Below are 57,671 nucleotides of genomic sequence, written 5' to 3'. Positions count from 1 at the left end.
GAAGCGCTACTGAACGAACTGATGCTGGAGCAAGGTTGATGTCGACAAAGGATCGTATTGCCTTCGTCGATCAGGAACTGGCGACATTCAAGGACAGTTTGAAACGTTATCGGGAGCAAACCCAAGCCTGGTATGCACAACGCGCCGACGATTTCAGCCGACTCAACGATCTGCCTTCCTTCATAGGAATGGAGCGAGTCATCAAAGCAGGTGACACCCAAAAATCAGTGAGCATAACTGACGGCGATTTTCTCTCGAGTGTGACTCGATGTCCGCTAGAAGGGCCGTTGCTGATCGAGAGCAAATTCGAGTCGGTCTATGACATCCCGATCGGCGATATCGAAGTCGAAATCGTAGACGTTGAGAGTGGTGAGATCAGCACTGTCAAACTGGATGCCCAGGGAAAGGCCCGTTGGACGGCCGGTGTTGCGGGCAAGTATTACCAGATTCGTGTGCACAGCGAGGTGACACCGGCTCAGATCGACGAGCTATTCGGCACCTATGCCGGGCTGACAAGCGAGCTGGAACAATTCCTGCGCAATCAGTGGGACGGCCCGGCGGGTTACAGGCAGCAATGGTCGAGCCTTTCCCTTTCGGGCACTGCCCTGGCGATCGGTACCGGCATTCTTGAAGGTGGCTGGGAAGCCATCAAAGGTGTGTGGGACGGCATCAGCCTGGTACTCGACATTCTGAAAGACCCGGGAAAATTCAGCGAACAATTGGGTGAAGACACTGATCGACTCATCGACGTGGCCAGGCAAACGCCCAACGTCATGAAGAAGGCCATGCTGCTGGCCAGTGACGAGGCGGCGCTCTTTTTGATGATGCGTTGTGCATTGATCTGGCTGGCGAGCTTACCCCCGATGCAGATGGCCGGTGACACCGCGAAGATGACCACGGCCGCAGTCATGGGGATCGCGATTGATATCGTGATTGCGATCGTCCTGACGGTTGTCGCAGAAGGTACCGGGGTCATCTATCTCGCGGCACGGTTGAAAAAGTACGGCGAAATCATCCTCAAGGCCGTGATTGGCTTTGTGGAGTCTGTGTTCGCCATCATTAATGGCTTCATGGCATATGTTGCCAAATATATCCCCGTAGCGGTGCGTGGAACGGCAACGCCTATGAAAAGGGGTGAGGTCGAGTTACGTATCGACGGCCAGAGGAATGCCAGGCTGGTCAACGGCAAGACTGGCGATGACGCTTCACGGCAAGCGACGACACCCACCGGCAAGAGCACGGAACCCGCGGCCCGTACTTGCACCGACAAATGCCCGGTCTCGATGGTAACCGGCGAAGAGTTGTTGACGCTGAACGACGGCCAACTTGATGGCCTGCTGCCCTTTGAGTGGACCCGTTTGTACAGGACCAGCGCGGCAGAAATCGACTGTGGCCTGGGTTTCGGCTGGAGCCATGCGCTGGGCCATCGGCTCGAAATCAATGGCAATGAAGTCATCTGGACCGATCATGAAAATCGCTCGACGCCCTTTCCGCTTCCCAGCCAGCAACGCCCGGCAATCACTAACAGCCTCTCGCGGGCGGTCATTTACCTGGGTGACGACCCCAGCGAGTTGATTGTGGCTCAGGCGGGTGAGCGTCCATCCTTCTATCACTTTCGTTTCAACAACGAATTCGCAACGTTAATTGCCGTCAGCGACCACTACGGTAATCGGTTGCACATCACCCGCGACATCCTCGGGCAGATCAAGCGCTTGGACAACGGCGCGGGGCGTGCCCTGCTTTTGCGCTACCACGGCAAACACATTATCGGTGTCGACTACCAACAGTTTCGGCCGGCGGACACGTTGGAACAGGCCTGGAGCACCGTCCAGACACTGGTTACGTACGGCTATGACGACCAGCATCGTCTGGTTGAAGCTAAAAATGCCGCTGGGGAAACCGAACATTATCGCTACAACGAGCAGCACGTCATCGTTGAGCGACAGCTAGCCGGTGGCGCCAGTTTTTTCTGGGAATGGGAGAACGAAGGCAAACTGGCGCGCTGCATTCATCACTGGGCCAGTTTCTCGCAAATGCAAGCCCGTTACGCCTGGGACGACAAGGGCAGCGTCACTGTAATCAATGCTGACGGTAGCGAGGAGGTCTACACCCACGACGACAAAGCACGGCTGGTCAGCAAGACCGATCCGGACGGTGCGAAACATCGCAAGGCCTATAACGAAAAAGGCCAGTTGATCGCGGAAAAAGACCCGCTGGGCGCCGTGACCCAATACCGCTACGACGAAGATGGCTTGCTGATAGCCGTGATCCCGCCGGAAGAAGAAGCGACGACTTATGAGCACATCAACGGGTTCGTGAGCGATGTCCATCGCGGCAAAGCCAGTTGGAAATACCGCCGGAATCGACAAGGCGATATCACCCGGCAGATCGATCCCGATGGAAACATCACCTATTACCACTACAGCGATCAAGGTCGTCTGACGCGGATCACCCATCCCGACGGAAGTTTTCATTTGTTGGGCTGGAATCGCCTGGGCCAGTTGCTGGAAGAATGCCTGCCTGATGGTAGCCGTCTTCAATATACCTACGACGTGCTCGGCCGGCAGATCAGCCGCAAAGACGAAACCGGCGCCATCACCCAATATCAATGGGACGCCGTGGGTCGGTTGCTCCAGCTCACCTTGCCAACCGGCGCGACCCGCGCATGGAGCTACAACGCCTACGGCAAGGTCACGGCCGAGCGGGACGAACTGGGGCGTATAACCCGTTATGAATACGCCAACGGTTTGCACCTGGTCAGTCGACGGCTAAATCCCGATGGCAGCCAGTTGCGCTACCGCTACGACAACTCAAGCCTGCTGCTCACCCAGATAGAAAACGAACGCGGCGAGCACTACCACCTCGACTACTACTCGAACGGCCTCATCCGCGAGGAAGTCGGCTTCGACGGCCAGCGTACCGGTTATGCCTACGATCTCAACGGACACTTGCTGGAAAAAACCGAATTTGGCGACGATGGCAGCCAGCGGATCACCGCCTACCAACGCGACACCACCGGCCGTTTGCTACGTAAAACCCTGCCGGACGGCGAAACGGTTGATTACCGCTACGACGCCCTAGGGCGCCTGGTCAGCGTCGACGACGGTCATTGGCCGCTGGCCTACGAATACGATCACCAGGACCGCCTCGTCACTGAACACCAGGGCTGGGGCACCCTGCGCTATGAATACGACGCTGTCGGCCAGTTGAAGCACTGTCACCTTCCCGACCGCAGTACCCTCGACTATCACCACGCTGCGGGCGGTGCGCTGTTAGCCATCGACCTCAACGGCACCCGCCTGACAGAGCATAGGTTCAGTGGTGGGCGCGAACGGCAACGCCGGCAAGGCCGACTTCTCAGCGACTACGAGTACGACGAACAGGGCCGCCTCAAGGCCCAGACGGTGTGGCAGAACCAACAGCAACAACTGCTCTGGCGCGATTATGCCTACAGCGCCAACGGCAACCTGGAAACCCTTTCCGATAACCGAAACCGACGCCATTACCAGTACGACCCGCTGGATCGTCTGGTTCGCATCGACTTTTCCCACAGCGAGCCACCGGAACACTTCTGTCACGACCCGGCCGGCAACCTGATGATGCAGGACCGCCCCGGCCCGACCACCCTCAAGGGCAATCGCCTGCTGATGGAAGGTGATCGTCACTACGACCACGACGCCTTCGGCAACCTGATCCGCGAACGCCGCGTCACCGGGCAAAAACTCGTCAGCGAATACCGCTATGACTGCCAGCACCGCCTGATCGGCATCACCACGCCGGACGGACGCGAAGCGTCCTACCGCTACGACGCTTTTGGCCGCCGTATCAGCAAGACCGTGGACGGCCAAACCACTGAATTTATCTGGCAAGGCGATCGGGTCGTTGCCGAAAGCGGCGGCCAGCACTACCGCAGCTACCTCTACGAACCCGGCACCTTTCGCCCGCTCGCCATGCTCGACGGCGAAGGCCCGCTCAAGGCAGCGCCGTTCTACTACCACCTCGACCACCTCGGCACCCCGCAGGAACTGACCAGTTATAGCGGCAAAGTGGTCTGGTCCGCTCGCTACAACGGCTACGGTAAACTCACCGGGCTTGAGCACGGCGGCGGCGAGCAACTGGAACAACCGCTACGTTTCCAGGGGCAATACCATGACTTGGAAAGCGGCCTGCATTACAACCGCCATCGCTACTACAATCCAGAGACGGGTCGCTATCTGACACCGGATCCGATCAAGCTGGCGGGTGGGTTGAATGCCTACCAGTATGTGCCCAACCCTACGGGGTGGGTGGATCCGTTGGGGTTGAATGCTCGCTGTCCAGGGAGCAAAAATAAACCAGCTGAAGGCGAACAAAAAAGCGAGCCTCCACTACCCGAACTGTCTCGCCACGGCGCATTTAGGCAAGCAAAATTAGACGCTGGCGTACCAAAAACCCAGCAACCAGACCTTATTTATGACGCCACCACTGGAAAAACACATCAGTATAGCTATGCAAGAATGACGGATAAATCCGGCGAGAGCGTTTTAACCAGCGAAGGAAAACCAATCTTGGCTCGAGAATATCAATTTACACGCCCCGACGGTTCTAAAGTCATAGTCCAAGACCACTCTGCCGGACATCAATATAAACAGCCGGGAAACAGAGGCGACCAGAAAGCTCATTTTAATTTGCGTCCTATCGAAAACAAAAGAACAGGAAAAATTAACAACGCAAATGATCACTACTACTTCAAGGATTGAAAATGAATTTTTGGAACGACTTAGAAGGCAGCACGTTTTTCAATAAAATTTTTTCTTCTCCCGTACCCATTGGGACAATCGAACTGTTTTCGTTAGCCATAGACAACGACACGTCTACAATCGTATTTGAATTCGACATTGAGGAATACCCCGATGCGCCTCCACATAAATGGAAACAATCGGGCTTCAATACTTGCCGAATTGGACTGAACTGCAGCGCCCCCACAAACTTAACAATTACAAACATACCAACAAAAAACAAACTAGCCCTTCGAATATCTCAACAACAAAATACATTTACAGTTCACGCCTCAAACGATACATCGCTCATAAAGTTCGAGACCAAACACCTATTACTATGCGGCCCTTCAGCCTATCAAAACATAGCAGAGCAAATTTAGTATATTAACGACACCCCAAAAACACCCCATAAAAAAATGGGATACAAACGGCTCATCACGACGAGTTATTTGGAGAACGAAGTTAATATCGCAATCAAAAAAAACAACAACCCTAACAACCCCCAGTCCGAAGACCGGGGGCATTTATCAAGCGCTAGTTATTCCATCCACCCTCAAAAAACGTTAATCGGATAATCCACAAACACCCGCAGCTCATTGCCGCTGACGTTGTACTCGCTGGACTTCTGCGACACCCGCAACACGGAACTGCGCAACCTGACGCTCAAGTCCTTGGCCGGGCCGCTCTGGACCACGTACTTGAACTGGTTGAAGATCTCGCGCTCGGTGCCGCCTTCGCTGGTGGAGGTGGTGATGTTATCGCCACGCACATAAGCGACGTTATAGCTCAGGCCCGGTACGCCGAAGGTGGTGAAGTCCAGGCCATAGCCCAACTGCCAGCTGCGTTCGTCTTCAGCGTTGAAGTCGGACCAGTAGGAGTTGGCCAGGTAGATCGTGTTGCCGCCATCACCCACCCGATTCTGCCCGCGCTGATAGCCGCCATAGGCATAACCCAGGTTGCTGTCGCCGGTGCTGCGCTGGTGGGCGAGCGTGAAGCTGTGCGGGCCCGTGGCGAAGGTGGCTGCCAGGCTCCAGATTTTGTTGTCGTCGCCCGTGACGTTGTTTTCACGCACATAGCTGTTGTCCAACTTGGTGCGATAACCGTTGAAATCCAGGGTCAGGGACTGATCCTTGGCCAGCGGGAACACATAGTTGGCGTTCACGTATTGCTTCTTCAATACATCCTCGACATCCGAGGCGTAGAGCGAAGCCTTGAACTGCTCGGTGAACTGATAGCTGCCGCCCAAGACGTTGATCGACTTCAGGCCACCGCTGTCGCGGCCTTCGGCGCTCTTGCGCGATTCGGCGGTGAAACGGCCGGCATTGAGTTCCAGGCCCTTGATCTCCTTGGAGGTGATCAGCGTGCCGGTGTAGCTTTCCGGCAGCAGGCGCGAGTTGTCATAGCTGAGCACCGGCAAGGCCGGCATCTGGTCGCCGTAGGCCAGCACGGTGTTGGAGACGCGGAACTTGACCGCTGCCCCGAACTTGGACAGGTCATCGGCTGCGTTGCCGCTGTCGCCTTGCTTGAAGAAGTCGATGCCGCCCGCACCGCTGCGGCCTTTACCGCCGTCCAGTCGCAGCGCGTACAGGCCGAACGCATCCACACCTACACCCACGGTGCCCTGGGTGAAACCAGACGAAAAGGTAGCGATGGCCGCTTGGCCCCATTCGGCCTTGTCTTCGTTGCCATCTTTGTAGTCGCGGTTGATATAAGCGTTGCGCAACAGCACTTTCAAGCTGCTGTCTTCAACGAACCCCTTGGACTGCGCCTGGTCATTGGCCATGGCGTGTGTCGTGCTCAATATCCCCAGTGCGATCAAACTAATGCGCTTGTTCAACATGTTTATTTTCCTTGTACGGGTTGATACGCACTGCGGCGGGCAACCGAAATGGCGCTTTTCGCGCTCTTTTTTCGGACTCTTGCTCCTGAAAATAATGAAAAGGCCCGCCCACGAGTGATCGTGTCGGGCCTTTTTATTATTTAAGAGTCATGGCTGTTAGCCACAGGCGTAGGACGAATCCTAGTCGCGCCCTCAACAGTGTGTCAATTTCGTGAATCGTCTGTAATTAGGCGAAAAACATCTAAGAATCGTTCAAAACAAACAGCCATCCCGACCGCAGACCGCCGAGGGCGTAGAGACCTGCGCCGGCAGGGTTTGCGTCAGCCATTGGGCGAATGCCTCGGGTTTGTCGAGCCAGGGGCCGATATCGAGCAGCGTGAACTGGCCGTCCTGCTCCAGGGCCAAGGTCGGGAAACCCTGGCCGCCGACTTGGGCCAGCAAGGTACGACTGGCCTTGATATGCCCCTGTACATCAACCGCGCGCAACGCCGCCAGGAACGCCTGGGCCGGCACGCCAATGGATTGAGCGAGCTCCAGCAGGACGGCTTCGTCAGCGATGCGCCGGCCCTCGACGTAGTGCGCGGTTTGCAGGCGCCCGAGCAGTTCCAGGCCGTGGCCGCCGAGCTGTTCGGCAGCGAGGATGGCGGCGGTCGGCGGCGCCGAATCGAACACGGCGCTGTGGTCACGCAGCAAACCTTCGAAATAGGCCTCGCCAAATGGCTGCCCGGAATATTCAGCGATGCGCCGGTCGTGGGGCATCACATAATTGCGCAGTTGCGGCGAGACCTGCTGGCGATTGGCACCGGTCATCATGCCTCCGCCATGGGCAATGACCGGCAAAACGGCCCGGGCGGCCTGCACCAACGGCTTGGCGCCGTAGCACCAGCCGCACAGTGGGTCGTAGATATAATGAAGAGTGGCCATGAGGACTCCGCTAACCATGGGGATTGGATGGCAGCAGGGTAGCCTTGAGAGCGCTGCGCAAAAACGCTGGAACGGTTTTCAGTGTGTTTCGTGGATCGGTCGAATGCCTCACTGAATTAAACACCGCCCCCTGTGGGAGCGAGCTTGCTCGCGATGGCAGTGTGTCAGTCAACAGCAGTGTTATTGATCCACCGCTATCGCGAGCAAGCTCGCACACAGTGACTTGTGTGGATTCGAAAGCCAGCGGACATAAAAAAAGCGCTGCCATCCCGGCCAGCGCCTTTATCAATCCGTCGAATTCTATCCTTGCATCACATCCCACAGCGCTTCCAGCTCCGCCTCGCTGAACAGGCCAGCGGGGTAACGCTCAACGATCATCCGGCGCGGATCAGGTTCCCTGATCTGACGCGTTCCATTGGACTTCAACCACTGCGCCAAGGCTTGAAGCGACTCACCATTAATGGCCAAGGGATGGCATGTGCGCTCGCTTGTCATATTCATTCCAGCGCCCTCTCCTGGTTGATGAGCGGCCAATTTATCCAAGGTTTATGACAAAACAACGCAGTTGCGCTCCTGAAACTGCTGGGATGCTGATACAAGAGCTATGCCAATGTATCCATGACAGCCATAAACAGGCACAAAAAAAGCCCACGACCCAACTGGGCCGCGGGCTTGCCAGGGTGGATCCAAAAACGCCGACTTGGAGCCGGAGCCGTCGATATCACCCTGCTGTTACATCGCCACTCATTTTGCCCGCGGTGCGGGTTGCTGTTGAGTAAGGCAATGGATATTACCGCCTCCCAGTAACAGTTCGCGCCCTGGCACCATGACCACTTCGTGTTGCGGGAACAGGTTCTGCAGGATGTCCCTGGCCGGTGCGTCCAGCGGATCGTCAAAACGTGGGGCAATGATGCCGCCGTTGACGATCAGGAAATTCACATAGGACCCGGCCAGGCGCACGGTTGGGTTGCGCTCTTGGGAACCTTCTACCGCATCGACGCCAGCGCATTCTTCCTCGGTGGCGTACAACGGCCCCGGAATTGGCATTTTGTGCACTGTGAACGGGCGTCCCTTGGCGTCAGTGCTGTTTTGCAGCACGTTCATTGCCGCGTGGCAGCGGGTGTAGTTCGGGTCTTGCGGGTCGTCGGTCCATGCAAGCAGGACTTCGCCCGGCCGCACGTAGCAGCAAAAGTTATCCACGTGGCCGTCGGTTTCGTCATTGAACAGCCCATCAGGCAGCCAGATGATCTTGTCCACTGCCAACTGCGCGCTGAGCACTGCCTCGATCTCTTCACGGCTCAAGTGCGGGTTGCGATTGCGGTTGAGCAGGCACTCTTCGGTGGTGATCAGGGTGCCTTCGCCATCCACATGGATCGAGCCGCCCTCGAGCACAAAACCTTCGGTGCGATAACGCGGGCTGCGCTCGATCTCGAGGATTTTGCCGGCCACTTGCGCATCACGGTTCCACGGCGCATACAGGCCACCGTCGAAACCGCCCCAGGCGTTGAAATCCCAATCGACACCACGCACTTCACCACTGTCGTTGATCACGAACGTGGGGCCGGTGTCGCGAACCCAGGCGTCGTCGCTGGACATTTCCACCAGGCGGATATTCGGCACGTCGAGACGCGCCCGGGCATTTTCGTATTGGGCCGCAGACACCGCCACGGTCACCGGTTCAAAACGGGCGATGGCCTTGGCGACCGCGACGTGGGCGGCCTGCGCGGGCTTGCCGCCCAGGCGCCAGTTGTCCGGGCGCTCGGGCCAGATCATCCAGACCTGGGTCTGGGTCGCCCACTCGGCAGGCATATGGAAACCATCCGCGCGGGGAGTGCTGTGCAACGTTGTCATGGGTCATCTCCTGGGCGACGGGCAAGTGGCAACCTTATAAACGATAAATATCGACTAATAAAGTACAAAAAATCTCGATCAATCAAAAAGCATCTTAAAACACCGACAAAAATCGATCTTATGACGAAAAAACCTGTGGGGAACACAGCTTTACAGCCTGCATTCCAGATCGATTACAGCCCCTCGTCCAAGACCTTCACCAGCATATCGACGAAGAAATCCACGCTCTGGCGCGTGGTGACCATCGGCGGTTTGATCTTGAGGATGTTCAGGTAATCGCCGGTCGGCTGCATGAATATCCCCAACGCTCGCAGGCGATTGCACAGCGCCGTGGTTTCTTCGGTGGCCGGCTCCAACGTGTCGCGGTCGCGGATCAGTTCCACACCCAGGTAGAACCCCGAGCCATGCACCGCACCGACCAATGGATAGCGGTCGATCAAGGCCTCCAGCCGAGCCTTGAAATGCCCACCCACCACCCGGGCGTTTTCCCAGAGATTTTCTTCTTCCATGACATCCAGCACCGCCATGCCGATCTGGCAACTGACCGGGCTGCCTCCGGCCGACGAGAAGAAGTAGCCCTCGGCTTCCAGCGCCTCGGCGATTTCCCGGCGGGTGATGACCGCGCCCAACGGCTGGCCGTTACCCATGCCCTTGGCCATGGTGATGATGTCCGGCACCACGCCTTGCTCTTCGAAGCCCCAGAAAAACTCGCCCATGCGCCCGTAACCGACCTGTACTTCGTCGGCGATGCAGACCCCACCACGCTCGCGCACCATCGCGTAGACCCGTTTCAGGTAACCGGGCGGCAGCGCGATCCCCCCCGCGTTGCCGTACACCGGTTCGCAGATGAAACCGGCGAGCTGGCGCTTGTTCTTGGCGATTTTCGCCAGGTTATGTTCGACGCTGCGCACGTAGTCCGGCGCAGTGTGGAGGCCACGGAATTCGCCGCGATAGGTGTTTGGGGCGGTCACTGGATGCACCCAGTCCGGGCGACTGCTCAGGGCCTGGGGGTTGTCGGCAATGGACGTCGAGACCGCATCGGCCGCCACCGACCAGCCGTGATAGGCCTCCAATACACTGAGCATGTCCCGCCCGCCGCTGTAGGCCCAGGCCAGGCGGATCGCCAGGTCGTTGGCCTCGGTGCCGCTGTTGACCAGGAACACCCGGTCCATGTTGGACGGCGACAATGCCAGCAGACGTTCGGAGAATTCGGCAACCGCCGCATAGTGGAAACGCGAGTTGGTATTGAGCAGCGACCACTGCCGGGCAGCCACTGCCGCCATACGTGGATGGCCGTGGCCCAGCACGGCGACATTGTTGAGCATGTCCAGGTACGAGCGGCCCTGCATGTCGATCAGGTGGTTGCGCCAGCCACGCTCGATGCGCGGCGGGTCGACGTAGTAGTGCTTTTGCGAACGGGCAAAGCTCGCATCGCGACGGGCCAGCAGCACGTCGGGATCGATCTCCGGCTCGGCATCGCAAGCCAGCCCCAGCAGCACCGCCGGCGAAGGGCAAAGCACCTGCCAGGCCGGTGCCCTGGAGGGCGTGCAGAACAGCGGCGGATTCACCTGGGCGCCCCGGCACAATTGGACCCGCAACAGCCCTGACACTTCGCCCAGCACCTGCCCCTTGACCAGTGCCGCGCCGGAATGCAGCGGCGAGGTCACGCCCCACAGCCGCACGCTCAACTGGGTACTGTCCAGCTGCAATAAGCCCTCGGCGGTCTTGTGCACGACCCCAGCGAAAGGGGATTCGAGCGGCGTCCCCAGCGGAACGCTCAACTCCACGTGCAGTGGATAGGTATCGGGCTCGACGGCGCTGTCCGGCCGAGTGCGGGATAACCGGTACTGCCCGTAGCGGCTGGCGGCCAGGCCATGAATGCCGGCGGCCTCGCTCAGCAAGCGCTGGTCGATCCCCTGCTGCTCCCAATTGCCAGCCTCGAAATGCGGGCTCAGCACCCCCAGGTCAATCAGCGCGAACTCACGCCCCACCAGGGTCGGCAACAGCGGCGCAAAGCCTTCGCTGGCAATCGGCGGCAGGCTTTGGTCGACGACGCTAAGAATCGCCGCTTCCATCAGTTCGAGGGGCACCGAGTGGGCGACCCGGAAAATCTCCCATTCATGCGCCAGGTTGTCGCGGCTGTATTGGTTGTCCGGGTCGATGGAGACCTGCTGCTCACCGCTGAGCACCAGTACCGCGGCGCGCGCCACGATCAGTGGCCACAGCGCCAACAGTTCTTCGCGTTGCAAGGGGTTGACTGTGTGGCAGGCCTTGATCGCCGGCAAGATGAAGAATGGATCGCCGTCGGCGTGGTGCAGCAGGGCCGCGCACGTCACCGACAAGTCAGTGACGCGCCAGGTGCGGATCAGGTCGCCGAAATCGATGACGCCCTGCAATTGCCATTGGCGCTGGGCATCGCGCTGCCAGACCACGTTGTCGTCGGTGATGTCCATGTGGATCGCCTGCACCGGCAAGCTGGCCTTGAGCGGCTGCAAGCGCCGCTCGGCCTGTTGCGCGACCTCGGCGATCAGTTGCCGCCGCTGATCGTCGTCGATGACAGGCAACAGGTGATCGACCAGGGCGGGAGCGTGGCGCGCGTCCCATTGCAGGGTACGCTCCAGGCCTGGGTGGTCGAATGTCGCCAGGGCCAGGTCCATTTCCGCGCACAGGCGGCCCAGGCCGGTCACCAACTCAGGCGGCAGGTGTTTGAGCTGCGTGAGGGACTGGCCGTCGATGTACTCCAGCAGTCGCATGTGAACCGCTTGCCCGTCGACGTCCAATGTCAGCAGGTCCTGGCCGTTGTTGGCCGCAATCACCCGCGGCACTTTCACCGCGCCGTGCCCGGCCAACTGCTTGAGGGCAGCGTGTTGGGCCTGGAGCTCCTGGACAGCGTAGTCGCCATGGCAAATTTTCAGCACAAAGCGCCCGCGCTCGCTGTCGACGCGGTAGTTGAGGTCCTGGTGGCTGCCGAGGGGTCGCAGGTCACCGCTGAGTCCGTAATTCAAGCGCAACAGCACCAACGCCTGCTCGGCGCTGATCTGTGGGCTTGGCAAACTGGCACGGTGAACCAACGTAGTGAGTGGCATACAACGACCCCTGAGGTGGTTTTGTTCGGATGACTATCTCGCCACTGAGTCGTGGGATAAGCAACCCCTCTTACATACGCGCCCTGGTATTGGGGCCTGCGGTGAGGGGATTTACGTTCATTCCTGCGCGGGTCGCCTGTCGACGCAGCAATATCCCACTTGCGCCGCCCTCGCCATACCTACAAGCTATGCTCTTACCGCTCTACTCTCTGATCCAAAAGGCTTACCGGATGCGCATTCTCATCACTGGCGGTGCCGGCTTCATCGGCTCGGCCCTCATACGGCACTTGATTCTTGATACCGGGCACCAGGTCCTGAACCTCGATAAGCTGACCTATGCTGGCAATCTCGAATCGCTGAGCAGCATCGATCACGACAGCCGCTACGAATTCGTCCAGGCCGATATCGTCGATCAACCCACCGTCGGTGCAGTGCTGGCGCGATTCAAGCCTGACGCCATCATGCATCTGGCAGCCGAGTCCCATGTAGACCGTTCCATTGATGGCCCGGCGGATTTCATCCAGACCAATATCGTGGGCACCTACAGCCTGCTGGAAGCCACTCGAGCTTATTGGCAGGCCCTGCCCGAGCCACAGAAGCGCGCGTTTCGCTTCCACCACATTTCCACCGACGAAGTGTATGGCGACCTGCACGGCGTGGATGACTTGTTCACCGAAACCACCGCCTATGCCCCAAGCTCACCGTATTCGGCGAGCAAGGCGGCGTCCGACCACCTGGTCCGCGCCTGGCAACGCACCTATGGCTTGCCCGTGCTGTTGACTAACTGCTCGAACAACTACGGGCCGTTTCACTTCCCCGAGAAACTCATTCCACTGGTGATCCTCAACGCACTGGCCGGTAAGCCCTTGCCGGTCTACGGCAACGGCCAGCAAGTGCGCGACTGGCTGTTCGTCGAAGACCATGCCCGTGCGCTGCTCAAGGTCGTCACAGAAGGCGCGGTCGGCGAGACATACAACATTGGCGGCCACAACGAGCAGAAAAACATCGACGTGGTGCGCAGCATCTGCGCGCTGCTCGAGGAACTGGCGCCACGCAAACCCGAAGGGGTCGAGCACTATGCCGACCTGATCAGCTTCGTCCAGGACCGCCCCGGCCACGACCTGCGCTACGCCATCGACGCCAGCAAGATCGAACGGGAACTGGGCTGGACCCCCCGGGAAACCTTCGAGACCGGGCTGCGCAAGACCGTGCAGTGGTACCTCGAGAACCTGCTGTGGTGCCAGCGTGTCCAGGACGGCAGCTATCAGGGCGAGCGCCTCGGCTCGCTCGACAACAAGGATGCGATTGCATGATGAAGGGCATTGTTCTGGCCGGCGGTTCCGGCACACGCTTGCACCCGATTACCCTTGGGGTTTCCAAGCAACTCCTGCCGGTTTATGACAAGCCGATGATCTATTACCCGATCTCGGTGCTGATGCTCGCCGGCATCAAGGACATATTGGTAATTTCCACCCCGCAGGATCTGCCGCAATACCGCAGCCTGCTGGGCGACGGCCAACAGTTCGGCGTGCAGTTCAGCTACGCCGAGCAGCCGACGCCCGATGGCCTGGCCCAGGCGTTCCTGATCGGCGAACAGTTCATTGGCAGCGACTCGGTGTGCCTGATCCTGGGCGACAACATTTTCCACGGCCAGCATTTTGGCGAACAATTGCAGACCGCCGTCAACCGGCAGAGTGGCGCGACGGTGTTCGGCTACTGGGTCAAGGACCCTGAGCGTTTTGGCGTGATCGACTTCGATTCAGAAGGACGAGCGATGTCCATCGAAGAAAAACCCACCGCGCCCAAATCCAGCTACGCGGTGACCGGCCTGTATTTCTACGATAACGACGTGATCAAGATCGCCAAGGCTATCAAGCCCTCCAAGCGCGGCGAACTGGAAATCACCGACGTCAACAATGCCTACCTGCAACGCGGCGACCTGCATGTCGAGCGCTTCGGTCGTGGTTTCGCCTGGCTGGACACCGGCACTCACGACAGCCTGCTGGAAGCCTCGCAATACGTGCAGACCATCGAACATCGCCAAGGCCTGAAAGTGGCGTGCCTGGAAGAAATTGCCTACCAGCAAGGTTGGGTCAGCCGCGAGCACGTCCTTGAACGCGCCCAGTATTTTGGCAAGACCGGCTACGGCCAGTACTTGTTCACCATCGCCGGAGAAACACGATGAAGGTCATCGCCACTCGCCTGCCGGATGTGCTGGTCATCGAACCGAAAGTCTTTGGCGACGACCGCGGTTTTTTCTACGAAAGCTTCAATGCCCGGGCGTTTGCCGAAGCGACCGGCTGCACCCTGCAGTTCGTCCAGGACAACCATTCACGCTCCACCAGGGGCGTGCTGCGGGGCCTGCACTATCAGATCGAACAGGCCCAGGGAAAACTCGTGCGCGTCACGGCGGGGGAAGTGCTGGATGTCGCGGTGGACATCCGCCGCAGCTCGCCGACCTTCGGCCAATGGACCAGCGTACGCCTGTCGGCGCAGAACCACCGGCAGATGTGGGTCCCGCCAGGGTTTGCCCACGGTTTCGTCGTACTGAGCGAATCAGCGGACTTCCTTTACAAGACCACTGATTACTACGCCCCGTCGGCCGAACGCTGCATCCGCTGGGACGACCCGCAGTTGGCCATCGATTGGGAGCTCGAAGGCGCGCCGGTCCTCTCGGCCAAAGACCGGAATGGCAAGCCCCTGCATGAGGCAGACCTGTTCCCATGAGTACCCCGTTGCGCATCCTGATCATCGGCCAGAATGGCCAGGTTTCCCGGGCACTCCAATCACGCCTGAGCGGCCTGGGCGAGTTGATCGTACGCGGCAGCGACCAGCTCGATCTGGCACAACCGGATTCCCTGCGCGCCCCCATCGAGGCGTTGAGGCCCGGTCTGATCATCAATGCCGCCGCCCACACGGCCGTCGACCAGGCCGAAAGTGAACCGGAGCGGGCGTTCGCCATCAATGCCACGGCACCGGGCATCCTGGCCCAGGCAGCGGTTGCACTAGGCGTCCCGTTGATTCATTACTCCACCGACTACGTCTTCGATGGCCTCAAGCCCACCCCCTACACCGAGGACGACACGCCCAACCCGCTGAGTGTCTACGGACGCAGCAAACTGGCCGGCGAGAATGCCATCCGCCAGGCTGGCGGCCAGCACCTGATTCTGCGCACCAGCTGGGTGTACTCCACCGAGGGCCGTAACTTCCTGTTGACCATGCAGCGCCTGTTGCAGGAAAAACCGCAGCTGCGGGTGGTCGCCGACCAGATTGGCGCACCGACCTGGGCCGGCACCATTGCCGACAGCACCGCGCAACTGATCGAGCGCTGGCAGGCCGGCCAACCTGGCGCGTGGGGCACCTATCACCTGACAGCCCGGGGCGAGACGTCCTGGTTCGGTTTCGCCCAGGCCATCGGCGAAGACCTGCTCGTTCGACACAAGCCGTGCGCGCTGCTTGAGCCCATTGCATCCAGCGCCTATCCCACTCCGGCCCCTCGGCCGCTGAACTCGCGCCTGGATTGCAGCCGCCTGCTCAAGGCGTGGGGCGTGAGCCAACCGGACTGGCGAAGCGCGTTGCAGCAGTGCCTAGCCGGACAAATCTAGTACTGCCTTACAAATAGTATTTGTGAGGCGGCGCTGGGCATAATACGCCTGTCACCACAGGCGCCCCATGCTCATGAATTCCACCCTTCCTCGCAGACCCCGATGGCGCAGCCTGGCTTTGCTCGCGCTGTGCCTGGCGCCGTTGCTGTGGCCGTTGGAGCACCTGGCCGAACGTTATTACCGCAGCGAGCTGGCCGGGCAGAACCGCCAGACCCTGGACCTCTACGTCGCCAACCTGCTGGGCACGCTGCACCGCTATGAGGTGCTGCCACAGATTCTCGGCGACCTGCCGGCCTTGCGCGCCGCCTTGTCGGCCCCGGACGATGGCGTGACCCAAGGCAATGCCAACCGGCTGCTGAAAAACATCAGCGCCCAGACCGGCGCCGAAGTCATGTACCTGATGGACCCTTCCGGCAAGACCTTGGCCGCGTCGAACTGGGACAAACACGACAGTTTCGTCGGACGCAATTTCGCCTTCCGGCCGTACTTCATCGAAGCCATGGCCGGACGCCTGGGCCGCTTCTTCGGCCTGGGCACGACGTCGGCCAAGCGCGGTTATTTCTTTGCTGCCGCCGTGCACGAGCGCGAAAAAGTCATCGGCGTGCTGGTGGTCAAGGTCGACCTCGACCACACCGAAAGCTTGTGGGGCAAGACCCCGGAACAGTTGCTGGTGGCCGACCACAATGGCGTGGTCATTCTCACGTCGCGCCAGGAATGGCGATTTCGCGCAACCCGGCCGCTCAGTGACGACGAGCGCAAGGCCATCAGCGCGGTACAACCGTATCCGACCCGCGATCCCAAGCCGCTGAACCTGGACGCCAACGCCTGGCTGCCCCAGACCCAGTCAATCGAGGAAACCGGCTGGAGCGTGAGCATTCTCGCCCCGCGCACGCTGATTGATCGTCCGGTGCGCACCGTGGTCGCCATCGGCGGCGCGGCGTTACTGGTCTTGATGCTGTTGCTCGGGTTGATGATGCAACGCCGGCGCCATTACCTGGATCGGATCGCCTTCGAAGCCAAGGCCCGCCAAGAGCTGGAGGGCCGGGTGGCGGAGCGTACCAGTGACCTGCAAGGGCTGAACCGACGGTTGAAGCAGGAAGTACTGGAGCGTGAGCAGGCCCAGCAGGAGTTGGTCCGCGCCCAGGATGACCTGGTGCAGGCCGGCAAGCTGTCGGCCCTGGGCACCATGTCGGCGAGCATCAGCCACGAACTCAACCAACCGCTGGCAGCGATTCGCAGCTACGCGGAAAACGCCGAGATTCTACTCGACCACCAACGCACCGAAGACGCCCGGGGCAACCTCAAGCTGATCAGCGAATTGACCGGGCGCATGGCCTCGATCATCGCCCATCTGCGCGCCTTCGCCCGCCGCGACCGACATGCGCCGGAAAGCGTCGCTTTGCAGCCGGCGCTGGACGATGCCCTGGCGCTGCTCGCCAAGCGCCGGCGCAGCATGGAAGTGGAACTGATCCGCGATTTGCCGGCCGCCACACTGTGGGTCGAGGCCGGCGAAACCCGCTTGCGCCAAGTGCTCGGCAACCTGCTGGCCAATGCCCTCGATGCCCTCACCGAAAAAGGCCCGCCGCGCAAACTCTGGCTAAGTGCCCAGGCCACCGAAACCGGCGTCAACCTGTACATCCGCGATAACGGCCCGGGGTTTTGCATGGAAGCCCTGGGCCGCGCCGGCGAGCCCTTCTACACCACCAAGACCCGCACCCAAGGCCTTGGCCTGGGGCTGGCGATCTGCGACACCCTGATGCGCGCCTTTGGCGGTGAACTGTCATTCGCCAACCACAAGGAAGGCGGCGCCCTGATTACCCTGAAGCTACGTGCCGGCGCCCCTGGGGTGAGCCTGCAACCGTCCGAGGACCGAAGTGCATGACCATCGACAACCGGATTGAGGTGGTGCTGATCGACGACGATCCCCATTTGCGTCAGGCCTTGAGCCAGACCCTCGACCTGGCCGGCCTGAAAACGCTGACCCTGGCCGAAGCCAAGGGCGTGGCCGGGCAACTGCCCCGCGACTGGCCAGGGGTGGTGGTCAGTGATATTCGCATGCCAGGCATGGATGGCCTCGAACTGCTGGGCGAGCTCCACGCCCAGGACCCGGAGCTGCCGGTGCTGCTGATCACCGGCCACGGCGACGTGCCGCTGGCCGTGCAGGCGATGCGTGCCGGAGCCTATGACTTCCTGGAAAAGCCCTTCGCCAGCGATCATCTGCTCGACACCGTGCGCCGGGCCCTGGCCTTGCGCCGACTGGTGCTGGACAACCGCAGCCTGCGCCTGGCCCTGAGCGATCGCCATGAACTCAGCGCCCGCCTGGTCGGCCAATCGGCACCGATATTGCGCCTGCGCGAGCAAATCGGCGCACTGGCCGCCACCCGCGCCGACGTGCTGATCCTCGGTGAAACCGGTGCCGGCAAGGAAGTGGTCGCCCGCGCACTGCACGATCTTTCAGGCCGACGCAACGGCCCCTTCGTGGCGATCAACGCCGGAGCCCTGGCCGAATCCGTAGTGGAAAGCGAGCTGTTCGGCCACGAACCCGGCGCTTTTACCGGAGCGCAAAAACGCCGTATCGGCAAGTTCGAATTCGCTAACGGCGGCACTCTGTTTCTGGATGAAATCGAAAGCATGAGCCTGGATGTCCAGGTCAAGCTGCTGCGTCTGCTGCAAGAACGCATGGTGGAGCGGCTGGGGGGCAATCAACAGATCCCGCTGGATATCCGCGTGATCGCCGCCACCAAGGAAGACCTGCGCCAGGCCGCCGACCAGGGGCGCTTTCGCGCCGACCTGTATTACCGCCTGAACGTCGCGCCGCTGCGCATACCACCGTTGCGCGAACGGGGTGAGGATGCGCTGATGCTGTTCCAGCACTTCGCCGACGAAGCCAGCACTCGCCACGGCCTGCCGCCCCATGAATTGCAGCCGGCACAACGGGCGCTGCTGCTGCGCCACAGTTGGCCGGGCAATGTGCGGGAACTGCAGAACGCCGCTGAACGCTTTGCCCTGGGCCTGGAACTGGCCCTGGACAACAACGCGCCCGACGGCAGCCCCAGCGCACCGGTGGAATTGGTCAGCGGCGGCTTGAGCGAGCAGGTGGAAAACTTCGAGAAAACCCTGATCGCCGCCGAATTGGCCCGTCCCCACAGCTCGGTACGCAGCCTGGCCGAAGCCCTGGGCATCCCACGCAAGACCTTGCATGACAAGTTACGCAAGCATGGGCTGAACTTCGGCGACAGCAGCCATGGCTCGGCCGATGAGTCCGATTGAGTTATCGTCATTTCCCTTTCAAGCAGAAGGCCCCGCAATGAACCGCGATTGTCGTTACCTGGAATCGATCCTGCACCACGACATCCCCTTGACCCGGGACATGGGCCTCAAGGTGCTCGATTGGCAGGCCCGGCAACTGCGCCTGTCCTTGCCGCTTGCGGCCAACGTCAATCACAAGAGCACCATGTTCGGTGGCAGCTTGTATTGCGGCGCGGTGCTCGGCGGCTGGGGATGGCTGCACCTGGCCCTGCGCGAGGAAGGCATCGTAGACGGACATATCGTGATTCAGGAAGGGCAGATCAGCTATCCGCTGCCGGTAACCGGCGATGCGACCGTCGTCTGCGAAGCGCCGGACGAAAAGGTCTGGAAGCGCTTCCTGGCCACCTACCGGCGTTACGGACGGGCGCGGCTGGCGTTGCAGACGCAGGTCATGAATATCGGGAGCGAGGACGTGGCGGTGCAGTTTGAGGGGCAGTACGTGTTGCACCGCTAAAACACCGCCGGCCCCTGTGGCGAGGTAGCGCTGTGTGGGAGCAAGGCTTGCCCGCGATGGAAGCGCCGCGGTCTTTCAGCGATCGAGGCGCCTGTATCGCGAGCAAGCTTTGCTCCCACAATCACCTCGCCACAAAGGATCGAGCCGGTATCAAGAGCGAGCAAGCTCCAACAACTTTGCGCGCCACGCCGCTTTCGCCGGCAACGCCAGGAACGACGTATTCAACAGCGACTCGCGCGGTGGATAACAGAACGGCTCGCCCCTCAAGTCCAGTACCTCACCACCCGCGCCTTCCAAGACACCCTGTGCGGCAGCGGTGTCCCACTGGGAGGTCGGCGCCAGCCGTGGATAACAATCCGCCGCGCCTTCGGCCACCAGGCAAAACTTCAACGAACTGCCAATACTGGTCAGTTGCAGCTCACCCAGGCTCCCGCTCAAGCCATTGAGCAGGCGTTCCTGCTCCGGGCTGGTGTGTCGGCGACTGGCAACCACGGTGAAGGCTTCACCGGGCGCCAGTGTGTCACGAACCGCGATCGGCAAAGGCTCGCCCCCCTTGTCGCCACGCCAGGCGCCCAGTCCCGCTCCGCCGACATAAAAACGCCCATTGGTGGGCATCGACACCACGCCGAACACCACACGGCCCTGCTCCACCAACGCGATGTTGACGGTGAACTCCTCGCTGCCGGAAATGAATTCCTTGGTGCCATCCAGCGGGTCTACCAGCCACCAGCGTTGCCAGCCGGCACGCACGCTTTGGGCGATATCGGCGTCTTCTTCGGAGAGGATCGCAATATCCGGGGCCAGCGCCTTCAGCCCGGCCACGATCACATCATGGGCGGCCATGTCTGCGGCGGTCACCGGCGACTCGTCGGCCTTGTGGTTGACCTGCACGTTGGCGCGCCAGAACGGCAGGATCGCGTCACCAGCCTTGAGCGCCAGCTCGACTACAGGGGCCATCAACGGATGAGGGAAAGTCATGACAGGAACGCTCCACGCTGGGTCAGCAGGTCACGGGCCAGGTACAGCGCCGCCAAGGCCCGCCCCTCCGTGAACTGCGGGTTCTGTGCCAAGGCCGACAGCTCACGCAGGTTGACCTTGTCCACGCGCATCGGCTCGGGCTCGTCACCCTCCAGCCGTTCTTCATATAGATCGGTCGCCAATACCACCTGGATCTTCTGGCTCATGTAGCCGGGGGACAACGACAGTTCGGTCAGGTGTTCCAACTGACGCGCACCAAAACCGGCCTCTTCCTTGAGCTCCCGCTCGGCCGCCGCCAGCACGTCTTCACCTGGCTCGATCAAACCCTTGGGCAGGGACAGTTCGTAAGCGTCGGTGCCACCACAATACTCTTCCACCAACACCGCATGGTCGGCGTCGAGCATCGCCACGATCATCACCGCGCCGTAGCCCGCCCCCTTGCTCGCCAGACGTTCATAGGTGCGCTCCACACCGTTGGAAAACCGCAATTTCAGTTCTTCCACGCAAAACAGGCGGCTGGTAGCGACGATCTGGCGATCGAGTATGGTGGGTTTCTGGCGCATAAACGGCTCCCTGGGCGATAGCGGGCTACTATACCCGGCCTATTCTGATTGTTTGTGTCGGATATCCGATTACCGCTGGAGAAGTTTTATGGTTTTGCTGCCCTGGCATGAGATCGATACGGTTCTGCTGGACATGGACGGCACCCTGCTGGACCTGCATTACGACAACCATTTCTGGCTCGAACACCTGCCCCAGCGCTACGCCGAACTGCATGGCGTGAGCCGGGCGATGGCCGAGATGGAGCTGCAGCCGCTGTTTGAGCGCAACGCCGGCCAGTTGCAATGGTATTGCCTGGATTTCTGGAGCACCGAGCTGAAACTGCCGGTGCGCGAACTGAAGTTGGAAACCGCGCACCTGATCGCCTTGCGCCCGGACGCCGATACCTTCCTGGCGGCGATCCAGCGCGCTGGCAAGTGCGTGGTGATGATCACCAACGCTCACCGCGATTCATTGTCCCTGAAGCTTGAACGCATCGAACTGGCCCCATACTTCGACCGTTTGATCAGTTCCCACGACTACGGCTTCCCCAAGGAAAACCCGCAATTCTGGGACGCGCTGCAAGCCGACTTGAATTTCGACCCGGCCCGCAGCCTGTTCATCGACGACACCCTGGCGGTGCTGCGCAGCGCCCGGGACTTCGGCGTGGCGCACTTGCTGGCCGTGAGCGAGCCGGACAGCCGCAAGGGGCCGAAGGACACGGGGGAGTTTGAGGCGCTGGGGGATTATCGGGACTTGATTGCCGGGCTTTGACAGGACCAGTGTGGCGAGGGAGTCCGCGTCGCCGACGCTGCGCTGTCGCGCAGGGAACAGGTCTTGTGGCGAGGGAATTTATCCCCGTTGGGCTGCGCAGCGGCCCCCAACCAGACAACTCGGTGTGCCAGTAAGATCGAGGTCGTTGCTTTTGGGGCTGCTGCGCAGCCCAGCGGGGATAAATCCCCTCGCCACACGGGAATAGCGGTCCAACTGAGTCACATTGCAGCTTGTTGAAAAGTACTTTAAAAACATGGGGTTGCACTTTGTTCCATGAAAGCTTGCTCCCGCTCGGCTGCGCAGCAGACGCATTGGGGCCGCTTCGCAGCCCAGCGGGAGCAAGCTCCCTCGCCACAGGGATCGGATTACTCAGGAATACGCAACACCTGCCCCGGATAAATCTTGTCCGGGTGCGACAGCATCGGCTTGTTGGCCTCGAATATCTTGTTGTACTTGTTCGCGTCGCCGTACTCGGCCTTGGAGATGGCGCTGAGCGTGTCGCCCTTCTTCACGGTCACGAAACGCGCCGCCTGTGCCACAGGGCCCGTCACCGTGATCTGATCGTCGACACTGCCAACACCGGCGATATTACCCACCGCCAACAGGATCTTTTCCTTCTCTTCCTGACTGGCTACTTCACCGGTGACGATGACTTTGTCACCCTCGATGGTCGCCTGGACGTTCGGATTACCCAGGCCAACCTTTTTAATATGCGCTTTCAGTTGTTCGCTGGCATTGGCATTGCCGGGGGTCAGCAGGTCGATCAGCTTTTCACCGGCTTCCTTCACAAAACTAAAGATACTCATGGCACACGCTCCTTGATTTAAGTGTCCAGACGCAAAGACTAGACCAGGCGAGACGAACCCGGTTCCCAACCGACCAATGACCCCGCCACGCGCAAGCGCTAGAATCCCAACCTTCCTGCGCCCTGGAGCGAAGATGGACATCAAGCAGCTGAAATTTCTCATCGCGCTGGACGAAACCCGTCACTTCGGTCAGGCCGCCGCACGCTGCCATATCACCCAGCCGACCTTGTCGATGCGCCTGCGCAGCCTTGAAGAAGAACTCGACCTGCCGCTGGTCAACCGCGGCCAGCGCTTTGAAGGTTTCACCGCGCCGGGGGAACGGGTGCTGGCCTGGGCGCGCACGGTGCTGGCGGCCTATGACGGGCTGCAGGCCGAAGCGGCGGCCTGTCGTGGCAACCTGGTGGGTACGCTGCGCCTGGGCGTGGTGCCGTTGTCGGATTTCGACCCCCTGGCCATGATGCAGCGTTTACATGCCGAGCACCCCAGCCTGCGTTTCGAATTGTCGTCCCTGAGCTCCGAACGCATCCTTGAACAGCTGGCCAACAACCGTATCGACCTGGGTGTCTCCTACCTGGAACGCCTGGACAACGAACGCTTCGAAGCCCTGCCCTTCAGCCACACCCGCATGGGCCTGCTCTACGATCAGCGCTTTTTCTTTTTCGGTGAACAGCCGCTGAGCTGGGAAGCGCTGATCGAACTGCCCCTGGGCATGCTCACCAGCGGCATGCACTTTCGCCAATCCATCGACCACAACTTCCACAGCCGAGGCCTAACGCCTCAACCGCTGTTGCAAACCGACGCGGTGCATCAATTGTTACAAGCTGTGCACGGCGGGCTGTGTTGCGCGGTGATGCCCCTGGACAGCGGCCTGGATGTGCTGACCGAAGACTTGCGCATCCAGCCCATCGAAAGCGCGCAGACGTTGGTCCCGCTGGGCCTGATCATGCGGCGCGGCGCCCCACGTTCGGCCTTGGCAGAGGCCTGCTTTGCCCTTTACCAGAAATCATCGACGACTTCTTGATCGACGTCATCTATTGAGAGATCAGTAATAGCGATTAGACGTGGCAGATTGCCGCATTTAGTCTTAACACTATTCCTACTTTCAGTGATGCCTATGAACGACAAGCCTCCGGTCAGTCCAGCGCCAGCGATGGAAACATCCGCGCCGGCCGCCAGCCAGAGCTATCGCTACTGCAATCTGGACCACTCCCGATCGGACAGCACCGCGCTGGCCGAGGAAGTGGCGCTGGCGATTGCCTATAACGGCATCAGCCAGGCGGTCATGCTGGTCACCCCCAGCGATCTGGAAGACTTCATCGTCGGCTTCAGCCTCGGCAGCGGCATCATCGAAGATTCATCGGACATCTATGACCTGCAACTGAGCGGCACGGGAGCGGCGCACCATGCCGAGGTGACCATCGCCAATCGCGCCTTCTGGAACCTCAAGCAGCAACGTCGGCAATTGACGGGCACCAGTGGCTGCGGGTTGTGCGGCGTGGAAGCGGTGGAACAAGCACTGCCAAACCTCAAGGTGCTGCCCGGCGCACCGCTGCCACCGGCCCAATGGCTCGATGGCCTGCGTGACCGTATCAGCCAGTTCCAGCCCCTGGGCCAATACTGCGGCGCAGTCCACGCCGCGTTGTTCATGAACGCCCAAGGCGAATTGCTGCTGGGTCGCGAAGACATTGGCCGGCACAACGCCCTCGACAAGCTGATCGGCGCGTTGATCCGGCAGCAGATCCCGGTGGCCGGCGGCGTGGCGATCGTCACCAGCCGTTGCAGCCTCGAACTGATCCAGAAAGTCCTGCGGGCCGGCATCCAGACCCTGGTCAGCCTGTCGTCGCCCACGGGCCTCGCGGTGCAATGGGCCCGCCGACACAACCTCAACCTCATCCACCTGCCGCAAAAAAGTGCGCCGCGGGTCTACAGCCCTGCGATGGAGAAACAAGCGTGAGCAATCATCAACAAGCCGACCAGAAACCCGTACCGCGCTACAAGCCCTACAAGGGCCCGGCCGGTGGCTGGGGAGCACTGATCAGCGTCGCTCAGGCCTGGTTGACCAGCGACAATGCGCTGAAAAATATCCGCATGATGCTCAAGACCAACCAGAATGGCGGTTTTGACTGCCCAGGCTGTGCCTGGGGTGACTCGCCGGAAAGCGGCATGGTCAAGTTCTGCGAGAACGGCGCCAAAGCCGTGAACTGGGAAGCCACCAAGCGCCGCGTCGATGGTGCATTTTTCGCCAAGCACAGCGTGAGCTCGCTGCTGGAGCAGAGCGATTACTGGCTCGAGTACCAGGGTCGCCTGACCGAGCCCATGCGCTACGACGCCGAGACCGACCGCTACAAACCCATCAGTTGGGAAGCGGCGTTTGACCTGATCGGCAAGCACCTGCAAGGGCTGTCCAACCCGAACCAGGCCGAGTTCTACACCTCGGGCCGGGCCAGCAACGAAGCGGCCTACTTGTATCAACTGTTCGTGCGCGCCTATGGCACCAACAACTTCCCCGACTGCTCGAACATGTGCCACGAGGCCAGCGGCGTAGCGCTGTCCCAAAGCGTGGGTGTGGGCAAGGGCACGGTGACCTTCGACGATTTCGAACATGCCGACGCGATTTTCGTCTGGGGCCAGAACCCCGGGACCAACCATCCACGGATGCTCGAACCACTGCGCGAGGCGGTGAAACGCGGCGCCCAAGTGGTCTGCATCAACCCGCTCAAGGAGCGTGGCCTGGAGCGCTTCCAGCATCCGCAGAACCCGATCGAAATGCTCACCAACGGCAACAAGCCGACCAACACCGCCTATTTCCGCCCTGCCCTGGGTGGCGACATGGCGATATTGCGCGGTATGGCGAAGTTCCTGCTGCTGTGGGAGCGCGAAGCGCAGAACAGCGGCGCTGCGGCGGTGTTCGACCACGCATTCCTCAATGAGCACAGCACCAACGTGCTGGATTACCTGGCGGCGGTCGACGACACGCCGTGGGAACAGATCGTCGAGCAATCGGGCATGCCCCTGGTCGACATCGAACAAGCGGCGCGCATGTACGCCAAAAGCGAGAACGTGATCATGTGCTGGGCGATGGGGATCACCCAGCACCGTCATTCGGTGGCGACCATCCAGGAAATCGCCAACGTGATGATGCTGCGCGGCAACATCGGCCGGCCAGGCGCAGGCCTGTGCCCGGTACGCGGTCACAGCAACGTCCAGGGCGACCGGACCATGGGCATCAACGAGCGTCCGCCAGAGGCGTTCCTCGACTCGCTGGAGCGGCGTTTCCAATTCAAGGTACCGCGTGAAAACGGCCACAACGTGGTCGAGGCGATCCACGCCATGGCCGACGGTCAGGCGAAGGTATTCATCGCCCTGGGCGGCAACTTCGCCCAAGCCACGCCGGACAGCCATCGTACCTTCCAGGCCTTGGCCAATTGCGACCTGACGGTACAGATCAGCACCAAGCTCAACCGCAGCCATCTGGCCCACGGCAAGCAAGCGCTGATCCTGCCGTGCCTGGGCCGCACCGACATCGACCTGCAAACCGATGGAGCTCAAGCGGTGACCGTGGAAGACTCCTTCAGCATGGTGCATGCCTCCATGGGCCAGTTGCAGCCGCTGTCGAACCAGATGCGCTCCGAACCGTGGATCATCGCCGGCATCGCCGCCGCCACGCTGGGTAGCCGTCCGGTGGACTGGAACTGGCTGGTGGCCGACTACAGTCGCATCCGCGACCTGATCGCCGACACCGTACCCGGCTTCAAGGACTTCAACGAAAAGCTGAAGAACCCCGGCGGGTTCTATCTGGGCAATAGCGCCGGTTCGCGGCGCTGGAACACCCCGTCGGGCCGCGCCAACTTCAAGCCCAACCGGTTGCCGACCGACCTTGTGCATGAACGCACCCGGGCCACCGGCCAGTTGCCCGACCTGATCATGCAGTCCATGCGCTCCCACGATCAGTACAACACCACCATCTATGGCCTCGATGACCGCTATCGCGGTGTGAAGGGCCAGCGTGATGTGTTGTTTGTCAACGAAGCGGACATCATTCGCCTGGGCTTCAAGCCGGGGCAGAAAGCCGACATCGTCTCACTCTGGGATGACGGGCGCGAACGGCGGGTCAAGGGCTTTACCCTGCTGGCATTCGACATCCCTGCCGGGCAGGCTGCGGCCTATTACCCTGAAGTGAACCCGCTGGTGCCATTGGAAAGCACGGGCGACGGCAGCCACACTCCAACATCGAAGTTCGTCGCGATCCGTCTGGAAGCGGCGAGCGAGAATGGATTGATCCTGGCCAAATCGGCCTGACACAGCCTTTCGGATCATGATGGCCCTGTGGCGAGGGGATTTATCCCCGCTGGGGCGCGAAGCGGCCCCTAAAACAATCGACTTGGTTATGCTGGCATACCGAGTTATCAGGTTTAGGGCCGCTCCGCGCCCCAGCGGGGATAAATCCCCTCGCCACAAAGTACTTTCCAGCACGCACAAAAAAGGCCGTTTTCCATAGAAAACGGCCTGTCCGAAGTAGCTAAAGACCGGCCGTTTTGCCTTAAGTTCCCCGTCAAAAACAATAACTTAGCGAATTGTGCACAAGTCGTGTTACTCGTCGGATTTCGATTGTAACCAAGCGAAGCCAGCCTCAGGATCGCGCCGTCATCCCTTTGAGGCTCCTCTATGAAGTTCTCCTCCATTCTCTTGTTGTCCCTTAGCCTGGCCAGTGGCATCGCTTCTGCCGGTGGTACTGCCGAAGCAGGTGTGGGCGGCGCATTGGGCGGGGTTTTGGGTTCGGTCGTCGGCCAGTCCCTGGGCGGCAACACCGGTTCCACTATCGGCGCGGCGCTGGGCGGCGCAGGCGGCAGTGCAGTCGGCGCAGACAAACACAGCCGCGGCGAAGCGGCGATCGGCGGCGCGCTGGGCGCAGCCGGCGGTAACGTGGTCGGCCGTAGCGTCGGCGGCACCACTGGCAGCCTGATCGGTGCGGCAGCGGGCGGCGGCGCGGGTGGCGCCCTGGGTAACTACATGGGCAAGGATGATGACGATGATCGTCATTATGACGGCCGCCGTGGCGATCGCCGCTACTACCGTGACGGCCATCCAGGTCGTGGCCATGCCTACGGACATCGCAAAAAACATCATCGCTACTACCGCGATTAACGGCTGGCTGATAAACCGCCGTTGAAGATCGCAGCCCCCGGCAGCTTTAGAGCTGACAGGGGCTGCGATTTTTTGTTTCAGACCACCAACCGCTCCAAAGCCCCACGTAGCCGGTCCGGAATCGCTACCGGCCGATTCGATGCCCGGTCCACGAATACGTGAACAAAACGCCCCGCCGCGCAGGCCTCCTCCTCGCCCGCCTTGAACACCGCCAGTTCGTACTGCACCGAACTGCTGCCCAGCTTCCCGACCCGCAGGCCGATTTCAATCCGGTCTGGAAAGGCGATCGAGGCAAAGTAATCGCAGGCTGAACTCACCACGAACCCCACCACCTCTCCATCATGGATATCCAGGCCACCGACTTCGATCAGGTAGGTATTCACTGCGCTATCGAAAAAGCTGTAGTAGGTGACGTTATTGACGTGACCGTACACGTCGTTGTCGTGCCAGCGTGTGGTGATGGGTTGCAAGTGTGGGTATTCGTTGCGTTGGGGCATCAGGTGTCCTTTACGGTTGTTCAATGATCCTGGCGTTGCACGGCCTCAGGCCTGCGCGAACCCCTTGCCCTGTGTTGCCAGCTCGCCGATCAGGCGCGCGGGCTTCCACTGGTCGCCCTGCTTCGTTTCGAGCTCCAGCAGACGTGCGTGTATATCCTCCAGCCCCTGCCCGTCGGCCCAGGCCATCGGCCCGCCCTTGTCCACAGGGAAGCCGTAGCCGTTGAGGTAGACCAGGTCGATATCGTGGGCCGACTCGGCAATGCCTTCCTGCAGGATTTTCGCCCCCTCGTTGACCAGCGCCAGCAAGCACCGCTCGATAATTTCCTCCGGGCCGATCTCGCGTCGCTGGAAACCCAGCGCTTCACTGACCCGTAGCACCAGCGCATCGACCTCGACATCATGCTCGGCCTGGCGACTGCCCGGCTCGTAGTGATAGTACCCATTGCCGCTTTTCTGGCCGAACCGTCCCAGCTCGCACAACCGGTTGTCCACCTGCACCTCGGGCGCGTCCTGGCCCTTGCCCGCCAGCTCACGGGCGCGCCATTCCAGGTCGATGCCAACGACGTCGTACATACGGAACGGCCCCATGGCGAAGCCAAAGCCTTGCAACGCCGCATCCACCTGATGGGGGAATGCCCCCTCCAGCAACATCTTGCGCGCTTCCAGCACATAGGGATGAAGCATTCGGTTGCCGATGAATCCATGGCAATTGCCTGAGACAACGCTGACCTTGCCCATGCGCTTGCCCAGCACCAGCGCCGCGTCCAGCACTGCTTTGGAGGTATGCGCGCCGCGAACGATTTCCAGCAGTTTCATGATGTGCGCCGGGCTGAAGAAATGCAGGCCCAGGACCTGGGCTGGCCGGCGGGTGACAGCGGCGATGGCATCGATGTCCAGCGCCGACGTGTTGCTCGCCAGGATGGCCTCGGGCTTGAGCAGGCCGTCCAGCTCACGAAAGAGGGTCTGCTTGAGTTCGAGGTTTTCGTAAACCGCTTCGATCACCAGGTCCACATTGCGGATCGCCGCATAATCATCCGCCCGTGTTACCCGGGCGATCCGCGCGTCAGCCTCGACCTGGTCGATACGGCCCTGGCGCACGCCATGGGCATAGGTCTCGGCCACGGCCAGCAGTGCCTGCTCGAGCATCTGCGGATTGTTGTCGACCCACTGCACCGCCACGCCAGCGTTGGCCAGGCACATCACGATGCCCCGGCCCATGGTGCCCGCACCGACCACCGCGGCACGCTGAATATCGAAAGGTGTCTGGCTCATGTTAGCTCTCTTGTTGGCGATCCGAAGACAGCCTTCACCTTAGTCAGCCGCCGAATATTTTTGAAATTTATTCGTGTGATGAAGGGTATTCAGCGGATGGATGCAGCTCACAGGTGCGCTTGGGCCCACTGACGAACTTCAGCGTATGGATACGCTTCCAGTGCGGCATACCCACCGATCTTCCGTGCCTTCAATCGGGTGAACAGCGGCACGCTGATTGCGCAGAGGAAGCGGGTCAGGCGCTCGGCAGACGGCACGCTGCCGCTGTGCTGCTCATGCTTGTGGATAAAGTCGCCACACAACGCCTCGAAATTCTTATCCACAAGCGCTGGCAACGCAGGCGGCTCCGGCAGGCGAGCGACCTGCCCATGGCACACCGAACAATGACCACACTGGCGTGGCGCATTCTCGTCGCCGAAATATTGCGCCAAGCGATAACCCAGGCAACGGTCGGTGGCGAACAACTCGAGCATGGCGTGGATCCGTGCGATTTCACCTTGTTCGTGCCGGGTGAAATAGGCGTGTAGCTCAGCGCTCAAGACCTGCACATCCAGGTCCGTGTCCAATACGCTGTACACCTCGGTCATCTGTTTGCTTTCCAGCTCGATCCAGCCCTTTTCCTGGAAATAGTCCAGCGCCTTGACCACGCGACTACGCTCAGCGTGATAGTGCTGGTACATCCCGTCGAAGTTCACCGTGGCCCAGGCCCGGGCGCGACTGGAGGTCTGGATGATGGCCGAGACGAAGTCCCTTCGCTCGCCCTCGAAGCGCTCCAGCAATTCTTGTGGCTCAGTCAGGAACTTGAAGCGGTACTCCGCGAAATAGGCATAGCGCGGCGCGATCAGCCCGCGTAGCTCCAACTGGACCAGCAACGTCTTGAGTGGCAACTGCCGGATGTTGCTCTGGTCCGCCAGGGGTCCCAGCAAGAACTCCCATTGCCCATCGGGAGCGGCGGCCTTCAGTTCATCGAGCACGCAACGAATGCCCGCAAGCTCCGGCGTATCGCCATACACAAAGTTTTCCAGCACGTTGAGACTGTCGCGGTTGGCCAGCACCAGGCAATCGGAAGGCTGCCCGTCCCGACCGGCGCGGCCGATCTCCTGGCTGTAGTTTTCGATGGATTTGGGCAGGTCGAAATGCACGACGTTGCGAATGTCACTCTTGTCGATGCCCATGCCAAAAGCGATGGTCGCGACGATGCAATTGGATTGCCCGCCCATGAACCGCCGCTGGATATCTTCACGTTGTTCATGGGGCAAGCCGGCGTGATAGGCCTCGGCCTCGATCCCGTGCCGGCCCAGGTGTTCGGCGATCTGCTCGGCGGTTCGCTGCAAGGTCACGTAGACGATGCTCGGCTGCCCGGCACGTTCGCCCAGCCATTGCACCAGCCGTTCGCGCTTGTCGGCACCACTCACGGGCTCGACCAGCAGATTGAGGTTCGACCGGTAGAAACCGGTCGTCACCACATCAGGGGCGGCGATGGCGAATTTCGCCTGCATGTCGGTGATGACCTTGGGTGTCGCGGTGGCCGTCAGCAGCAATACTTGGGGAATGTTGAACTGGCGCTGGTAATCGGGAAGCTTGAGGTAGTCAGGTCGGAAGTTATGCCCCCATTCCGAAATACAGTGGGCTTCGTCCACCACCAGCAACGAGATTGGCACCTGCTGCAGGAAATTGCGAAAGCGCTCGTTCTTCAGGCGCTCTACGGAAATCATCAGGATCTTCAACTCACCCGAACGGGCTCGCGCCATGGCGTCGTTGGTTTCGTCACGGCCCTGGGCCGAATCGATACTCGCCGCCGCAATGCCGTGGCGCTTGAGAAACGCCAACTGGTCCTGCATCAGCGCCAGCAGTGGCGAGACCACCAGGGTCAGATGCGGCAATAACAGAGCCGGCAGTTGATAACACAGAGACTTGCCCGAGCCGGTGGGGAAAATGGCCGCCGCCGACCGACCGGCCAGCACGGCGCCGATGGCCGCCTCCTGACCGGGACGAAACTGTGGATAACCGAAAACCTGTTCCAGGGTGCTGTGCATGCGCGGTCGCTCCTTTGACTGCTGCGATGCCCAAAGCCTAGCGGGACAATGCGGCGAGTCGAGAAAAGGTCGGGGTCGAATCGATACAGGATGATACAGCCTGAATGGCCGTGACGCTGATCGACTCGGGAGTCAACGCAAGCGCGGAGACGTTTGAGCTTGGCGTTCAGTCATAAGACGTTAAATAAAGATCCAGTTCTTGAGGAAGAACCAACGATGCCAATCGCTCGATTTCAAGCACTTGCTTTGCTGAAAGCCTGAAGTCCGCACCAATATGATCATTACTACCTGCCCATTGCATCACGGGCTTCAAGTCCTCCACCGACAAGCTGATGCTCTGCTCAAATACCAGCTCATCCTTGCCAGGATAAAAACCCAACACCCAAAAACTCATGGCTCTACCTTCCTTGTCTTATCCGCTTTTTTGGTCTGTTCGCCCGTGATGTGATTGAACTCACCTAAATGGTTTCCACGCGGGTTGTACTTTTCAAGGGCACCATGCTGCCGGTCCCATTCATAAATATTGCCTTTGCGGTCGTGCCAACGTGGACGTAATCCTCCACCTCCTTGTACGGGAGTTTTTGACCGACCGCGAACAAGATCAGGAAAAGCAGGAATTACACCTTTCGGGGTCGGGTGATATTTGTGATCAGAAATGCTGAGCACGATATACAACGGCGAAACCCCAGAATCCGCCGGAAACACAAGAATGAAATCCTTGTACTCCGGCGGATAAATCGGGTTGACGATGATGCTGTCCGCCGCAGGTGTCGGCGGAAAAATCCAGATGTGCGGAGCCTGTGGCGCGGCCTCCAGCGCCGGGATGCCCAGCGTCGAGGACGGATCGACCGCCGGCGTCCAGATCAATTCGACCCCATCGCCAAAGTCCGCCACTTGCTGCGCGCCGCGAGCCTGGAACGTCACCACCGGGATCATTTCCCAGTCACCTCGCGCCTGGGTGTTGTAGCCGTATCCCTTGAGTGTTCCATCGGCCTGGGTTTCGACATGCAACCGCACCCGCGTACGTGCCTGTTCCAGGGAGCGCAATTGCTCTTCGGTGTACAACGAACCGTCACCCAGACCCGCTGATGCGCTTAAATTGAATGTGCTCTGAGTCGTCGGCCTGACGCCCACCCAACAACGTAAATTGGCCGTACTCCCTCAGGGCTTCAGTCGGGATGTAACCGGTGGGGTTGTGATAGTCGATAACCGAATCAGGCAGCTTGCAGGACTTTGCAAATACACGGCCCTTCACGTCGGAAGGTGATGCTTCTCGGACCTGGGCCAGACGCTCGCTCATGTAAGCCGCTTGCCTGGCCAGCATGCCCTCATAGGCCTGTTGATCGGCGTCTCTTTTCGCCAGTTCGCTGGGGGTCATGTCCCGCAGGATCCTGTAGCCCCGATCGCCGCCGTAATGCTCCCAGACCTGCGGAACACCGGCCTTTCCTTTCGTCATGCTTCGTCCCTGCTCGGTCGCCGTTACCCCCATTGAAAGGGCGCGGTGAACCTTACCGGGCGACTAAAGGTTTACTCAGCAGACGGTTCCGAGACTGCTGTGAGATATTTCTTCTTTTCCAACGGGCAACGATTTCCCCCTAAACTTTCCCTCCAGACGCACGCACGCCAAACTCCTGGAAACCTCGCCATGTACCTCGCCCCAGACTTCCCCGACGATCACGCCATGCGCCAGCTCATGGAACTGCTGCACGAAGAGATCGGCCTACCGGAACGCAAGACCATCCGCCTGGATACCGCGATCAATCTCGACTTGGGTTGCGATGGCGCGGATGCCCGGCATCTGATGGAGGCCTTGGAGGAGCGGTTCGCCATCGAGCTCATCGACTACGACGCTTACCGTTATTTTCAGCCGGAAGGATTTGATGTGTTTCAAAAGCGCAGGGCCAAGGGCCGTGGGAACAAGATGCCACTGACCATCGGCATGCTCTACAAGGCGATCAAGGCGCAACGATGGGATACGCGGGAAGTGGAAGAGGCCTAGCTGATCGGGGCGCCTCAAATAGTCGCCCATAAAAAAACCGCCCATGAAGGGCGGCTTTTTCATTCGCTAACCAAGCCTTACAGCTGCGGACCGGCAGCCTTGATCGCGTCGCTCACGTCGAACTTCTTGAAGTTCTCGGTGAACAGACCGGCCAATGCCTTGGCCGCTTCGTCGTAGGCAGCTTTGTCGGCCCAGGTGTTGCGTGGGTTCAACAGGCCAGTCTCGACGCCTGGAACAGCCAGCGGCACGTCCAGGTTGATGATGTCCAGGTGTTCGGTTTCTGCACCGATCAGCGCACCGCTCTGGATCGCCGCGATCACCGCACGGGTGGTCGGGATGTTGAAGCGCTTGCCGACGCCGTAGCCGCCGCCGGTCCAGCCGGTGTTGACCAGGTAGACCTTGGAGCCGAAACCACGGATGCGCTTGATCAGCAGCTCAGCGTATTCACCGGCCGGGCGCGGGAAGAACGGGGCGCCGAAGCAGGTGGAGAAGGTCGACTTGATGCCGCTGCCCGAACCCATTTCGGTCGAGCCCACCAGTGCGGTGTAGCCGGACAGGAAGTGGTAGGCGGCTTGTTCTTCGCTGAGGATCGACACTGGCGGCAGTACGCCGGTCAGGTCGCAGGTCAGGAAGATCACGGCGTTTGGCTCGCCACCGAGGTTTTTCGGTGCGCGTTTTTCGATCAGCTCACGCGGGTAGGCGGCGCGGCTGTTCTGGGTCAGGCTGTCGTCGGCGTAGTCGGCTTTCTTGGTGACCGGGTCGATGACGACGTTTTCCAGGACGGCGCCGTGCTGGATGGCTTTCCAGATGACCGGCTCGTTCTTCTCGGACAGGTCGATGCACTTGGCATAGCAGCCGCCTTCGATGTTGAACACCACGCCCACGCCCCAGCCGTGCTCGTCGTCACCGATCAGGTAACGGCTTTCGTCGGCGGACAGGGTGGTCTTGCCGGTGCCCGACAGGCCGAAGAACAGGGTCACATCGCCCTCTTCGCCCATGTTCGCGGCGCAGTGCATCGGCAGCACGTCAACGGCTGGCAGCAGGAAGTTCTGCACGGAGAACAGGGCTTTCTTCATTTCACCGGCGTAGCGCATGCCGGCGATCAGCACTTTCTTGGCCGCGAAGTTGATGATCACGGTGCCGTCGGAGTTGGTGCCGTCGCGCTCAGGCTCGCAGACGAAGTTCGGCGCGTTGAGGATCTGCCATTCATCCTTGCCGCCGGCGTTGTATTGCTCGGGGTTGATGAACAGGCAACGGCCAAACAGGTTGTGCCACGCGGTCTCGGTGGTCATCTTGACCGGCAGGTAGTGCGCAGGATCGGAGCCTACATGCACGTGGGAGACGAAACGCTCGCGCTCGCCCAGGTAGGCTTCGACGCGGTTCCACAGGGCATCGAACTTGTCGGCCGGGAACTTGCGGTTGATCGGGCCCCAGGCAATGGCGTGCTGGGTGGTTGGCTCTTCCACAATGAAACGGTCGACTGGCGAGCGACCGGTACGATGACCGGTACGAACAACCAGCGCGCCAGTATCGGCAAGCTCGCCTTCACCGCGATTCAGGGCTTCTTTGACCAGATCATCGACACTCAGATCGGTGTACACGGCGTTATTGGCTTGCGTCATGAGATTCCCCGTCGGCCCGTGGCCGAGTGCTCCAAACGTTTTGTAGTAGAAAGTCGCGCACTACTACCCGAAAAAAGTGGGCCGGATTATGCCAGAAAACCCCAAAAAGAGTAGGGCCCTCCCGTCAGTACGGCGTAAATCCGGCGTTTGCCAGGAGATTTACCTGCGCTGAAACGTTTTAGTGACGAGTATCTGACGGTGTGTCGACACCCGCACCGGCGAACAATTGCGCGATGTCCGCCGCGTCGAACAGGTAGCGCTCGTTGCAAAACTGGCAATCGATCTCGATGGCGCCGCCATGCTCGATCACCAGTTGCTGCGCATCTTCCAGACCCAGACTGACCAACGCATTGGCGGAACGTTCACGAGAGCAGCTGCACTGGAAGCGCAACGGCTGGCCGTCGAACAAGCGCACCTGCTCCTCGTGATAGAGGCGATGCAGCACGGTTTCGTTGTCCAGGCTCAACAGTTCATCGGCGCTCAGGGTGCTGGCCAGAGCGGTGATGTGCTGCCAACTGGCGTCACGTTCTTCCGGGTCGCGCAGGCGATCGGCAGGCAGTTGTTGCAACAGCAAACCGCGGGCACGCCGCCCGTCGGCGTAGAGCCAGAAGCGGGTATTGGTCTGCTGGGACATGACGAAGTAGTTGGTGAAGCACTCTGCCAGCGTCGCGCCGTCGAGATCGACGATGCCCTGGTAGCGCTTGCCATGGGTCGGGTCGACCGTCAGGGCCAACATGCCGTCGGGCATCATGTCGGCCAGGGTCGCGTCGGGCGCGATCTGCTCGACGTGATAACGGGCCAGGCCACGGATCTCACGTTCGCTGGAGCATTCGATCATCAGCAGCGGCACCGGGCCTTCGGAACGCGCCTGGAGAATCAGCAAGCCATCGAACTTCAAGGTGCCCACCAACAACGCCGCAGCCGCCATCAGCTCGCCGAGCAGTTGTGCGACCGGCTCCGGATAGGGGTGCTTGGCGAGGACTTCGGCGTAGCTACGCTCCAACGCTACCAGCTCGCCACGGGCGTCGCTGTCATCGAAGATGAAACGTTGGGTGTAGTCGGTATCCGGTAAATCAGTCATAGGGGTCTGGTATCTGAGGTGATGACAAATGATGGCGGGCATTTTATGGGCATTCAGGGTGGGTTCCAAGCAAGGCGTCGGCTGGCCTGACGGGAAGGAGAATCACCACCTATCTTCCAGAGAACCTGTGGCGAGGGGATTTATCCCCGCTGGGCTGCGTAGCAGCCCCCAAATAAACATGCGACAGAGCTGACACGGCGCGCAAAATTCAGGGCCTGCTGCGCAGTCCAGCGGGGATAAATCCCCTCGCCACAATCGCCGGCCTGCGTGTCTATTCGCTATTGCTGCCATGAAACTTGAACAGGTCCCGGCGCTGCTTCTTGCTCGGCTTGCCGTCGGTGCTGACCCCCAGGGCGCCGGCCTTGCGTTGCGCGGCGGCGGTTTCGCGCTTGGCGATGCTGGCTTCGGTCTCGCGATACAGCGCCTGCGCCTCAGGGGCGCCGCGACGTACGATCGACAACGCCTCGACCACCACGGTCTTTTCATCGAAGCCGGTGCGGATGACAAATTCATCGCCCACGCGCGGCTCCTTGCCCGGCTTGCAACGCTCTCCCCGGTGATGAACCTTGCCGCTTTCGATGGCGGTCTTGGCCAAGGCTCGCGTCTTGTAGAATCGCGCCGCCCACAACCATTTATCGAGACGGACCTTGTCGTCCTCTTCCTTTTTTTGCGCCACTGCCATTCCTCTTTTCTGCCAATAGCCAGAACTGTACTACCGTTTTTGTCGAGCGCACGAATCCGGCCCGACGGATAGAATGCCCGCCAAATCGCCGTCACGCGCATGGTGGGGGTCGGAATCGGTTACAAGCACAAACAAGTGCGTAGATAACTGTCGCCATTTTGTGATTATTCTGCGTGAATACCGCGATTCGCGGAGTCCACGATCCGATGTACTGATCGCAGGTTTTTTTATTGAAGACTTTTGACCATTTGACCGTTGTCGGTCTGCGCGAGTGGGTCGCGCTCCCGGACTTGGGAGTCGTGGGCCTGCGGGCAAAAATCGACACCGGCGCCAGTACTTCCAGCCTGCATGCCACTGACATCGAGCCGTTCGAGCGCGATGGCGAAAAGTGGGTACGTTTCACTGCGCACCTCGGCACCGTGGTGCAGTTGCGCCATCGCCGCTGCGAAGCGCCACTGGTGGCCCGCAAGACCATAAAGAGCTCCAACGGCCACGCTCAGGTCCGCTACGTGATCAGCACCACGCTAGCGCTGGGTGACCGGATCTGGCGGGTCGAATTCACCCTTGCCTGCCGCAAGTCCATGCGATACCGCCTGTTACTGGGTTCCAAAGCCTTGATCGACGGCCAATTGGTGGTCAATCCAGGTATCAAATACGTTCAAGACAAGCCGGCATTCCCGGCGTCCACTACCTCTGCCACAGGTGTTGCATGAAGATCGCTGTGCTGTCGCGTAATCCGCGTCTGTATTCCACTCGTCGCCTGGTTGAAGCCGGGACCGAACGAGGCCATGAAATGGTGGTGGTCGATACCCTGCGCGCCTACATGAACATTGCCAGCCACAAGCCGCAGATCCATTACCGTGGCAAGCCGCTGGAAGGGTTCGATGCGGTGATCCCGCGCATCGGCGCATCGGTGACGTTCTATGGCTGCGCCGTGTTGCGTCAGTTCGAAATGATGGGGGTGTTTCCCCTCAACGAGTCGGTGGCCATCGCTCGCTCGCGGGACAAGCTGCGCTCGCTGCAGTTGCTGTCACGGCGAGGGATCGGCCTGCCGGTAACCGGTTTTGCCCACTCCCCCGACGACATTCCCGACCTGATTGCGATGGTCAACGGCGCACCGCTGGTGATCAAGGTGCTGGAAGGCACCCAGGGCATCGGCGTGGTCTTGTGTGAAACCGCGACGGCGGCGGAATCGGTGATCGAGGCGTTCATGGGCCTGAAGCAGAACATCATGGTCCAGGAGTACATCAAGGAAGCCGGTGGCGCAGACATTCGCTGCTTCGTGGTCGGCGACAAAGTGATTGCCTCGATGAAACGCCAGGCCAAGCCCGGTGAGTTTCGCTCCAACCTGCATCGCGGTGGCAGTGCCAGCCTGATCAAGATCACGCCGCAAGAGCGCATGACCGCCCTGCGGGCCGCGAAAGTCATGGGCCTGGCCGTGGCGGGCGTGGACATCCTGCGCTCCAACCACGGACCGCTAGTGATGGAAGTCAATTCCTCGCCAGGCCTGGAAGGGATCGAGACCACCACGAGCAAGAACGTGGCGGGGATCATCATCGAGCATCTGGAAAAGAATGGCGGGCCGAACATGACCCGGACCAAGGGCAAGGGTTAACTCAACACAAAACCCTGCGGGAGCGGCGAGCCTTTGTGGGAGCTGAGCTTGCTCCCACAGGTTCTTTCCCTGTCTTACTTGAGAGATCGCTACACCGCATCCCGCGGCAGCATCAAGCCCAACGGCAAGCGCACCCGAGCCTCCAGCCCGCCACCGACACGGTTACGCAGTTCGACGTTGCCGCCGTGCATCGAGGCGATGCGCTTGACGATGGCCAGGCCCAGCCCGGTGCCCTTCCCACCCCGGGCGCGATCGCCGCGAGTGAAGGGGTTGAAAATGGCTTCCAGCTCAGAGGGATCGATGCCGGCGCCACGGTCCATGACACTCAGCACCACATAAGGCGCGCTGGTGTCACCGGAGACATAGGCTGCGACTTCGACACCCGTGCCAGCGTGATTCAGGGCATTGCCGATCAGGTTGTTCAGCAAACGCTTCATCGACACGCGGCGCAACGGGAATGGCTGGATCGGCTCCAGGCGCAGGTGCACTTTCTCATCGTTCTGGTTATAGGGCGCGACCACTTCCCGCACCAGTTCGCTGAGATCCACCTCTTCCACAGACTCATCACGACCGTCGCGAATGAACGCCAGGAACTGGTCAAGAATCGCGTCCATGTCCTCGATGTCGCGGACCATTTCGTCGGTCAGGTCAGTGTGCTCGCCCATCAACTCCAGCGACAACCGTAGCCGGGTCAGCGGCGTGCGCAGGTCATGGGAGACGCCAGCGAGCATCAACTCACGCTCGCGCCCGGCCTGTTCGACATCCTCGGCCATCTGGTTGAAGGCACGGTAGACCTCGGTCATCTCGCTGGGCGTATCGCTGATGGGCAGCCGCACGCTGCGCCCCTGGCCCAGTTGGCGGGCTGCATAGACCAGGCGTTTCAACGGTTGGTTGAGCTGGCTGACGAAGATCCACGCCGACGCCGTCGACAGCAGGCCGATGGCCAGGAACCAGCCGAGCACGTTCCAGATTTTCTGGCCGCGCAGCGGATGCGGGTACAACGGCACTTTCAGCCAGCCATCCCCCAGGCTCGGGGCCCGCACCCACAGCGCCGGTGGCGAGTGCATGCGCAACCGCACCTCGGTATCGGCACCCAGTTCGGCCTGCATCTGGCGTTGATAGATCTCGCTGTAGGGCCAGTGCTGCTCGCCCTCCGGTACGCCGGCACCGACGACGCGGATCAACGTCGCCGCCTCGGCAATTTTCGCGCGATTGGTTTCGTCCGCCGCCCAGTAAGCCCGCAGGGTCAAGGCAACGCCGTGGCTGTACTGCCGGTCCACGAGCACGTCTTCGTTCATCAGCAGGTACACCAGCGTCAGAGCCTTGGAGAAGAGCACGACGATCAGCACCAGCCAGAGGGTGCGGGAGAAGAAACTCTGGGGGAACCAAACGGGGGTTTTCATGAATAACCGCTACACACTTGCAGGAGCGAGCGATGCTCGCACAATGACAGACCGCGAGTCGCCTGGAAGAAGACACTTCAACCGGCCAGGCCACTCGCTCCTACAAATCGCCGATCACTTGCTGGCGGCGCCATCCGGTACGAACACGTAACCTACGCCCCAGACGGTCTGGATATATCGCGGCTTGGAAGGATCGGGTTCGATCATCCGGCGCAGACGGGAAATCTGCACGTCAATGGAGCGCTCCAGCGCATCCCATTCACGACCACGGGCCAGGTTCATCAGTTTGTCGCGGGTCAGCGGCTGGCGGGCGTTCATCACCAGGGCCTTGAGCACGGCGAACTCGCCGGTGGTGAGCATGTGGACCTCATCACCGCGCTTGAGCTCACGAGTGGCCAGGGACAGCTCATAGTCGCCGAAGCTCACGCTTTCATCTTCGCTACCTGGCGCGCCAGGTACCGGCGCCGACTGACGACGCAGCACCGCCTTGACGCGGGCCATCAGCTCGTCGGGGTTGAACGGCTTGGCCAGGTAATCGTCGGCGCCCAGTTCCAGGCCCTTGATACGGCTCAGCTCGTCGCCCTTGGCGGTGAGCATGATGATCGGGATCTGGTTGTTGGCGCCGCGCAGGCGGCGGCAGGCGGTCAGGCCATCTTCACCGGGCAGCATCAGGTCGAGCACCACCAGGTTGAAAACTTCACGGGCCAGCAGTCGATCCATTTGCTCGGTGTTCGGTACGGTGCGGGCGCGGTAGCCCTTGCTGACGAAAAAGCGTTCCAGCAAGCTGCTCAGCCCCGGATCGTCGTCAACAATAAGAATTTTTTCGCCTTCAGCAGTTTGTGCAGTGCTGCTCATAGGAAGCTCCTTTGATCTCGGCGCGCATTATGGCCTAGCTGCCGTTATACGCACCGTGTGCATTGTTAGCAGATTTTTCCTCTATCACCACAAATCCGGGGATCAAGCCGACAGACCATGTCCCCCCCTCGGGACGGAACGCTGGTTATAATGCGCGGCCTTTTGTGCCAGGGAATGCCGGCTCGTGATCCGGCGTGTCATTTTCTCTCCTTGGCCCGGCAGCACTTTTTGAATTTCACGGGTCAACAGACAGCCTTTTGACCCAGGCAGCGGCGCATGCCAGGCCGCTCAACCAGTCTCGCCGAGCCCGGCTTCTGCGGTGGCGAGCCTGATTTCACAATTTGTCAGGTGGTTTTATGGACAGCATCAACAGCCGCATCGCCGAGGAACTCGGTGTACGCCCACAACAGGTCGAAGCGGCCGTCGCGCTACTCGATGAAGGCTCCACGGTGCCTTTCATCGCTCGTTACCGCAAAGAAGTGACCGGCAGCCTCGATGACATCCAATTGCGGCATCTGGAAGAACGCCTGCGCTACCTGCGAGAACTCGACGAACGGCGTATAAGCATCCTGGCCAGCATCCAGGAGCAGGGCAAGCTGACCCCGCAACTTGAGCGCGATATCAAGCTGGCCGACACCAAGACCCGCCTTGAAGACTTGTACCTGCCCTACAAGCAAAAGCGCCGCACCAAGGGCCAGATCGCCCTGGAAGCCGGCCTCGGCGAGCTGGCCGACGGCTTGTTCAACGACCCGACCCTGACCCCTGAAACCGAAGCCGCGCGCTTCGTCGATGCCGAAAAAGGCGTGGCGGACGTAAAAGCGGCGCTGGAAGGTGCCAAGTACATCCTCATGGAGCGTTTCGCCGAAGACGCCAACCTGCTGGAAAAACTGCGTAACTACCTCAAGCAGGAAGCCACCCTCAGCGCCCGGGTGATCGCCGGCAAGGAAGAGGAAGGCGCGAAGTTTCGCGACTACTTCGAACACGACGAACCGCTCAAGAGCATGCCATCGCACCGCGCCCTGGCGATTTTCCGCGGCCGCAACGAAGGCATCCTCAGTTCCGCACTGAAAGTCGGTGAAGAGTTGCCCGGCACCATGCACCCGTGCGAAGGCATGATCGGCCAGCAGTTCGGCATCCAGAACCAGAACCGCGCCGCCGACAAATGGCTGGCCGAGGTGGTGCGCTGGACTTGGAAGGTCAAGCTCTACACCCACCTGGAAACCGACCTGCTGGGCGAGTTGCGCGATAACGCCGAGACCGAGGCGATCAACGTGTTCGCCCACAACCTGCACGACCTGCTGCTGGCCGCCCCGGCCGGCCCGCGCGCCACCCTGGGCCTGGACCCGGGCCTGCGCACCGGTTGCAAGGTGGCGGTGGTGGATTCCACCGGCAAGTTGCTGGACCACGCCACGGTCTACCCGCACGTGCCGCACAACAAGTGGGACCAGACCCTCGCCGTGCTCGCCGCCCTGTGCGCCAAGCATTCGGTGGACCTGATCGCCATCGGCAACGGCACCGCCAGCCGCGAGACCGACAAGCTGGCCGCCGAGTTGATCAAGAAATACCCAGCCATGAAGATGACCAAGGTCATGGTTTCCGAGGCCGGCGCTTCGGTTTACTCGGCGTCGGAACTGGCCTCCAAGGAGTTCCCGGACCTGGACGTGTCGATCCGTGGCGCGGTGTCCATCGCCCGTCGCTTGCAGGACCCACTGGCGGAACTGGTGAAGATCGACCCCAAATCCATCGGTGTCGGCCAGTACCAGCACGACGTTTCCCAGTTGAAACTGGCCCGTGGCCTGGACGCCGTGGTGGAGGATTGCGTGAACGCGGTGGGCGTGGACGTGAACACCGCTTCGGTGGCGCTGTTGGCGCGTATCTCCGGCCTGAACGCCACGCTGGCGCAGAACATCGTCACCCACCGCGACGAACACGGCGCGTTCAAGACCCGCGCCGCGTTGAAGAAAGTCCCGCGCCTGGGCGAAAAGACCTTCGAACAGGCCGCCGGCTTCCTGCGGGTCATGAACGGCGACAACCCGCTGGACTCCTCTGCGGTCCACCCTGAAGCCTACCCGCTGGTGCAACGCATCGCCGCCCAGACCGACCGCGACATCCGTTCGCTGATCGGTGACGCCGGGTTCCTCAAGCGCCTGGATCCGAAGAAATTCACCGACGAAACCTTCGGCCTGCCCACCGTCACCGACATCCTCCAGGAACTGGAGAAACCGGGCCGCGACCCGCGCCCCGAGTTCAAGACCGCCGAGTTCCAGGACGGCGTCGAAGACCTCAAGGACCTGCAACCGGGCATGATCCTCGAAGGCGTGGTGACCAACGTCACCAACTTCGGCGCCTTCGTCGACATCGGCGTGCATCAGGACGGCCTGGTGCACATCTCGGCCTTGTCCGAGAAGTTCATCAAGGACCCGCGCGAAGCGGTGAAGGCCGGTGATGTGGTGAAAGTGAAGGTCATGGAAGTCGACATTGCGCGCAAACGCGTCGGCCTGTCGATGCGCATGAGCGACACACCGGGCGAGAAAGTCGACGGTGCCCGCGGTGCGCGTCCAGGCTCGACGCCACGCCAGTCGCAAAACACCGCGCCGCGTAAGGAAACCGCTACCGCGGCGCCGGCGAACAACGCCATGGCCTCGTTGTTCGCCAACGCCAAGCAGTTGAAGAAACGCTGATGGACGTGCCAGCCGGGTTGGTGGAGAGCGCGTTTTTCAAGCTGCTCGGCTGTCGTCTGCACAGCCTTGGGGACGGGGTGGCGCAAGTCGCCCTGAGCCTTGAGCCGCCGCTGCGCAATCGCGGCGGCAAGCTGCACGGCGGCGCGCTGTTCAGCCTGGTGGACATCGCCATGGGACTGGCCTGCTCCAGTGTCCATGGCTTTGACCAGCAGAGCGCGACCATCGAATGCAAGATCAACTACATTCGCGCCGTGTCCGACGGCGATGTGTTGTGCACCGCCCGGGTCATCCACCCGGGCCGGCGCACGCTGGTGGTCGAGGCCGAGGTGATGCAAGGCGACAAACTGGTCGCAAAAGCGCAAGGCACGTTCGCTGTCCTATAGCTCCCTGTCATCGATTTGGGGTAATTTCGACGCCACGAATGCGGTGTCGAGCTTTCCTGTGGGAGCTTGCTCGCGATAGCGGTGGATCAGCAGCGTTGATGCTGACTGACCATCCGCCATCGCGAGCAAGCCCGCTCCCACAAGGGACAGCGGCGATTAGCCTTGAGGCCGCACAAAAACCAGGCGAAAACGCCAGTTTTAACTTCACCCTTGTAGACCGTCTTGCCCACCCCCATATTGGGGCGACTGACGCGTGAAGGAATTCAACTTGAGCGACCTTTTAAACCGCCGCCTGGCCCTGCTTGGCGAGCGCGCCAACCTCTCCCTGCTCGAACAGTGCCTGCACGGCATCGAGCGTGAATGCCTGCGCGTCACCGGCGATGGGCACCTGGCGCAGACCCCGCACCCCAAGGCCCTGGGTTCGGCGTTGACCAACGAACAGATCACTACCGACTATTCCGAGTCGCTGCTGGAGTTCATCACGCCGGCCCTGGCCAACCCGGCCGATACCCTGCGCAGCCTCGACAAGATCCACCGGTTTGCCTACAGCAAACTGGACGACGAGTACCTGTGGAGCCCTTCGATGCCGTGCCCACTGCCGGCGGAAGAGGACATCCCGATCGCGTATTACGGTACCTCGAACATCGGTCGGCTCAAGTACGTCTACCGCAAGGGCCTGGCCCTGCGCTACGGCAAGACCATGCAATGCATTGCCGGGATCCACTACAACTTTTCCCTGCCGGAAAAGCTCTGGCCCCTGCTCCGGCAGGCCGAAGGCGTCGAGGCCAGCGACCGCGACTTCCAGTCGTCGGCCTACATCGCGCTGATCCGTAATTTCCGCCGCTACAGCTGGTTGCTGATGTACCTGTTTGGCGCCTCGCCAGCCCTGGACGCCGGTTTCCTGCGGGGGCGCCCGCACCAGTTGGAGCAACTGGACCCGGACACCTTGTACCTGCCCTACGCCACCAGCCTGCGCATGAGCGACCTGGGTTACCAAAGCAACGCCCAGGCTGGCCTCACGCCTTGCTACAACGACCTGACCAGCTACACCGACAGCCTGCGCAAAGCGGTGGCGACGCCCTACGCGCCGTACGTCGAAGTCGGCACCCACCAGAACGGTGAGTGGGTGCAGCTCAACACCAACATTTTGCAGATCGAAAACGAGTACTACTCCAACATCCGCCCCAAACGCGTGACCTACACCGGCGAGCGGCCGATCCAGGCCTTGATGGCCCGGGGTATCCAGTACGTCGAAGTGCGTTGCCTGGACATCAACCCGTTCCTGCCGATGGGCATCGACCTCACCGAATCGCGGTTCCTCGATGCGTTCCTGCTGTATTGCGGCCTCAACGACAGCCCGCAGCTGGAAAACAACGAATGCAGCAACGCCACGAGCAACTTCCTGACGGTGGTCAAGGAAGGTCGCAAACCTGGCCTGCAGTTGCAGCGCCAAGGCCAAGCGGTGGACATGCAGGCCTGGGCCATCGAATTACTGGAAAAAATCGCGCCGCTGGCCTCGCTGCTCGACCAAAGCCAAGGTGGCGATGTCCACCGCCAGGCGCTGGATGCGCAATTGGCGAAGGTCCGCGATCCGTCCCTGACGCCCTCCGCCCAGGTACTGGCCGCCATGGCCGAGCATCAGGAAAGCTTCGCCCAGTTCTCCCTGCGCCAAAGCAAGGCCCACGCCGAATTCTTCCGCGCCGAACCTTTGCCTGCCGAGGAACAGACGGCCTTCGAGGAAAACGCTCGTGAATCGCTGGTCCAGCAAACTGAGCTGGAGCAGAACGAGGTGGGGGATTTCGATGTGTTCGTGGGTTCGTATCAGGCGAGCATTCTGGCGATCAGTAACTGACCCCGAGGACGCGTCGCTGGCTTGCACTGTAGGAGCTGCCGAAGGCTGCGATCTTTTGATCTTTTGATCTTTTGATCTTTTGATCTTTCGCTTGAGACTCAAGCGTTGGAGGAAAGATCGCAGCCTCGTTGCACTCGACAGCTCCTACACAGCTCCTACACAGCTCCTACAGGCCCAGCGGGAGCAAGCACCCTCGCCAGAGGGTGTCAGGCGTTACTCAGCCGACGAAGGCTTCTCCCAAAGATTGATCCCGCCCTCCAGGGCAAACCGATCGATCTGCGCCAGTTCTTCGGCACTGAAGCTCAGGTTCTGCAACGCCCCGACGTTCTCGATGATTTGCTCCGGCCGGCTGGCGCCGATCAGCGCGCTGGTCACGCGTGGATCGCGCAGGGTCCAGGCCAGGGCCATTTGCGCCAGGCTTTGGCCACGCCGCTGGGCAATCTCATTGAGCGCACGTACATGGGCGATGTTTTCCTCCGACAGGTGCGAAGCCTGCAACGAGCCGCCGCCCGGACGGTTCACCCGCGCATCGGCGGGAATGCCCTTGAGGTATTTGTCGGTCAGCAGGCCTTGGGCCAGTGGTGTGAAAGCAATCACACCGGTGCCCAGTTCGTCGGTGGCATCCAGCAGGTCTTTTTCCACCCAGCGGTTGAGCAGGTTGTAGGCCGGCTGGTGAATCAGCAGCGGGACTTTCCACTCTTTGAGCAGTGCCGCCATTTCCCGGGTCTTCACGCCGGAATACGAGGAAATACCGATGTACAACGCCTTGCCCTGCTGCACGGCAGTGGCCAGTGCGCTGGCCGTTTCTTCCAGTGGGGTGTCGGGGTCGAAACGGTGGGAATAAAAGATATCCACATAGTCCAGCTCCAGGCGTTGCAGGCTCTGGTCGAGACTGGCGAGCACGTATTTGCGCGAGCCACCGCCCTGGCCGTATGGGCCTGGCCACATGTCCCAACCGGCCTTGCTGGAGATGATCAACTCATCGCGGTACTGCTTGAAATCTTCGCGCAGCAATCGGCCGAAATTGATCTCGGCGCTACCGTAGGGAGGGCCGTAGTTGTTTGCCAGGTCGAAGTGGTTGATGCCCAGGTCGAACGCCGTGCGCAGCAAGGCGCGCTGGGTATCGATGGGCGTACTGTCGCCAAAGTTGTGCCACAACCCCAGCGACAGCGCCGGCAGTACCAGCCCGCTGCGACCGACGCGGCGATAAGGAATGGACTCGTAGCGGTTTTGCGCAGCGGTGTAGGTCATCGAAAGGCTCTCTGTTCGGACACTGGTGGCAGAAGCTAACACTTCACAGACGCATCGGTCAGGCTGAAAGTTCGCAGATCAGGTGTGGGAGCGCCAGGAAATCGGAGACCATATTAACGCGCCTGCGCAAACACCTCCCCCAACCAATCCACAAACACCCGCACCCGCGGCGACATGAGCCGGTTGTGCGGGTAGAGCACTGAGACCGGCATGGACGGTGGTGGGGTGGCGGTGAGGACTTCCTGGATCAGTCCCTGCTGGATCTGCTCCTCCATTCGGTAATGCGGGCACTGGATCAGGCCCAGGCCGGCGATAGTCGAGGCGGCATAGATTTCGGCGCCGGACACCGACAGCGAGCCCCCGATAGGCACCTCCTTGAGCTCGCCATCGACCATGAACTGAAACGGATACAGTTTGGCGGTGGTCCGCGAGACGTAATTCACCGCCTTGTGATGTTTCAAGTCATCGAGGCACTTCGGCTCGCCGTACTGGCGCAAGTAACCGGGACTGGCACAGGTGATCTGTCGAAGATTGGCGACACGCCGGCCGATCAGTGACGAATCCGCCAGCTCACCGGAGCGCAGCACGCAATCGACGCCTTCGGCAATCAGGTCGACGAAACGATCCGCCTCGCTGATGAACAGTTCTATGTCGGGATAGCGGGCCATGAACTGCGGCAACGCCGGAATCACGAAATACCGTGCCTGGGTTCCGTGCAAGTCCACCCTCAGCTTGCCTTTGGGCGCCACGCCGCGAAACGCCAGTTCGGCTTCTTCGAGCTCCGCCAGCAGTTGCACGCAGCGTGGGTAATAGGCTTCGCCATCGAGGGTCGGCCGTACCTTGCGGGTGCTGCGCTCCAACAAGCGAACGCCCAGCCAGGCTTCGAATTGATTGAGGGTGTGGGTCAGCGTGGCCCGTGGCATGGTCAAGTCTTCAGCGGCCAGGGTGAAGCTGCTGCGCTCGTATATTCGGACAAACACCCTCATCGCCTTGACCTGATCCATCTGAAATCCCGCGCCCTGATTGTTGAAGAATTTTGAACAGTAAAGGCAACTCTCCTGCATTTATCGCCGAGAGTAAACATGTGAACCTGCCTCCAACGAATCACAACGTTCCAAAGACAAGGAGCCCCTTCGCCATGACTGTCCAAACCTCCAAAGTAGCCATCGTGACCGGCGCCTCCCGCGGCATCGGTGCAGAAATTGCCAAGCAGTTGGCCAACGACGGTTTTGCCGTGGCCATCAATTTCGCCAGCAGCGCCACCGAAGCCTCGAAACTGGTGGTCCAGTTGCGCCAGGCCGGCCACCAGGCCATAGCGGTGAAGGCAGACGTGTCCTCGGCCGTCGATGTCCGTCGGATGTTCGATGAAGTCGAAGCGCAACTGGGCAAGGTCGACGTGTTGATCAACAACGCCGGCATCCTCCAGGTGATGCCACTGGCGCAGCACAGTGATGAACTGTTCGATCGCACGTTCGCTATCAATACGCGCGGCACCTTCAACACGCTTCGCGAAGCCGCGACCCGTTTGAATGACGCAGGCCGGATCGTGAATTTTTCCAGCAGCACCGTAGGCCTGAACCTGCCGGGCTACTCGGTGTACATCGCCAGCAAGGCCGCGGTGGAATCCCTGACCCAGGTGTTCGCCAAGGAACTGCGCGGTCGGCAGATCACCGTCAATGCCGTGGCCCCGGGGCCGGTCGCCACCGAACTGTTCATGCATGGCAAAAGCGAAGAGCAGGTCCAGCACTTCGCCAAGATGCCGCCCTTGGAGCGCCTCGGCCAGCCGCAAGACATCGCCAACATCGTCGCGTTCCTGGTGAGCCCGGCCGCTGGCTGGGTGAATGGGCAGATCCTGCGGGCCAACGGCGGACTGGTCTGAGGTTTTTTCTGCGTCGCCAGCTAAACCGCCATCGAGGCCAGCGCAGATGAAAAACAATCGGCGGTGTTTTGGCCTCGGTCAGCGCACCAAATGCAGGAACTGCAGGTGTCGCTCGTACTGGTCGAGGATGTCGTTGATGATTTGCTCTTTGGTGTAGCCCACCAGGTCGTAATCCTGGCTGCCTTCGCTCAAGTGCACCTCGGCGCGGTAGTAACGGCGGTTGTTGAGTTCCTTGGAGCCCATGCCGCCGCGGGCGAAGGACGGCGTGAAGTAGCCGCGCATCTGCACCTGATAGATAAACGGATGCTGCTCGCCGTGACCGATCTCCAGGCTGACACTGTCGTTGGCCGGGTCGGGCTGGGTCACCACCGTCAGGCCCTTTTCGACGAACACCGCCGTCACTTCTTCAATGGCCGGGCGCACCGTCGTGTCGAGGAAACGGTACACCTCATCACGGGACGGAAAATGCACCGCCTGGCTCAAGCGCTGGCGCCAGCCGCCCGTGCCCCGTCGTGAACCCGACACCGGCGCCAGGGAGTGCAATTGCGCGATCTGCTTCTGCGACTCCAAGTAGAACGCCTTGTGCAGGCCCCACATCATCAGCAGCAGAATCAACGAGAACGGCAAGGACGTCAGCACCACTGCCGATTTCAAGGCATCGATGCTGCCGGAGAACAGCAACGCACTGGTCACCAGGGCCGTCATCGCACCCCAGAACACCCGCAGCCATTTCGGCCCGTCCTCATCGGGGTTGCCGCCCTTGGCCGACAACGTCGACAGCACCACGGTGCCCGAGTCGGCGGACGTGACGAAGAACACGAAGCTGATGAACACGGTGACCGCGATGACGGTCTTGCTCCAGGGGTAGGTTTCCAGCAGCAGGTAAAGGCTCATCGATGGGTTTTCCAGGGCAGACATGCCCAGGGCGCTCATGCCGTGGTTCAGCACTTGGTCGATGGCGCTGTTGCCGAAGATCGACATCCACGCCAGGGTGAAACCCAGGGGAATCAGCAGCACGCCAAACACGAATTCACGAATGGTGCGGCCACGGGAAATCCGCGCGATGAACAGCCCCACGAACGGCGACCAGGCGATCCACCAGGCCCAGTAGAACACCGTCCAGCCGCCCAGCCAGTCGCTCGGTTCGTTGTAGGCGTACAGGTCGAAGCTCTTCATTGGCAGAGCGCCAAGGTAATCGCCGATGTTCTGGATCAAGGTGTTGAGCAAATGCTGGGTGGGCCCGGCGAACAGTACGAACAGCAGCAACGCACAGGCCAGCAGCATGTTGATGTCGGACATGACCCGCACGCCCTTGTCGACACCGGCCACCGCCACAATGATCGCCGCGCCCATCATCAGCACGATCAGGCCGACCTGAATCCACTGTGTGTGGGCGATGCCGAACAGATAGTCGAGCCCGGAATTGAGGTGCAGCACACCAAAGCCCATGTCCGCGCCGAGGCCGAACACCGTGGCGATAATGCCGAAGCCGTCCACGGCGTAGCCGATGGGGCCGTTGATGCGCTTGCCGATCAACGGATACAACGCTGAACGCAGGGCCAGTGGCAAATTGTGCCGGTAGGCGAAGTACGCCAGGGCCATGCCGACGAACGCAAAAACGCCCCAGCCATGCAGCCCCCAATGCAAGAACAGGATCTGCATGGCCTGGCGCGCCGCCTCGGCCGTCCCGGCTTCGCCCTGGGGCGGCTGGACCATGTGGGTCAGCGGCTCGGACACGCAGAAGAAAAACAGGGTGATGCTGATGCCGGCGGCGAACAGCATGCCGGCCCAGGACAGATAACTGAATTCTGGTTCGTCGTGGTCGGCACCGAGCTTGATCTTGCCGTAGCCGGACAAGGCGGTGACCACCACGAAGACCAGATACAACGTCATCGCCAGCATGTAGTACCAGCCGACCGTGTTGGCCGCCCAGTTCTGCGCAGCCAGCAGCCATGCGCCGGCCTGCGCGGGCATGGCAATCACCACCAGGCCGAACAGCAGGATAAAGGTCGCGGCGAAGTAAAAGACCGGCGGGTTCATGCGGACCAGGCCGCTGGGTGGAACGGACGAGGCACTCATGAAACGAGCACCTCGGGAAAAAGAATCGTGACGGTCGAAAACGGACTCGGCAAAGGCAAGCCTCCTGTTGTGAGCGGGCAGCAAACCGACGGTTTAACTTGAATGAGCGTTCAAGTTAAACATGAATAGCTAGCTAAGGACTAATCGCAGGGCTCAGCGGCATGTTTCCTACGCAAGCCTACGGGAGGGTATGACGTTGCCAGTAGAGCATTCGTTCACTGGCGCCAAGCCCGCTCCCACAGATCAGTGCGGGCCAAACCGACGACGTTGTCGCCAGATCCACGCTCGAATAAAAACATGCCGGTTGCCCATGAATATCGCCGTGCCTATAGTCCAGGCATCGCCTACAACCAGTACGGACCCATGATCAAAGAACAGCTGTCTCGCTTTAACCGTCTCGACCTGCTCGGCCATCCGACACCGCTGGAAAAACTCGACCGCCTCTCCACCTGGCTTGGCCGGGACATCTATGTCAAGCGTGACGACCTGACGCCCCTGGCCATGGGCGGCAACAAACTGCGCAAGCTTGAATACCTGGCCGCCGATGCGATCGCCCAGGGCGCCGATACCCTCATCACCGCCGGGGCGATCCAGTCCAACCATGTGCGCCAGACCGCCGCCCTGGCCGCGAAGCTGGGCCTGGGTTGCGTGGCCTTGCTGGAAAACCCCATTGGCACCGAAGACAGCAATTACCTGGGCAACGGCAACCGGCTGCTGCTGGAGCTGTTCGACGCCAAGATCGAACTGGTGGACAACCTGGACAACGCCGATGAGCAGCTACAGGCCCTGGCCGGTCGCCTGCGCAGCAACGGGAAAAAACCCTACCTGGTGCCGATTGGTGGTTCGAACGCCTTGGGCGCGCTGGGTTATGTGCGCGCCGGCCTGGAACTGGCCGAGCAGATCAAGGACACCGGGATTGAATTTGCCGCCGTGGTACTGGCCTCGGGCAGTGCCGGCACCCACAGCGGCCTGGCGCTGGCACTGAGTGAAGCCCTGCCGGCACTGCCTGTCATCGGCGTCACGGTTTCGCGCAGCGAGGAGGACCAGTTCCCGAAGGTCCAGGGCCTGGCCGAGCGCACGGCAGCGTTGCTCGAAGTCGCCCTTCCAGACGCGTTCAAAGTGAACCTGTGGGACGAATATTTCGCCCCCCGCTACGGTGAACCGAACGCCGGGACACTGGCGGCGGTCAAGCTGCTGGCCAGCCAGGAAGGGCTGCTGCTCGATCCGGTCTACACCGGCAAGGCCATGGCCGGCCTGCTCGACGGCCTGGGTCGCGACCGTTTCGACGAAGGCCCGATCATCTTCCTGCACACCGGCGGTGCACCGGCGTTGTTTGCCTACAGCGCGACGTTCCAGGCGTAGTGCAGACTTCGGAGGAAGGCTTTTGTGGGAGCGAGCTTGCTCGCGATACGGTGGGTCAGCCGAAATTTATGGGGCTGACATACCGCGATCGCGAGCAAGCTCGCTCCCACAGGGCCTCATTCCAAATAAACATAAATGCTTGATTTAATATTATTTTCCAATCTATAAAAGCCATCCTATAGTCTCGCCGCAAGTGCATTTGCCGCGAGACGCCCAAGCTGCTTTAAGGCAGGATGTGGCAATCTTTTCGGATCGCGGCTACGCCTTATCTCAGCCAAAATAACCTCTTCATAAGAAAACACAGGGGCTTGTCATGAATTTTTCCGCATTACGTCGCAACCTGTTGGTAGGTTCGCTGGGCCTGGCATTGAGTGCCGGGCTGTTGGGGCAAGCGGTTGCCGGTGAGCAGCTGCAAAAAATCAAGGACGCCGGCGAAATCAAGATCGGCTTGGAAGGCACTTATCCACCGTTCAGTTTCGTTGATGAAAGCGGCAAGCTGACCGGCTTCGAAGTGGAGTTCTCCGAAGCCCTGGCCAAGGAACTGGGTGTGAAGGTCAAGCTGCAGACGACCCCATGGGCCGGCATTCTCGCGGCCCTGGAATCCAAGCGCCTGGACGCAGTGGTCAACCAGGTGACCATTTCCGAAGAGCGCAAGAAAAAATATGACTTCTCCACGCCGTATACCGTTTCCGGGATTCAGGCGCTGGTACTGACCAAGAAAGCCGCCGAGCTGAACATCAAGAAGGCCGCCGACCTGGATGGTAAAAAAGTCGGCGTGGGCCTGGGCACCAACTACGAACAGTGGGTCAAGGCAGAAGTACCGGGCGCCCAAGTCAAAACCTACGATGACGACCCAACCAAGTTCCAGGACCTGCGCGTCGGTCGTATCGACACCATCCTGATCGACCGCCTGGCCGCACTGGAATACGCCAAGAAAGCCAAGGACACCACTGTCACCAGCGAAGCCTTTTCGCGCCTGGAGTCCGGTATTGCCCTGCGCAAAGGCGAGCCTGAGCTGTTGGCAGCCGTGAACAAGGCCATCGAAAAACTGCGCGCCGACGGTACGCTGAAAAAGCTTTCGGAAAAATACTTCAGCGCTGACGTTACCCAATAATGGAAGCAGCTCTTCAACTCGCACTGGACTCCGCGCCCTTCCTGCTCAAGGGCGCGTATTACACGGTCTTCCTCAGCCTGGGCGGCATGTTTTTCGGCTTGCTGCTGGGGTTCGGCCTGGCGCTGATGCGCCTGTCGCGCTTCAAACTGGTGAACTGGATCGCCCGCATCTACGTGTCGTTCTTTCGTGGCACGCCGTTGCTGGTGCAGCTGTTCGTGATCTATTACGGGTTGCCGCAACTGGGCATCGAGCTGGATCCGCTGCCGGCGGCCCTGATCGGTTTCTCGCTGAACATGGCCGCCTACGCGTGTGAAATCCTGCGGGCCGCCATCAGCTCCATCGAGCGCGGCCAGTGGGAAGCGGCGGCAAGCATTGGCATGACCCGCGCCCAGACCCTGCGCCGGGCCATCCTGCCGCAAGCAGCACGCACAGCCCTGCCACCGTTGGGCAACAGCTTCATTTCCCTGGTCAAGGACACCGCGCTGGCGGCGACCATCCAGGTACCGGAGCTGTTCCGCCAGGCGCAGTTGATCACCGCGCGAACCTTCGAAATCTTCACCATGTACCTTGCCGCCGCGCTGATCTATTGGGTTCTGGCCAGCGTGCTCTCGCACCTGCAGAACGTCCTGGAAGCCCGGGTCAATCGGCATGACCAGGAGTCCTGACCCATGATTGTCGTGGAAAAACTGACAAAGCAGTTCAAGGGCCAGGTGGTGCTCAATGGCATCGACCTGAAGATCGAAGAAGGCGAAGTGGTTGCGATCATCGGCCCCAGCGGCTCGGGCAAGACCACCTTCCTGCGCTGTTTGAACTTCCTCGAAGAACCTACCAGTGGCCGGATCAAGGTCGGCGACATCGAGATCGATGGCAGTCGTCCGCTGAACCAGCAACAGGGCCTGGTCCGCCGTTTGCGCCAGCAGGTGGGCTTCGTGTTCCAGAACTTCAACCTGTTTCCCCATCGCACCGCATTGGAAAACGTCACTGAAGGCCCGCAGGTGGTGAAGAAAGTGCCCCGCGCCGAAGCCGAAGCCCTGGGGCGCAAGCTCTTGGCCAAGGTCGGGCTGGCCGGCAAGGAGGACGCCTATCCACGGCGCCTTTCCGGCGGCCAGCAACAGCGCGTGGCGATTGCCCGAGCGTTGGCGATGGAACCGGCAGTGATCCTGTTCGACGAGCCGACCTCGGCCCTCGATCCGGAACTGGTGGGCGAGGTGCTGGCAACCATTCGCGGCTTGGCCGAAGAAAAACGCACCATGGTCATCGTGACCCACGAAATGGGCTTCGCCCGGGACGTGGCCAACCGCGTGGTGTTTTTCGACAAAGGCGTGATCGTCGAACAAGGCGAAGCCAAGGCCTTGTTTGCAGCACCCAAGGAAGAACGCACGCGACAGTTCCTCAGCAAGTTCCTCTCCGCCGGACACGGCGCCCAGTAAGTTATGGACAGCGTCATCACTTCCAGGGATGGAAGTGAGGCTGCGACAACACACTCAAGCCAACACCGCAGTCAACTTGGCGCCATGACGAAACAACTTGAAACTTAGGCTTACCCAACATCCTCGACCGCACCCTGTGCGGCATGGACATACCACTGGTAACACTTCCCTGCGGCCCAAGCGCTTCTTCCATTTAGTCTCAAGCCCTCCATTCGAGCCTTTTCCATAAACCGGCAGGCCTAGGAAAAGAGCTTGTGAGGCCGCGCATTATTAACATGAATGCGTAGGATGTTTCTGAAGCCCATCATAATTAATTATTAAGCAAGTGCCTCTATTGACACTGAAACTATTGAGCCCTTATCTAGTGACCAACAGGCGATGCACATTATTTATTTTCTGCACAGTGACTAGGCGCAGCCTAGCCTATATGGCTGCACACATAAGATATGTCGCGATTAGTCATCGCCGTTGATCTTCCCGAAACGGACTTAGTTTTCAAGTATCAAGGAGAACACCATGACATGTAAGTCGAAAAGTCCTGAGTTGGCTGCCCCCACCTTGGCCAATGCCCACCCTACCGGCATCAATATCGCCAGCGCCGCCCACTTGGAGGTTGCCATTGCGCCCTACCCCGGCATGGATGCGGGAGACCTGATCGAACTGTTCTGGGACAACTGCTACGTCGGCTCGCGCTTGCTGTCGCAGGCAGATGTACCAGGCGGCATCACGATGCGGGTCCCGGAAAGTTTCATCGTCAATGGAGCCTCGCGCATCCATTATCGGGTGATGCAGGTCGGGCGTGGACCGGCGCTGTCAGCCAAGCAGCGGGTACACGCCAAGCTCGATTGCCCCGGCGGGCAGCCGTCGGCCCTGAGCGGCGATGAAAACCAGGGGCTGGCGCCAGTGCGCATTCCCGGCACTATCCGACGCCAAGGGGTGAACCCCAACCAGATCAAGCGCGGGGTACCGCTGACCATCGAGCCCTACCTGAACATGGCCGCCGGCGATGCCGTGACCCTGCGCTGGGGCGATGTGCGCATGGACCTGCCTGCCGTCACCGCCAGCGAGGTCGGCCAGCCAATCAATATCTGGGTCCCGCCGCAGATCATCCTGGAGGCGGGAGAAGACCTGCGCCTGGAAGTGACCTACTGCATCCTCGACCGCGTGGGCAACAACTCCCACTGGGCACCGCCACGGACGTTGAAGATCGGGTGCGTCAATCCGTATCTGAAAAACCCGCCGAAAGAAGTCCTCATGGCGGCCGAGCCACGTCATCGAACATGAACACTCTGAAGAGGCTTTTGTGTCGAGCCGCAACATCCCCCGGCAAAAGCCCTCTATCCATCGCCCTGAAAGCCAAATTTATACGCATTCAGGGTATATACACCGGACCACCGGACATTCTTGATTTCGCTCGCCGCATTCAACGCGGCGTTTCTTTGAACAAGCGCTGACCTGTGGGAGCAAAGCTTGCTCCCACAGGCAGACCAGTGCGCTTGCGGTATAGTCGGCTGACGTTCCCCACCTAAGCCCGCAATCATGAAGCACACCAGCGAAGACCTGCACGCCATCACTGCCACGACCCTGGGCCATTACAACGCCGTGGCAGAAAGCTTTCGCGAAGGCACCCGCGATCACGATGTCAGCCAGAACATCGACGCCTTGCTGCGCCATATCCAAGGCCAGGCACCGCTGCACATCCTGGATTTGGGCTGCGGCCCGGGGCGCGACTTGCGCACGTTCACGGCCCTGGGCCATGTCGCGGTCGGCCTCGACGGTTCAGAAGAGTTTGCCCGGATGGCGCGCCAGGACAGCGGCTGTGAGGTGTGGCAACAGGACTTCCTGGAACTCGACCTGCCGGCCGAGCGTTTTGACGGGATTTTCGCCAACGCGGTGCTGTTTCATGTTCCCGTCCAGGAACTGCCTCGGGTGCTCAAGCAACTGCACGCCACGCTCAAGCCCGGCGGCGTGCTGTTCAGCTCAAACCCGCGGGGCGAAAACCAGGAGGGCTGGAACGGCCAGCGCTTCGGCGCCTACCACGACCTCGCGGCCTGGCGCACGCTGCTGGGCGATGCAGGCTTCGTGGAACTGGAGCATTACTACCGACCGGCGGGGCTGCCGCGCGAGCAACAGCCTTGGTTGGCGAGTGTCTGGCGTAAGGATTGAATACCCATCCCCCGTAGGAGCTGGCGAAGCCTGCGATCTTTTGATCTTTTGCTCTTTTGCTTGAGATTCAAGCGTCCTTGGAAAGATCGCAGCCTCGTTCCACTCGTCAGCTCCTACCGACCCAACCACTTCTGCGACAACTTCTCCAACCGCCCATCATCCTTGATACGTGCCAGGGCGTTGTCCAGGCTGGCTTTGAACGCCGGGTTGCCCTTCTGGAACGGGATCACCAGGCTCGGTGCCGGGTCGCTCTTTTTTTCTGGCTGGAACGACTGCGCCAAGACCAACGGGCGTGGCGTCTCATCCTTGCCCGCCAGCAGCTGTGCATCCGGATGGCTGT

50 protein-coding genes and 1 pseudogene (2 of these 51 cut by a window edge) are annotated in these 57,671 nt (G+C 60.7%); 28 read left to right on the top strand and 23 right to left on the bottom strand.

The features are described 5' to 3' along the window. The 3 genes in view from AC09SL_RS12350 to AC09SL_RS12340 are tightly spaced (at most 2 nt apart) and all read left to right on the top strand, a layout consistent with a single transcriptional unit that may run on beyond the window. On the top strand, window positions 1-39 hold the end of the coding sequence (locus tag AC09SL_RS12350) for a DUF4123 domain-containing protein (RefSeq protein ID WP_419555148.1). It extends 708 nt beyond the left edge of the window; the window shows 39 of its 747 coding nt (coding positions 709-747); the start codon falls outside the window, past its left edge; its stop codon occupies window positions 37-39. After that, window positions 39-4,739, top strand: a complete 4,701-nt coding sequence (locus AC09SL_RS12345) for an RHS repeat-associated core domain-containing protein (RefSeq protein WP_064106968.1) — start codon at window positions 39-41, stop codon at window positions 4,737-4,739. Before AC09SL_RS12350 ends, AC09SL_RS12345 begins: the two co-directional genes overlap by 1 nt. A gap of 2 nt (window positions 4,740-4,741) precedes the next feature. Continuing rightward, window positions 4,742-5,140, top strand: a complete 399-nt coding sequence (locus AC09SL_RS12340) for an Imm50 family immunity protein (protein ID WP_081264474.1) — start codon at window positions 4,742-4,744, stop codon at window positions 5,138-5,140. Window positions 5,141-5,313: 173 nt separating this feature from the next. On the opposite strand, the gene AC09SL_RS12335 is transcribed toward AC09SL_RS12340, so the two are convergent. The 5 genes from AC09SL_RS12335 to AC09SL_RS12315 all read right to left on the bottom strand — a co-directional run bounded on the left by AC09SL_RS12335 (window position 5,314) and on the right by AC09SL_RS12315 (window position 12,461). Then, window positions 5,314-6,600 (bottom strand): OprD family porin, encoded by a 1,287-nt coding sequence (locus AC09SL_RS12335; RefSeq protein WP_058544976.1) that lies wholly within the window; start codon window positions 6,598-6,600, stop codon window positions 5,314-5,316. 252 nt (window positions 6,601-6,852) lie between these two features. Further along, the gene (locus tag AC09SL_RS12330; RefSeq protein WP_058544975.1) at window positions 6,853-7,524 is read right to left on the bottom strand and encodes a DsbA family protein; all 672 of its coding nucleotides are present in this window, start codon (window positions 7,522-7,524) and stop codon (window positions 6,853-6,855) included. A gap of 300 nt (window positions 7,525-7,824) precedes the next feature. Beyond that, on the bottom strand, window positions 7,825-8,025 hold the full coding sequence (locus tag AC09SL_RS12325; RefSeq protein ID WP_058544974.1) for a hypothetical protein: 201 nt from the start codon (window positions 8,023-8,025) through the stop codon (window positions 7,825-7,827). A gap of 243 nt (window positions 8,026-8,268) precedes the next feature. After that, complete coding sequence (gene aguA, locus AC09SL_RS12320) at window positions 8,269-9,375, bottom strand: agmatine deiminase (protein ID WP_058544973.1); 1,107 nt, start codon at window positions 9,373-9,375, stop codon at window positions 8,269-8,271. Window positions 9,376-9,548: 173 nt separating this feature from the next. Next, window positions 9,549-12,461 (bottom strand): aminotransferase, encoded by a 2,913-nt coding sequence (locus AC09SL_RS12315; protein WP_058544972.1) that lies wholly within the window; start codon window positions 12,459-12,461, stop codon window positions 9,549-9,551. Between the two features lie 230 nt (window positions 12,462-12,691). Here AC09SL_RS12315 and rfbB point away from each other — a divergent pair, with 230 nt between their 5' ends. The 7 genes from rfbB to AC09SL_RS12280 all read left to right on the top strand — a co-directional run bounded on the left by rfbB (window position 12,692) and on the right by AC09SL_RS12280 (window position 19,829). Next, the gene (gene rfbB / locus AC09SL_RS12310) at window positions 12,692-13,774 is read left to right on the top strand and encodes a dTDP-glucose 4,6-dehydratase (RefSeq protein WP_058544971.1); all 1,083 of its coding nucleotides are present in this window, start codon (window positions 12,692-12,694) and stop codon (window positions 13,772-13,774) included. Beyond that, the gene (gene rfbA, locus AC09SL_RS12305; RefSeq protein WP_058544970.1) at window positions 13,771-14,646 is read left to right on the top strand and encodes a glucose-1-phosphate thymidylyltransferase RfbA; all 876 of its coding nucleotides are present in this window, start codon (window positions 13,771-13,773) and stop codon (window positions 14,644-14,646) included. Before rfbB ends, rfbA begins: the two co-directional genes overlap by 4 nt. Next, window positions 14,643-15,188: a dTDP-4-dehydrorhamnose 3,5-epimerase gene (gene rfbC, locus AC09SL_RS12300; RefSeq protein ID WP_058544969.1), complete on the top strand. Its 546-nt coding sequence runs from the start codon at window positions 14,643-14,645 to the stop codon at window positions 15,186-15,188. The genes rfbA and rfbC overlap by 4 nt, the downstream gene beginning before the upstream one ends. Then, the gene (rfbD, locus tag AC09SL_RS12295) at window positions 15,185-16,066 is read left to right on the top strand and encodes a dTDP-4-dehydrorhamnose reductase (protein WP_058544968.1); all 882 of its coding nucleotides are present in this window, start codon (window positions 15,185-15,187) and stop codon (window positions 16,064-16,066) included. The genes rfbC and rfbD overlap by 4 nt, the downstream gene beginning before the upstream one ends. A gap of 73 nt (window positions 16,067-16,139) precedes the next feature. Continuing rightward, window positions 16,140-17,948 carry a sensor histidine kinase gene (locus tag AC09SL_RS12290; protein WP_058544990.1) on the top strand — a complete coding sequence of 603 codons (1,809 nt, stop codon included), beginning with the start codon at window positions 16,140-16,142 and terminating at the stop codon, window positions 17,946-17,948. After that, complete coding sequence (locus AC09SL_RS12285; RefSeq protein WP_058544967.1) at window positions 17,945-19,336, top strand: sigma-54-dependent transcriptional regulator; 1,392 nt, start codon at window positions 17,945-17,947, stop codon at window positions 19,334-19,336. Before AC09SL_RS12290 ends, AC09SL_RS12285 begins: the two co-directional genes overlap by 4 nt. A 37-nt stretch (window positions 19,337-19,373) precedes the next feature. Beyond that, window positions 19,374-19,829, top strand: a complete 456-nt coding sequence (locus AC09SL_RS12280; RefSeq protein WP_058544966.1) for a YiiD C-terminal domain-containing protein — start codon at window positions 19,374-19,376, stop codon at window positions 19,827-19,829. A gap of 150 nt (window positions 19,830-19,979) precedes the next feature. On the opposite strand, the gene cysQ is transcribed toward AC09SL_RS12280, so the two are convergent. Then, window positions 19,980-20,807, bottom strand: a complete 828-nt coding sequence (gene cysQ / locus AC09SL_RS12275) for a 3'(2'),5'-bisphosphate nucleotidase CysQ (protein ID WP_058544965.1) — start codon at window positions 20,805-20,807, stop codon at window positions 19,980-19,982. Beyond that, complete coding sequence (nudE, locus tag AC09SL_RS12270) at window positions 20,804-21,370, bottom strand: ADP compounds hydrolase NudE (protein ID WP_003196729.1); 567 nt, start codon at window positions 21,368-21,370, stop codon at window positions 20,804-20,806. Before nudE ends, cysQ begins: the two co-directional genes overlap by 4 nt. A gap of 88 nt (window positions 21,371-21,458) precedes the next feature. On the opposite strand from nudE, the gene yrfG reads away from it, so the two are divergent. Continuing rightward, complete coding sequence (yrfG, locus tag AC09SL_RS12265) at window positions 21,459-22,121, top strand: GMP/IMP nucleotidase (protein ID WP_058544964.1); 663 nt, start codon at window positions 21,459-21,461, stop codon at window positions 22,119-22,121. Between the two features lie 365 nt (window positions 22,122-22,486). Here the strand turns inward: yrfG and lysM are convergent, their stop codons facing one another. Further along, on the bottom strand, window positions 22,487-22,927 hold the full coding sequence (gene lysM / locus AC09SL_RS12260) for a peptidoglycan-binding protein LysM (RefSeq protein WP_058544963.1): 441 nt from the start codon (window positions 22,925-22,927) through the stop codon (window positions 22,487-22,489). A gap of 133 nt (window positions 22,928-23,060) precedes the next feature. Here lysM and AC09SL_RS12255 point away from each other — a divergent pair, with 133 nt between their 5' ends. The 4 genes from AC09SL_RS12255 (at window position 23,061) to AC09SL_RS12240 (ending at window position 28,072) form a co-directional block, all read left to right on the top strand. After that, window positions 23,061-23,948 (top strand): LysR family transcriptional regulator, encoded by an 888-nt coding sequence (locus AC09SL_RS12255; protein WP_058544962.1) that lies wholly within the window; start codon window positions 23,061-23,063, stop codon window positions 23,946-23,948. A gap of 93 nt (window positions 23,949-24,041) precedes the next feature. Beyond that, on the top strand, window positions 24,042-24,881 hold the full coding sequence (gene fdhD / locus AC09SL_RS12250) for a formate dehydrogenase accessory sulfurtransferase FdhD (RefSeq protein ID WP_058544961.1): 840 nt from the start codon (window positions 24,042-24,044) through the stop codon (window positions 24,879-24,881). After that, window positions 24,878-27,226 carry an FdhF/YdeP family oxidoreductase gene (locus AC09SL_RS12245; RefSeq protein WP_058544960.1) on the top strand — a complete coding sequence of 783 codons (2,349 nt, stop codon included), beginning with the start codon at window positions 24,878-24,880 and terminating at the stop codon, window positions 27,224-27,226. The genes fdhD and AC09SL_RS12245 overlap by 4 nt, the downstream gene beginning before the upstream one ends. Window positions 27,227-27,592: 366 nt before the next feature. After that, complete coding sequence (locus tag AC09SL_RS12240; protein WP_058544959.1) at window positions 27,593-28,072, top strand: glycine zipper domain-containing protein; 480 nt, start codon at window positions 27,593-27,595, stop codon at window positions 28,070-28,072. A gap of 77 nt (window positions 28,073-28,149) precedes the next feature. Here the strand turns inward: AC09SL_RS12240 and AC09SL_RS12235 are convergent, their stop codons facing one another. The 5 genes and pseudogenes from AC09SL_RS12235 to AC09SL_RS12215 all read right to left on the bottom strand — a co-directional run bounded on the left by AC09SL_RS12235 (window position 28,150) and on the right by AC09SL_RS12215 (window position 33,333). Continuing rightward, window positions 28,150-28,569, bottom strand: coding sequence for an acyl-CoA thioesterase (locus tag AC09SL_RS12235; protein ID WP_058544958.1), 420 nt, complete (start codon window positions 28,567-28,569; stop codon window positions 28,150-28,152). 45 nt (window positions 28,570-28,614) lie between these two features. Further along, window positions 28,615-29,841 (bottom strand): 3-hydroxyacyl-CoA dehydrogenase, encoded by a 1,227-nt coding sequence (locus tag AC09SL_RS12230; protein WP_058544957.1) that lies wholly within the window; start codon window positions 29,839-29,841, stop codon window positions 28,615-28,617. 107 nt (window positions 29,842-29,948) lie between these two features. Beyond that, on the bottom strand, window positions 29,949-31,877 hold the full coding sequence (locus tag AC09SL_RS12225; protein WP_058544956.1) for a RecQ family ATP-dependent DNA helicase: 1,929 nt from the start codon (window positions 31,875-31,877) through the stop codon (window positions 29,949-29,951). 166 nt (window positions 31,878-32,043) lie between these two features. Next, window positions 32,044-32,271, bottom strand: a complete 228-nt coding sequence (locus AC09SL_RS12220) for a hypothetical protein (protein ID WP_058544955.1) — start codon at window positions 32,269-32,271, stop codon at window positions 32,044-32,046. Then, a pseudogene (locus AC09SL_RS12215) lies at window positions 32,268-33,333 on the bottom strand (colicin E3/pyocin S6 family cytotoxin). Before AC09SL_RS12215 ends, AC09SL_RS12220 begins: the two are co-directional and overlap by 4 nt. A 189-nt stretch (window positions 33,334-33,522) precedes the next feature. Here AC09SL_RS12215 and AC09SL_RS12210 point away from each other — a divergent pair. Beyond that, a complete protein-coding gene (locus tag AC09SL_RS12210) occupies window positions 33,523-33,876 on the top strand; it encodes a DUF1493 family protein (RefSeq protein ID WP_057449203.1) in 354 nt (117 codons plus the stop codon). 77 nt (window positions 33,877-33,953) lie between these two features. Here the strand turns inward: AC09SL_RS12210 and AC09SL_RS12205 are convergent, their stop codons facing one another. The 4 genes from AC09SL_RS12205 to AC09SL_RS12190 form a co-directional block, all read right to left on the bottom strand. Next, entirely contained in the window at window positions 33,954-35,498 is a 1,545-nt protein-coding gene (locus tag AC09SL_RS12205) for a phosphoenolpyruvate carboxykinase (protein ID WP_064106969.1), read from the bottom strand. 178 nt (window positions 35,499-35,676) lie between these two features. Then, a complete protein-coding gene (gene hslO, locus AC09SL_RS12200) occupies window positions 35,677-36,579 on the bottom strand; it encodes an Hsp33 family molecular chaperone HslO (RefSeq protein ID WP_058546663.1) in 903 nt (300 codons plus the stop codon). Window positions 36,580-36,850: 271 nt separating this feature from the next. Beyond that, window positions 36,851-37,255 (bottom strand): RNA-binding S4 domain-containing protein, encoded by a 405-nt coding sequence (locus AC09SL_RS12195; RefSeq protein WP_003196700.1) that lies wholly within the window; start codon window positions 37,253-37,255, stop codon window positions 36,851-36,853. 36 nt (window positions 37,256-37,291) lie between these two features. Continuing rightward, complete coding sequence (locus AC09SL_RS12190; RefSeq protein ID WP_133247227.1) at window positions 37,292-37,576, bottom strand: hypothetical protein; 285 nt, start codon at window positions 37,574-37,576, stop codon at window positions 37,292-37,294. Between AC09SL_RS12190 and rimB the strand changes: the two genes are divergently transcribed. Then, the gene (gene rimB, locus AC09SL_RS12185) at window positions 37,492-37,974 is read left to right on the top strand and encodes a retropepsin-like aspartic endopeptidase RimB (protein WP_058546662.1); all 483 of its coding nucleotides are present in this window, start codon (window positions 37,492-37,494) and stop codon (window positions 37,972-37,974) included. The genes AC09SL_RS12190 and rimB overlap by 85 nt on opposite strands. Continuing rightward, complete coding sequence (gene rimK, locus AC09SL_RS12180; protein WP_058546661.1) at window positions 37,971-38,876, top strand: 30S ribosomal protein S6--L-glutamate ligase; 906 nt, start codon at window positions 37,971-37,973, stop codon at window positions 38,874-38,876. The genes rimB and rimK overlap by 4 nt, the downstream gene beginning before the upstream one ends. An 89-nt stretch (window positions 38,877-38,965) precedes the next feature. Here rimK and AC09SL_RS12175 read toward each other — a convergent pair whose 3' ends face one another. After that, the gene (locus AC09SL_RS12175) at window positions 38,966-40,279 is read right to left on the bottom strand and encodes an ATP-binding protein (protein ID WP_058546660.1); all 1,314 of its coding nucleotides are present in this window, start codon (window positions 40,277-40,279) and stop codon (window positions 38,966-38,968) included. 114 nt (window positions 40,280-40,393) lie between these two features. Then, window positions 40,394-41,134 (bottom strand): osmolarity response regulator transcription factor OmpR, encoded by a 741-nt coding sequence (gene ompR / locus AC09SL_RS12170; RefSeq protein WP_058546659.1) that lies wholly within the window; start codon window positions 41,132-41,134, stop codon window positions 40,394-40,396. Between the two features lie 356 nt (window positions 41,135-41,490). On the opposite strand from ompR, the gene AC09SL_RS12165 reads away from it, so the two are divergent. The 3 genes from AC09SL_RS12165 to gshA all read left to right on the top strand — a co-directional run bounded on the left by AC09SL_RS12165 (window position 41,491) and on the right by gshA (window position 46,050). Further along, entirely contained in the window at window positions 41,491-43,815 is a 2,325-nt protein-coding gene (locus AC09SL_RS12165) for a Tex family protein (protein ID WP_064106970.1), read from the top strand. Beyond that, a complete protein-coding gene (locus AC09SL_RS12160) occupies window positions 43,815-44,198 on the top strand; it encodes a PaaI family thioesterase (protein ID WP_014336033.1) in 384 nt (127 codons plus the stop codon). The genes AC09SL_RS12165 and AC09SL_RS12160 overlap by 1 nt, the downstream gene beginning before the upstream one ends. 268 nt (window positions 44,199-44,466) lie before the next feature. Next, on the top strand, window positions 44,467-46,050 hold the full coding sequence (gene gshA, locus AC09SL_RS12155; RefSeq protein WP_058546658.1) for a glutamate--cysteine ligase: 1,584 nt from the start codon (window positions 44,467-44,469) through the stop codon (window positions 46,048-46,050). Between the two features lie 213 nt (window positions 46,051-46,263). Here gshA and mgrA read toward each other — a convergent pair whose 3' ends face one another. Beyond that, the gene (gene mgrA / locus AC09SL_RS12150) at window positions 46,264-47,301 is read right to left on the bottom strand and encodes an L-glyceraldehyde 3-phosphate reductase (RefSeq protein WP_058546657.1); all 1,038 of its coding nucleotides are present in this window, start codon (window positions 47,299-47,301) and stop codon (window positions 46,264-46,266) included. Window positions 47,302-47,414: 113 nt separating this feature from the next. After that, window positions 47,415-48,305 (bottom strand): LysR family transcriptional regulator, encoded by an 891-nt coding sequence (locus tag AC09SL_RS12145; protein WP_058546656.1) that lies wholly within the window; start codon window positions 48,303-48,305, stop codon window positions 47,415-47,417. A gap of 134 nt (window positions 48,306-48,439) precedes the next feature. On the opposite strand from AC09SL_RS12145, the gene AC09SL_RS12140 reads away from it, so the two are divergent. Further along, on the top strand, window positions 48,440-49,180 hold the full coding sequence (locus AC09SL_RS12140) for an SDR family oxidoreductase (protein WP_058546655.1): 741 nt from the start codon (window positions 48,440-48,442) through the stop codon (window positions 49,178-49,180). A 78-nt stretch (window positions 49,181-49,258) separates the two neighbouring features. On the opposite strand, the gene betT is transcribed toward AC09SL_RS12140, so the two are convergent. Beyond that, a complete protein-coding gene (gene betT / locus AC09SL_RS12135; protein WP_165826104.1) occupies window positions 49,259-51,220 on the bottom strand; it encodes a choline transporter BetT in 1,962 nt (653 codons plus the stop codon). Window positions 51,221-51,622: 402 nt separating this feature from the next. On the opposite strand from betT, the gene AC09SL_RS12130 reads away from it, so the two are divergent. The 6 genes from AC09SL_RS12130 to AC09SL_RS12105 all read left to right on the top strand — a co-directional run bounded on the left by AC09SL_RS12130 (window position 51,623) and on the right by AC09SL_RS12105 (window position 57,331). Further along, the gene (locus tag AC09SL_RS12130; RefSeq protein WP_058546666.1) at window positions 51,623-52,621 is read left to right on the top strand and encodes a D-cysteine desulfhydrase; all 999 of its coding nucleotides are present in this window, start codon (window positions 51,623-51,625) and stop codon (window positions 52,619-52,621) included. A gap of 313 nt (window positions 52,622-52,934) precedes the next feature. Continuing rightward, entirely contained in the window at window positions 52,935-53,735 is an 801-nt protein-coding gene (gene tcyJ / locus AC09SL_RS12125; RefSeq protein ID WP_058546653.1) for a cystine ABC transporter substrate-binding protein, read from the top strand. Further along, entirely contained in the window at window positions 53,735-54,400 is a 666-nt protein-coding gene (tcyL, locus tag AC09SL_RS12120) for a cystine ABC transporter permease (RefSeq protein ID WP_003196663.1), read from the top strand. Before tcyJ ends, tcyL begins: the two co-directional genes overlap by 1 nt. A 3-nt stretch (window positions 54,401-54,403) precedes the next feature. Then, window positions 54,404-55,165, top strand: coding sequence for an L-cystine ABC transporter ATP-binding protein TcyN (gene tcyN / locus AC09SL_RS12115; protein WP_058546652.1), 762 nt, complete (start codon window positions 54,404-54,406; stop codon window positions 55,163-55,165). A 516-nt stretch (window positions 55,166-55,681) separates the two neighbouring features. Then, window positions 55,682-56,449 carry a hypothetical protein gene (locus AC09SL_RS12110; protein ID WP_058546651.1) on the top strand — a complete coding sequence of 256 codons (768 nt, stop codon included), beginning with the start codon at window positions 55,682-55,684 and terminating at the stop codon, window positions 56,447-56,449. A gap of 255 nt (window positions 56,450-56,704) precedes the next feature. Further along, the gene (locus tag AC09SL_RS12105; protein WP_058546650.1) at window positions 56,705-57,331 is read left to right on the top strand and encodes a class I SAM-dependent methyltransferase; all 627 of its coding nucleotides are present in this window, start codon (window positions 56,705-56,707) and stop codon (window positions 57,329-57,331) included. 113 nt (window positions 57,332-57,444) lie between these two features. On the opposite strand, the gene AC09SL_RS12100 is transcribed toward AC09SL_RS12105, so the two are convergent. Beyond that, window positions 57,445-57,671, bottom strand: partial view of a transporter substrate-binding domain-containing protein gene (locus AC09SL_RS12100; RefSeq protein ID WP_058546649.1) — the 3' end only. It continues 334 nt past the right edge of the window; only the last 227 of its 561 coding nucleotides appear in the window; its start codon lies off the right edge, out of view — the gene reads right to left on this strand; it ends in the stop codon at window positions 57,445-57,447.

This window comes from Pseudomonas sp. PF05, assembly GCF_056521845.1.
Note: the sequence above shows the minus strand (reverse complement) of the source record. Positions and strands in the feature narration are given on the sequence as shown.

Bases quoted from the DNA above. Each gene is read 5' to 3' on its own strand.
- AC09SL_RS12255 (WP_058544962.1), top strand. From the start codon at position 23,061: ATGGACATCAAGCAGCTGAAATTTCTCATCGCGCTGGACGAAACCCGT.
- AC09SL_RS12280 (WP_058544966.1), top strand. From the start codon at position 19,374: ATGAACCGCGATTGTCGTTACCTGGAATCGATCCTGCACCACGACATC.
- cysQ (WP_058544965.1), bottom strand. From the start codon at position 20,807: ATGACTTTCCCTCATCCGTTGATGGCCCCTGTAGTCGAGCTGGCGCTC.
- AC09SL_RS12165 (WP_064106970.1), top strand. From the start codon at position 41,491: ATGGACAGCATCAACAGCCGCATCGCCGAGGAACTCGGTGTACGCCCA.
- AC09SL_RS12230 (WP_058544957.1), bottom strand. From the start codon at position 29,841: ATGAGCCAGACACCTTTCGATATTCAGCGTGCCGCGGTGGTCGGTGCG.
- ompR (WP_058546659.1), bottom strand. From the start codon at position 41,134: ATGAGCAGCACTGCACAAACTGCTGAAGGCGAAAAAATTCTTATTGTT.
- yrfG (WP_058544964.1), top strand. From the start codon at position 21,459: ATGGTTTTGCTGCCCTGGCATGAGATCGATACGGTTCTGCTGGACATG.
- rfbD (WP_058544968.1), top strand. From the start codon at position 15,185: ATGAGTACCCCGTTGCGCATCCTGATCATCGGCCAGAATGGCCAGGTT.
- AC09SL_RS12130 (WP_058546666.1), top strand. From the start codon at position 51,623: ATGATCAAAGAACAGCTGTCTCGCTTTAACCGTCTCGACCTGCTCGGC.
- AC09SL_RS12110 (WP_058546651.1), top strand. From the start codon at position 55,682: ATGACATGTAAGTCGAAAAGTCCTGAGTTGGCTGCCCCCACCTTGGCC.
- hslO (WP_058546663.1), bottom strand. From the start codon at position 36,579: ATGACTGATTTACCGGATACCGACTACACCCAACGTTTCATCTTCGAT.
- AC09SL_RS12225 (WP_058544956.1), bottom strand. From the start codon at position 31,877: ATGCACAGCACCCTGGAACAGGTTTTCGGTTATCCACAGTTTCGTCCC.
- AC09SL_RS12345 (WP_064106968.1), top strand. From the start codon at position 39: ATGTCGACAAAGGATCGTATTGCCTTCGTCGATCAGGAACTGGCGACA.
- fdhD (WP_058544961.1), top strand. From the start codon at position 24,042: ATGAACGACAAGCCTCCGGTCAGTCCAGCGCCAGCGATGGAAACATCC.
- AC09SL_RS12335 (WP_058544976.1), bottom strand. From the start codon at position 6,600: ATGTTGAACAAGCGCATTAGTTTGATCGCACTGGGGATATTGAGCACG.
- AC09SL_RS12145 (WP_058546656.1), bottom strand. From the start codon at position 48,305: ATGGATCAGGTCAAGGCGATGAGGGTGTTTGTCCGAATATACGAGCGC.
- AC09SL_RS12285 (WP_058544967.1), top strand. From the start codon at position 17,945: ATGACCATCGACAACCGGATTGAGGTGGTGCTGATCGACGACGATCCC.
- betT (WP_165826104.1), bottom strand. From the start codon at position 51,220: ATGAACCCGCCGGTCTTTTACTTCGCCGCGACCTTTATCCTGCTGTTC.
- rimK (WP_058546661.1), top strand. From the start codon at position 37,971: ATGAAGATCGCTGTGCTGTCGCGTAATCCGCGTCTGTATTCCACTCGT.
- AC09SL_RS12220 (WP_058544955.1), bottom strand. From the start codon at position 32,271: ATGAGTTTTTGGGTGTTGGGTTTTTATCCTGGCAAGGATGAGCTGGTA.
- rfbC (WP_058544969.1), top strand. From the start codon at position 14,643: ATGAAGGTCATCGCCACTCGCCTGCCGGATGTGCTGGTCATCGAACCG.
- AC09SL_RS12290 (WP_058544990.1), top strand. From the start codon at position 16,140: ATGAATTCCACCCTTCCTCGCAGACCCCGATGGCGCAGCCTGGCTTTG.
- AC09SL_RS12325 (WP_058544974.1), bottom strand. From the start codon at position 8,025: ATGAATATGACAAGCGAGCGCACATGCCATCCCTTGGCCATTAATGGT.
- aguA (WP_058544973.1), bottom strand. From the start codon at position 9,375: ATGACAACGTTGCACAGCACTCCCCGCGCGGATGGTTTCCATATGCCT.
- lysM (WP_058544963.1), bottom strand. From the start codon at position 22,927: ATGAGTATCTTTAGTTTTGTGAAGGAAGCCGGTGAAAAGCTGATCGAC.
- tcyN (WP_058546652.1), top strand. From the start codon at position 54,404: ATGATTGTCGTGGAAAAACTGACAAAGCAGTTCAAGGGCCAGGTGGTG.
- tcyL (WP_003196663.1), top strand. From the start codon at position 53,735: ATGGAAGCAGCTCTTCAACTCGCACTGGACTCCGCGCCCTTCCTGCTC.
- AC09SL_RS12175 (WP_058546660.1), bottom strand. From the start codon at position 40,279: ATGAAAACCCCCGTTTGGTTCCCCCAGAGTTTCTTCTCCCGCACCCTC.
- AC09SL_RS12240 (WP_058544959.1), top strand. From the start codon at position 27,593: ATGAAGTTCTCCTCCATTCTCTTGTTGTCCCTTAGCCTGGCCAGTGGC.
- mgrA (WP_058546657.1), bottom strand. From the start codon at position 47,301: ATGACCTACACCGCTGCGCAAAACCGCTACGAGTCCATTCCTTATCGC.
- AC09SL_RS12330 (WP_058544975.1), bottom strand. From the start codon at position 7,524: ATGGCCACTCTTCATTATATCTACGACCCACTGTGCGGCTGGTGCTAC.
- AC09SL_RS12140 (WP_058546655.1), top strand. From the start codon at position 48,440: ATGACTGTCCAAACCTCCAAAGTAGCCATCGTGACCGGCGCCTCCCGC.
- AC09SL_RS12205 (WP_064106969.1), bottom strand. From the start codon at position 35,498: ATGACGCAAGCCAATAACGCCGTGTACACCGATCTGAGTGTCGATGAT.
- nudE (WP_003196729.1), bottom strand. From the start codon at position 21,370: ATGCGCCAGAAACCCACCATACTCGATCGCCAGATCGTCGCTACCAGC.
- AC09SL_RS12105 (WP_058546650.1), top strand. From the start codon at position 56,705: ATGAAGCACACCAGCGAAGACCTGCACGCCATCACTGCCACGACCCTG.
- AC09SL_RS12210 (WP_057449203.1), top strand. From the start codon at position 33,523: ATGTACCTCGCCCCAGACTTCCCCGACGATCACGCCATGCGCCAGCTC.
- AC09SL_RS12160 (WP_014336033.1), top strand. From the start codon at position 43,815: ATGGACGTGCCAGCCGGGTTGGTGGAGAGCGCGTTTTTCAAGCTGCTC.
- AC09SL_RS12315 (WP_058544972.1), bottom strand. From the start codon at position 12,461: ATGCCACTCACTACGTTGGTTCACCGTGCCAGTTTGCCAAGCCCACAG.
- rfbB (WP_058544971.1), top strand. From the start codon at position 12,692: ATGCGCATTCTCATCACTGGCGGTGCCGGCTTCATCGGCTCGGCCCTC.
- tcyJ (WP_058546653.1), top strand. From the start codon at position 52,935: ATGAATTTTTCCGCATTACGTCGCAACCTGTTGGTAGGTTCGCTGGGC.
- AC09SL_RS12235 (WP_058544958.1), bottom strand. From the start codon at position 28,569: ATGCCCCAACGCAACGAATACCCACACTTGCAACCCATCACCACACGC.
- AC09SL_RS12340 (WP_081264474.1), top strand. From the start codon at position 4,742: ATGAATTTTTGGAACGACTTAGAAGGCAGCACGTTTTTCAATAAAATT.
- rfbA (WP_058544970.1), top strand. From the start codon at position 13,771: ATGATGAAGGGCATTGTTCTGGCCGGCGGTTCCGGCACACGCTTGCAC.